The 57,136-nt window shown below is 72.0% G+C and carries 48 protein-coding genes and 1 riboswitch; of the genes, 30 read left to right on the top strand and 18 right to left on the bottom strand.

The window, feature by feature from the left end; translation table 11 throughout:
* A partial coding sequence (locus QSK31_RS43505) for a sigma-70 family RNA polymerase sigma factor (RefSeq protein ID WP_285690877.1) occupies positions 1-383 on the top strand: 383 nt, incomplete at its 5' end.
* 17 nt (positions 384-400) lie between these two features.
* Here the strand turns inward: QSK31_RS43505 and QSK31_RS43510 are convergent.
* Together QSK31_RS43510 and QSK31_RS43515 are read right to left on the bottom strand one after the other, a co-directional pair.
* A complete protein-coding gene (locus QSK31_RS43510) occupies positions 401-922 on the bottom strand; it encodes a YflT domain-containing protein (protein ID WP_285690878.1) in 522 nt (173 codons plus the stop codon).
* Positions 919-1,932, bottom strand: a complete 1,014-nt coding sequence (locus tag QSK31_RS43515) for a phosphatase PAP2 family protein (RefSeq protein WP_285690879.1) — start codon at positions 1,930-1,932, stop codon at positions 919-921. Before QSK31_RS43515 ends, QSK31_RS43510 begins: the two co-directional genes overlap by 4 nt.
* 198 nt (positions 1,933-2,130) lie before the next feature.
* On the opposite strand from QSK31_RS43515, the gene gsmA reads away from it, so the two are divergent.
* From gsmA to QSK31_RS43540, 5 genes are all read left to right on the top strand, one after another.
* Positions 2,131-3,273, top strand: a complete 1,143-nt coding sequence (gene gsmA / locus QSK31_RS43520; RefSeq protein WP_285690880.1) for a sporangiospore maturation cell wall hydrolase GsmA — start codon at positions 2,131-2,133, stop codon at positions 3,271-3,273.
* 65 nt (positions 3,274-3,338) lie between these two features.
* A complete protein-coding gene (locus QSK31_RS43525; protein ID WP_285690881.1) occupies positions 3,339-5,546 on the top strand; it encodes an ATP-binding protein in 2,208 nt (735 codons plus the stop codon).
* A 133-nt stretch (positions 5,547-5,679) separates the two neighbouring features.
* On the top strand, positions 5,680-9,591 hold the full coding sequence (gene hrpA / locus QSK31_RS43530; protein ID WP_285690883.1) for an ATP-dependent RNA helicase HrpA: 3,912 nt from the start codon (positions 5,680-5,682) through the stop codon (positions 9,589-9,591).
* A gap of 279 nt (positions 9,592-9,870) precedes the next feature.
* On the top strand, positions 9,871-10,500 hold the full coding sequence (locus tag QSK31_RS43535; RefSeq protein WP_285690884.1) for a DUF6401 family natural product biosynthesis protein: 630 nt from the start codon (positions 9,871-9,873) through the stop codon (positions 10,498-10,500).
* Positions 10,501-10,565: 65 nt separating this feature from the next.
* Positions 10,566-11,324 carry a LamG domain-containing protein gene (locus tag QSK31_RS43540; protein ID WP_285690886.1) on the top strand — a complete coding sequence of 253 codons (759 nt, stop codon included), beginning with the start codon at positions 10,566-10,568 and terminating at the stop codon, positions 11,322-11,324.
* A 350-nt stretch (positions 11,325-11,674) separates the two neighbouring features.
* Here QSK31_RS43540 and QSK31_RS43545 read toward each other — a convergent pair whose 3' ends face one another.
* From QSK31_RS43545 to QSK31_RS43565, 5 genes are all read right to left on the bottom strand, one after another.
* Positions 11,675-11,995, bottom strand: a complete 321-nt coding sequence (locus QSK31_RS43545) for a hypothetical protein (RefSeq protein ID WP_285690887.1) — start codon at positions 11,993-11,995, stop codon at positions 11,675-11,677.
* A gap of 259 nt (positions 11,996-12,254) precedes the next feature.
* The gene (locus tag QSK31_RS43550; RefSeq protein WP_285690888.1) at positions 12,255-13,301 is read right to left on the bottom strand and encodes a cobalamin B12-binding domain-containing protein; all 1,047 of its coding nucleotides are present in this window, start codon (positions 13,299-13,301) and stop codon (positions 12,255-12,257) included.
* Positions 13,298-14,947 (bottom strand): PP2C family protein-serine/threonine phosphatase, encoded by a 1,650-nt coding sequence (locus QSK31_RS43555; RefSeq protein WP_285690890.1) that lies wholly within the window; start codon positions 14,945-14,947, stop codon positions 13,298-13,300. The genes QSK31_RS43550 and QSK31_RS43555 overlap by 4 nt, the downstream gene beginning before the upstream one ends.
* 46 nt (positions 14,948-14,993) lie before the next feature.
* Positions 14,994-15,767, bottom strand: coding sequence for an exodeoxyribonuclease III (locus QSK31_RS43560; protein ID WP_285690891.1), 774 nt, complete (start codon positions 15,765-15,767; stop codon positions 14,994-14,996).
* A 38-nt stretch (positions 15,768-15,805) separates the two neighbouring features.
* Positions 15,806-15,937: a hypothetical protein gene (locus QSK31_RS43565; protein ID WP_285690892.1), complete on the bottom strand. Its 132-nt coding sequence runs from the start codon at positions 15,935-15,937 to the stop codon at positions 15,806-15,808.
* 189 nt (positions 15,938-16,126) lie between these two features.
* Here QSK31_RS43565 and QSK31_RS43570 point away from each other — a divergent pair, with 189 nt between their 5' ends.
* The gene (locus tag QSK31_RS43570) at positions 16,127-16,687 is read left to right on the top strand and encodes a hypothetical protein (RefSeq protein WP_285690893.1); all 561 of its coding nucleotides are present in this window, start codon (positions 16,127-16,129) and stop codon (positions 16,685-16,687) included.
* On the opposite strand, the gene QSK31_RS43575 is transcribed toward QSK31_RS43570, so the two are convergent.
* A complete protein-coding gene (locus QSK31_RS43575) occupies positions 16,663-19,038 on the bottom strand; it encodes a putative bifunctional diguanylate cyclase/phosphodiesterase (RefSeq protein WP_285690894.1) in 2,376 nt (791 codons plus the stop codon). The genes QSK31_RS43570 and QSK31_RS43575 overlap by 25 nt on opposite strands.
* 36 nt (positions 19,039-19,074) lie before the next feature.
* A complete protein-coding gene (locus tag QSK31_RS43580) occupies positions 19,075-19,941 on the bottom strand; it encodes a universal stress protein (protein ID WP_285690895.1) in 867 nt (288 codons plus the stop codon).
* A gap of 161 nt (positions 19,942-20,102) precedes the next feature.
* Here QSK31_RS43580 and QSK31_RS43585 point away from each other — a divergent pair, with 161 nt between their 5' ends.
* Positions 20,103-21,386 (top strand): citrate synthase, encoded by a 1,284-nt coding sequence (locus QSK31_RS43585; RefSeq protein ID WP_285690896.1) that lies wholly within the window; start codon positions 20,103-20,105, stop codon positions 21,384-21,386.
* A 291-nt stretch (positions 21,387-21,677) separates the two neighbouring features.
* On the top strand, positions 21,678-22,481 hold the full coding sequence (locus QSK31_RS43590) for a polysaccharide deacetylase family protein (protein ID WP_285690897.1): 804 nt from the start codon (positions 21,678-21,680) through the stop codon (positions 22,479-22,481).
* 13 nt (positions 22,482-22,494) lie between these two features.
* Here QSK31_RS43590 and QSK31_RS43595 read toward each other — a convergent pair whose 3' ends face one another.
* Together QSK31_RS43595 and QSK31_RS43600 are read right to left on the bottom strand one after the other, a co-directional pair.
* The gene (locus QSK31_RS43595; protein ID WP_285690898.1) at positions 22,495-23,295 is read right to left on the bottom strand and encodes an SAM-dependent methyltransferase; all 801 of its coding nucleotides are present in this window, start codon (positions 23,293-23,295) and stop codon (positions 22,495-22,497) included.
* A gap of 357 nt (positions 23,296-23,652) precedes the next feature.
* On the bottom strand, positions 23,653-25,065 hold the full coding sequence (locus QSK31_RS43600) for a glycosyltransferase (protein WP_285690900.1): 1,413 nt from the start codon (positions 25,063-25,065) through the stop codon (positions 23,653-23,655).
* A gap of 56 nt (positions 25,066-25,121) precedes the next feature.
* On the opposite strand from QSK31_RS43600, the gene QSK31_RS43605 reads away from it, so the two are divergent.
* The 12 genes from QSK31_RS43605 to QSK31_RS43660 all read left to right on the top strand — a co-directional run bounded on the left by QSK31_RS43605 (position 25,122) and on the right by QSK31_RS43660 (position 37,825).
* Positions 25,122-25,430, top strand: coding sequence for an ArsR/SmtB family transcription factor (locus QSK31_RS43605; protein WP_285690901.1), 309 nt, complete (start codon positions 25,122-25,124; stop codon positions 25,428-25,430).
* A gap of 103 nt (positions 25,431-25,533) precedes the next feature.
* Complete coding sequence (locus QSK31_RS43610; RefSeq protein ID WP_285690902.1) at positions 25,534-26,052, top strand: SRPBCC domain-containing protein; 519 nt, start codon at positions 25,534-25,536, stop codon at positions 26,050-26,052.
* A 158-nt stretch (positions 26,053-26,210) separates the two neighbouring features.
* On the top strand, positions 26,211-26,708 hold the full coding sequence (locus QSK31_RS43615; protein WP_285690903.1) for a SigE family RNA polymerase sigma factor: 498 nt from the start codon (positions 26,211-26,213) through the stop codon (positions 26,706-26,708).
* Positions 26,705-27,940: a hypothetical protein gene (locus QSK31_RS43620; protein WP_285690904.1), complete on the top strand. Its 1,236-nt coding sequence runs from the start codon at positions 26,705-26,707 to the stop codon at positions 27,938-27,940. Before QSK31_RS43615 ends, QSK31_RS43620 begins: the two co-directional genes overlap by 4 nt.
* A 9-nt stretch (positions 27,941-27,949) precedes the next feature.
* Complete coding sequence (locus QSK31_RS43625; protein ID WP_285690905.1) at positions 27,950-29,515, top strand: gluconokinase; 1,566 nt, start codon at positions 27,950-27,952, stop codon at positions 29,513-29,515.
* 300 nt (positions 29,516-29,815) lie between these two features.
* A riboswitch (cobalamin riboswitch) is annotated at positions 29,816-29,941 on the top strand.
* Positions 29,942-29,974: 33 nt separating this feature from the next.
* Entirely contained in the window at positions 29,975-31,987 is a 2,013-nt protein-coding gene (locus tag QSK31_RS43630; RefSeq protein WP_285690931.1) for a VWA domain-containing protein, read from the top strand.
* Positions 31,987-32,574 carry a cob(I)yrinic acid a,c-diamide adenosyltransferase gene (gene cobO / locus QSK31_RS43635; RefSeq protein WP_285690906.1) on the top strand — a complete coding sequence of 196 codons (588 nt, stop codon included), beginning with the start codon at positions 31,987-31,989 and terminating at the stop codon, positions 32,572-32,574. The genes QSK31_RS43630 and cobO overlap by 1 nt, the downstream gene beginning before the upstream one ends.
* The gene (locus tag QSK31_RS43640; protein WP_285690907.1) at positions 32,568-33,926 is read left to right on the top strand and encodes a cobyrinic acid a,c-diamide synthase CobB; all 1,359 of its coding nucleotides are present in this window, start codon (positions 32,568-32,570) and stop codon (positions 33,924-33,926) included. The genes cobO and QSK31_RS43640 overlap by 7 nt, the downstream gene beginning before the upstream one ends.
* Entirely contained in the window at positions 33,916-34,698 is a 783-nt protein-coding gene (locus QSK31_RS43645; protein WP_285690908.1) for an SDR family NAD(P)-dependent oxidoreductase, read from the top strand. Before QSK31_RS43640 ends, QSK31_RS43645 begins: the two co-directional genes overlap by 11 nt.
* 210 nt (positions 34,699-34,908) lie before the next feature.
* A complete protein-coding gene (locus tag QSK31_RS43650; RefSeq protein ID WP_285690910.1) occupies positions 34,909-36,147 on the top strand; it encodes an ABC transporter substrate-binding protein in 1,239 nt (412 codons plus the stop codon).
* Positions 36,144-37,016 carry a carbohydrate ABC transporter permease gene (locus tag QSK31_RS43655; RefSeq protein WP_285690911.1) on the top strand — a complete coding sequence of 291 codons (873 nt, stop codon included), beginning with the start codon at positions 36,144-36,146 and terminating at the stop codon, positions 37,014-37,016. The genes QSK31_RS43650 and QSK31_RS43655 overlap by 4 nt, the downstream gene beginning before the upstream one ends.
* Positions 37,013-37,825, top strand: a complete 813-nt coding sequence (locus QSK31_RS43660) for a carbohydrate ABC transporter permease (RefSeq protein ID WP_285690912.1) — start codon at positions 37,013-37,015, stop codon at positions 37,823-37,825. Before QSK31_RS43655 ends, QSK31_RS43660 begins: the two co-directional genes overlap by 4 nt.
* Before the next feature lie 113 nt (positions 37,826-37,938).
* Here QSK31_RS43660 and QSK31_RS43665 read toward each other — a convergent pair whose 3' ends face one another.
* A complete protein-coding gene (locus QSK31_RS43665; protein ID WP_285690913.1) occupies positions 37,939-39,411 on the bottom strand; it encodes a glutamate-cysteine ligase family protein in 1,473 nt (490 codons plus the stop codon).
* Between the two features lie 95 nt (positions 39,412-39,506).
* On the opposite strand from QSK31_RS43665, the gene QSK31_RS43670 reads away from it, so the two are divergent.
* Positions 39,507-40,742 (top strand): SGNH/GDSL hydrolase family protein, encoded by a 1,236-nt coding sequence (locus QSK31_RS43670; protein WP_285690915.1) that lies wholly within the window; start codon positions 39,507-39,509, stop codon positions 40,740-40,742.
* Here QSK31_RS43670 and QSK31_RS43675 read toward each other — a convergent pair whose 3' ends face one another.
* Positions 40,743-41,267 (bottom strand): hypothetical protein, encoded by a 525-nt coding sequence (locus tag QSK31_RS43675; protein ID WP_285690916.1) that lies wholly within the window; start codon positions 41,265-41,267, stop codon positions 40,743-40,745.
* A gap of 313 nt (positions 41,268-41,580) precedes the next feature.
* Between QSK31_RS43675 and QSK31_RS43680 the strand changes: the two genes are divergently transcribed.
* Complete coding sequence (locus QSK31_RS43680; protein WP_285690917.1) at positions 41,581-44,862, top strand: hypothetical protein; 3,282 nt, start codon at positions 41,581-41,583, stop codon at positions 44,860-44,862.
* A gap of 322 nt (positions 44,863-45,184) precedes the next feature.
* Here the strand turns inward: QSK31_RS43680 and QSK31_RS43685 are convergent, their stop codons facing one another.
* Entirely contained in the window at positions 45,185-45,895 is a 711-nt protein-coding gene (locus tag QSK31_RS43685; RefSeq protein ID WP_285690918.1) for an ATP-binding protein, read from the bottom strand.
* 76 nt (positions 45,896-45,971) lie between these two features.
* On the opposite strand from QSK31_RS43685, the gene QSK31_RS43690 reads away from it, so the two are divergent.
* Positions 45,972-47,696: an ABC transporter ATP-binding protein gene (locus tag QSK31_RS43690; RefSeq protein WP_285690919.1), complete on the top strand. Its 1,725-nt coding sequence runs from the start codon at positions 45,972-45,974 to the stop codon at positions 47,694-47,696.
* A 16-nt stretch (positions 47,697-47,712) separates the two neighbouring features.
* Positions 47,713-50,019 (top strand): accessory Sec system translocase SecA2, encoded by a 2,307-nt coding sequence (secA2, locus tag QSK31_RS43695; protein WP_285690920.1) that lies wholly within the window; start codon positions 47,713-47,715, stop codon positions 50,017-50,019.
* Here secA2 and QSK31_RS43700 read toward each other — a convergent pair whose 3' ends face one another.
* Positions 50,020-50,925 (bottom strand): DUF3500 domain-containing protein, encoded by a 906-nt coding sequence (locus QSK31_RS43700; protein WP_285690922.1) that lies wholly within the window; start codon positions 50,923-50,925, stop codon positions 50,020-50,022.
* Positions 50,926-50,948: 23 nt separating this feature from the next.
* Here QSK31_RS43700 and QSK31_RS43705 point away from each other — a divergent pair, with 23 nt between their 5' ends.
* From QSK31_RS43705 to QSK31_RS43725, 5 genes are all read left to right on the top strand, one after another.
* The gene (locus QSK31_RS43705) at positions 50,949-51,326 is read left to right on the top strand and encodes a cupin domain-containing protein (protein ID WP_285690923.1); all 378 of its coding nucleotides are present in this window, start codon (positions 50,949-50,951) and stop codon (positions 51,324-51,326) included.
* A gap of 154 nt (positions 51,327-51,480) precedes the next feature.
* Positions 51,481-52,074 (top strand): winged helix-turn-helix domain-containing protein, encoded by a 594-nt coding sequence (locus QSK31_RS43710; protein ID WP_285690924.1) that lies wholly within the window; start codon positions 51,481-51,483, stop codon positions 52,072-52,074.
* A gap of 170 nt (positions 52,075-52,244) precedes the next feature.
* A complete protein-coding gene (locus tag QSK31_RS43715) occupies positions 52,245-52,922 on the top strand; it encodes a nucleoside/nucleotide kinase family protein (protein WP_285690925.1) in 678 nt (225 codons plus the stop codon).
* 232 nt (positions 52,923-53,154) lie between these two features.
* The gene (locus QSK31_RS43720; RefSeq protein WP_285690926.1) at positions 53,155-53,571 is read left to right on the top strand and encodes a TraR/DksA family transcriptional regulator; all 417 of its coding nucleotides are present in this window, start codon (positions 53,155-53,157) and stop codon (positions 53,569-53,571) included.
* A 156-nt stretch (positions 53,572-53,727) separates the two neighbouring features.
* Positions 53,728-54,597: a DUF72 domain-containing protein gene (locus tag QSK31_RS43725; RefSeq protein WP_285690927.1), complete on the top strand. Its 870-nt coding sequence runs from the start codon at positions 53,728-53,730 to the stop codon at positions 54,595-54,597.
* A gap of 66 nt (positions 54,598-54,663) precedes the next feature.
* On the opposite strand, the gene QSK31_RS43730 is transcribed toward QSK31_RS43725, so the two are convergent.
* From QSK31_RS43730 to QSK31_RS43740, 3 genes are read right to left on the bottom strand one after another with little or no spacing between them, the layout of a single operon-like run.
* Positions 54,664-55,482 carry a phosphotransferase family protein gene (locus QSK31_RS43730; RefSeq protein WP_285690928.1) on the bottom strand — a complete coding sequence of 273 codons (819 nt, stop codon included), beginning with the start codon at positions 55,480-55,482 and terminating at the stop codon, positions 54,664-54,666.
* Positions 55,483-55,491: 9 nt separating this feature from the next.
* On the bottom strand, positions 55,492-56,709 hold the full coding sequence (locus QSK31_RS43735) for a cupin domain-containing protein (protein ID WP_285690929.1): 1,218 nt from the start codon (positions 56,707-56,709) through the stop codon (positions 55,492-55,494).
* A gap of 3 nt (positions 56,710-56,712) precedes the next feature.
* Positions 56,713-56,958, bottom strand: coding sequence for a hypothetical protein (locus QSK31_RS43740; protein WP_285690930.1), 246 nt, complete (start codon positions 56,956-56,958; stop codon positions 56,713-56,715).
* Positions 56,959-57,136: the final 178 nt, after the last annotated feature.

Below are 57,136 nucleotides of genomic sequence, written 5' to 3' on the forward strand. Positions count from 1 at the left end.
GCCTCGGCCGCTCCCCGACAGTGGCCGACATCGCCGTACACCTCGGCGTCACCGAGGAAGACGTGCTGGAAGGCCTGGAAGGCGCCCGCGCCTACAACGCCACCAGCCTGTCCACCCCGATCAGCGCGGACGGCACCACCGAACTCGGCGACACCCTCGGCGGCGAGGACAGCGAGTTCGAACTCGCCGAGACCCGCGTCGCCCTCGGCCCCGCGCTGGCCACTCTCGACGAGCGCGAGCAGAAGATCCTCACCCTGCGCTTCTACGGCAACCTGACCCAGTCGCAGATCGCCGACCAGGTCGGCATCTCCCAGATGCACGTCTCCCGGCTGCTCACCAAGGCGCTCGCGAAGCTTCGCGCCGAGCTCGCAGCCGGGTTTTAGGCCGGACGTCGACGGGGCTACGAGACCCAGTTCATCCGGGTGAGCTGGGCTCGGGCCTCATCCGCCACCTCGGCCTCGACCGCCACCGCGTACTGCGAGGCGGTCAGCGAGCTGCGCGACGAGAAGTCCCGCCGTCCGCCGGTCATCGCGTGGGCGAGCGCGCCGAAGACAGCGCCCCACAACGCGCCGATCAGCAGGCCCACCAGCAGCACGGCGAGCCAGTTCGAGTCGCTGAAGATGCCGAAGAGCAGCCCGATGAACAGGCCGAACCACGCGCCGCTCGCGGCGCCGGCCAGCGCTGCCCGGGCGATCGTCAGCCGGCCCAGGACGTTCTCCACGATGCGCAGGTCGGTGCCGACGATGGCGACCCGCTCGACCGGGAACTTGTTGTCCGAGAGGTAGTCGACCGCGCGCTGGGCGGACGCGTAGTCGGGGTAGGTGGCCACGGACACGGTCGGGCCGGGAACCCCGGTCTCCGGGGCCGGCGTGACCGGAGTGCCGGCGGGGCCCGGTGGGATGGTGCCGTCAGGCGTTGTCATCGGTTGCCTCCTTCGAAGTCGTCTGAAGAGCGGGCCTTCGAGACCGGGGCGTCCGTCGCCGGCTGGTCGCCGGCGGCCAGGCGCACCCAGAGCAGAAAGACCGCGGCCACGGCCGCGGTGATGGCGGTGGCGCCGGTCAGGAACGCGAACCGCCCGGAGACCAGGTCGGGCGTCACCCGCTCGGACAGCACCACGGCGCCCAGGCCGACGGCGGTGATCAGCGCGGAGAGGCCCCCGCCGACCACGAACAGCACGGTGGGCAGGCGGTTCGCGCGCTCGATCGTGCCGGGGCGGCGGCGGTTCCGGACCCGTAGCCAGAAGGTCACCAGGCCACCCCAGGCCAGCACCACGAGCAGCGCGGCGATGGTGTCGCTCGGGCGGTGCCACTCGGCCCAGACGGTGGCCACGGCGATCACCGCGACATAGCCGGCGCCGATCAGCGAGACCATGCCGCGTACGGCGAGGGGAAGCACCAGGACCAGCGCGAACGCCACCGACGCGGCGGCCGTGGCGTGACCGCTGGGGAACGAGTTGGACATCGCGGAGCCGTCCAGATCGGGCCGCTCCAGCCGCATCTTGAGCAGCTGGCTGGTCGCGTTGGCGCCGATCACCATGATCGAGGCGGCCACGGCCAGGTCGGCGCGGCGGCGGACGATGCCGATCAGCGCGATCGCGACGCAGACCAGCACCAGGCTGACCAGCGAGGTGCCGTTCAGCGCCCGGTCCATGATCTGGACGGCTCGTTCGTGCCCGACGTCGGCGTTGCGCAGCGCCTGGGTGTCGATGTCCTGCCCGAGGGCGGAGAGCACGAACACGCGATAGATCACGGCGACGCCGGCCGCGGCCAGGATCGCCGTGAGCAGGGGCGTGAACATGTGCACGCCGCTGCGGCTCACCGGCTTCGGAGGCCGGGGGCGCTTGGCGGGCTTCGCGGTCTTGGGCTTCACGGGCTTGGACTTCGCGGTCTTGGGCTTCGTGGTCTTGGTACGGCGGGGGGCCAGTGCCGTCATCGGGGGAGTTCCTCCTGGGGAGCTGGAAACGCGGTCCGCTATTGCCCCGCGATCACCCCATTCGAAACGGCTTTCTCGCGTGTCACAGCGACTTCACCACGTTAGTGGCGGCAACCGAGGCGCACCCGTTCGCCTCCCGCCCCGGCAACGGCTGCTGGCGACCTTTCTGAGGACAACGTCCACGGAAAGGGACCGCCAATGCTGCACACCGCCCGTCGACTGCTCACCAGTGCCCTGCTGGTGGCCGCCATCGGGACCGGGTTCGCTCTCGCCCCGGCCGCCGCGAACGCCGCGACCGTTCCCGCCACCGTGCGGGTGACGAGCACCCTGAAGGTCCGTGCGACGCCCTCGCTCAGCGGGCACATCGTCGGTTCCGTCCGTAACAACCAGTCGATCGGCGTCCAGTGCGTCACCGCCGGCACCTCGGTGCGCGGCTCGATCCGCACCACGAACCTGTGGGCCCGGATCGGCGCCGGCAAGTTCATCTCGTTCGCGTACGTGGCCGCCTCGCGCGCCGTCACCCGGTGCGCGACCACCAGCCCGCAGGCCGTGCCGGTGAAGAGCAAGCCGAACACCGCGGGCGCGAAGAAGTACATCATCGGCACGATCCGGAGCACCGACGGCCCGGTGAACATGCGCACCGCGCCGGGCACTGCGGGCGCCGTGGTGCTGCGGCTGAAGAACGGCCAGCGGGCGTTGCTGGTCTGCGCGGTCACCGGCCAGAAGGTCGCCGGCACGGTCCGCACCACCACGCAGTGGAACCGGACGAGCACCGGTAACTACCTGTCGCACGCGTTCATGGTCACCCCGGCGCTGCCGGTGTGCAAGGGCGCGACGCCGCCGAGCAGCACGCCGGTGACGCAGACCCCGGAGCAGTTCATCAAGGCCGCGGTGCCCGGCGCCCAGCAGGGCTGGCGGGAGTACGGCGTGCCGCCGTCGGTGACCATCGCCCAGGCCATCCTGGAGTCCGGCTGGGGCCGCAGCACGCTGTCCGGTACGCACCGCAACTACTTCGGCATCAAGTGCCAGAACGGCAAGTGGGGCAAGCTGGCCAACGGCTGCGCGGTGTACAACACCCAGGAGTGCACGAAGGCCGGCAACTGCTTCAGCACCACGGGGGCGTTCCGCACCTACTCCTCGATGGCCAACTCGTTCCGGGACCACGGCAACTTCCTGAAGGTCAACAACCGCTACCAGCCGGCCTTCAAGTACACGAAGCAGGCCAACCTGTTCATCTGGAACGTCTGGAAGGCCGGGTACGCCACCGACCCCAACTACTACGGCAAGATCACCGGAATCATGGCGAAGAACAAGCTCTACCAGTACGACACCTGGAAGTGAACCCACTTCACCCCCGTCGGCGGAACCGCGCCGACGGGGGTGATTTGCGTCTTATGCTCGCTTGAGTGAAGCGACGTGACGATTCCGCCGCCGCGGCGGGCAGTCGCCGGGGTCGCTTCGTCGGTCCCCTGCTCGCGGCCAACGTGGCGGTCCTGGGCATCACGGTCACGCTGCTCACCGTCGCCAGCCTCCGCTCGGTGCAGCGGGCCAACGCCGACCGGGTGATGGACCAGCGCACCGCGGTGGCCCGGGCCGCGGTCAGCACCGAGACCGGGCGCTACCGCACGCTGCTGCAGGCGGTGGCGGCCGGTGCGGGCACCAACGCCCGGTTCGACCGTACGGACTTCGCCGCGATCACCGCGCCGCTGGACACCGCCGACCTGCTCGGCGCCATCTCCGTCGCGTTCGTCGTGGCCACCGGGCCGGACGACATCGGCCGGGCCCAGGCCACCTGGCGGGCGCGCGGGGCGGAAGGCCTCTCCCTGCGCGCGCACGCCGGGGCGCCGGAGCACTACTTCTCGATCTTCGGCCGGGCGCTGCACGGCGGCACACCCAGCTCGTCCGGCATCGACGTCGCCGCGTCCAGCGAGGCCACGGCGGCGCTGGTGGAGGCACGGCGGACCGGGCAGCCGACCGTCTCCGACACGTACATCCTGCTCCGCGACCGAGGCCTGCCGCCGCGGCAGCAACAGCTCTCCTTCGCCTTCGTCGCGCCGGTCTACACGCCCGGCGCCCAGCCGGTGTTCCAGGGCTGGATGGTGCTGGGCCTGCGTGGCCAGGACTTCCTCGGCGGCGTGCTGAGCACCGCCAGCCAGAACCAGCTGGACGGCGAACTGCTCGCGACCAACGGCGACGGGCGGCGGGTACGGGTGGCCGCCTACTCCGTGCGCGGCAGCCGCGACCTCATCCGGCAGGCCACCTTCCCGGTCGCCAACCGGCAGTGGACGCTGGTCACCTCCGCCGACTCGGCCTTCCTGCCCGGCGCGCGCAGCAGCCTGCCGACCACCGTCCTGCTCGGCGGCCTCGCGCTCACCCTGATGCTGGCCGTGCTGGTGCACGTCCTGGCCAACGGCCGGTCGAAGGCCCGCTGGCAGGTGCAGGTGGCCACCGCCGAGCTACGCACCGCCGAGGCGGAGAGCCGTCGCCAGGCCGGCCTGCTCGGCGCGATCATGAACAGCCTCGGCGACGGCGTCGGCGTGGTCGACGGCAACGGCGAGTTCCTGCTGCACAACCCAGCCGCCAAGGCCCTGCTCGGGGTCGACGACAAGGTCCGCGGGCCGGGAGAGTGGCAGTCGCACTACGGGCTGTTCCTGCCGGACGGGCGTACCCCCTTCCCGCTGGAAGAGATGCCCCTGGTCCGGGCCCTGCAGGGCGAGTCCTCGGACGGCGTGGAGATGATGGTCCGCAACGCCGAGCGGCCGGACGGCATCCTGATCAGCGTCGACGGGCGCCCGCTGGACGAGAGCGCGGGCCAGCCCGGGGCGGTCGCCGTCTTCCACGACATCACCGAGCTGCGGCGGTACGAGACGGACCTCTCGGTGTTCGCCGGTGTGGTCGCGCACGACCTGAAGGCGCCGCTGGCGGTGGTCCGCGGGCACTGCGAGACGGCCGCCGACGAACTGGCCGAGGCGGACGACTCCGCCGAGGTGGCGGGCGCGATCCGGGCGCTGGAGCGGATCACCCTGGCGGCCGACCGGATGGCGGCGCAGATCGACACGCTGCTGGCGTACACCACGTCGAAGGACGCGCCGCTGCGCCGCGAGACGGTCGCGCTCGGCTCGCTGGTGGACGACGTGATCCTGGGGCGCTCCGGCCCGCGTCGCCCGGGCGACGCGCCGCCGCCGGACTTCTACGTCGGCCCGCTGCCGGACATCTACGCCGACCCCGGGATGCTCCGCCACGTGCTGGACAACCTGATCGGCAACGCCCTCAAGTACGTGCCGAAGGGCCGGTCCGCGCGGGTCGACGTGACCGCCGGGCAGGCCGGCCCCGGCTGGTGCCGGATCGAGATCGCGGACCGCGGCATCGGCATCCCCGACGAGGACAAGCCGGACATCTTCGAGTCGTTCCACCGGGCGCGGACCGCCGCCGGTTACGCCGGCACGGGCCTCGGCCTGGCCATCTGCCGCCGGATCGTGGAACGGCACGGCGGCCAGATCGGCGTCGGCGACAACCCGGGCGGTGGCACCCGTTTCCACTTCACGATGCCCCTGGCGGCGGGCGTCCTCGAGATCACGCCCCTGCCGCAGCCCACCCTCGACTCCGTCTCGTGACGCTTTGCGGTGGGGTCGGCGGTCGTCGCGCGGCGGTTCGGCCGGTGATGCCTCGACGTGCTCGGAGCAAAGCGGCCAGGGCGGCGATAATCACGCGGCGATTCGGGCGAGCTCCGCCTAAGCTTGTCGCGCCATGTCTGTAACCGTGCCTGAACTGCGCCGCCGCATGTCCGATCTGCTCCCCCGCGACGAGCGCCGGCTCCAGCGGCGGCTCGAGGGCACCCGCAAGATCCAGGACGACGAGCGCAAAGCGGCCGCGCTCGCCGAGATCGCCGCCGAGGTGGACGCGGCGATGGCCAGGCGAAACGCGCGGCTGGCGTCCGTACCCGAGATCAAATATCCCGACGAGTTACCGGTCTCGGCGCGGCGGGACGACATCGCCGCCGCCATCCGGGACAACCAGGTCGTGATCCTGGCCGGCGAGACCGGCTCCGGCAAGACCACCCAGTTGCCGAAGATCTGCCTGGAGCTGGGCCGCGGCGTGCGCGGGCAGATCGGTCACACCCAGCCCCGCCGGATCGCCGCGCGGACGGTGGCCGAGCGCATCGCCGAGGAACTGGGCACGCCGCTCGGATCCACGGTGGGCTACAAGGTGCGGTTCACCGATCAGTCGGGCGAGGACACGCTGATCAAGGTGATGACCGACGGCATCCTGCTGGCGGAGATCCAGAACGACCGGTTGCTGCGCCGCTACGACACGCTGATCATCGACGAGGCGCACGAGCGCAGCCTGAACATCGACTTCCTGCTCGGCTACCTGCGAGAACTGCTGCCGCGCCGGCCCGACCTGAAGGTGATCATCACCTCGGCGACGATCGAGACGCAGCGCTTCGCCGACCACTTCAGCACGCTTCCAGCGTCGGGTTCCCCGCGCCGTCCGGAGGACCAGGTGCCGGTAGCTTGCCCCGTGATCGAGGTGACCGGGCGGACGTACCCGGTGGAGGTCCGTTACCGCCCGCTCGACATCGACGCGGAGCAGGACCAGATCGACGGCATCTCCGCCGCGGTGGACGAGCTGGCCGGCGAGAGCTCCGGCGACATCCTGGTGTTCCTCAGCGGCGAGCGGGAGATCCGTGACACCGCCGACGCGCTGGAGAAACGCAAACTGCGCAACACCGAGGTGCTTCCGCTGTACGGACGGCTGAGCGCGGCCGAGCAGCACCGTGTCTTCCAGCAGCACAACGCCCGGCGGATCGTGCTCGCCACCAACGTCGCCGAGACCTCGCTGACCGTCCCCGGCATCAAGTACGTGATCGACCCCGGCACCGCGCGCATGTCCCGTTACAGCAGCCGGCTCAAGGTGCAGCGGCTGCCCATCGAGGACATCTCGCAGGCCAGCGCCAACCAGCGCAAGGGCCGGTGCGGGCGTACGTCGGACGGCATCTGCATCCGGCTCTACTCGGAGGAGGACTTCGAGCAGCGGCCGGAGTTCACCGAGCCGGAGATCCTGCGCACCAACCTGGCCAGCGTCATCCTGCAGATGACCAGCCTGGACCTGGGCGACCTGGCGAAGTTCCCGTTCATCGACCCGCCGGACCGGCGCAACGTCAACGACGGCGTGAAACTGCTGGAGGAGCTGGGCGCCCTCGACGGCCGGGCGCTGACCCCGCTCGGCCGCAAGCTCGCCCAGCTCCCCGTCGACCCGCGGCTCGCGCGCATGGTGATCGAGGCGGACAAGCACGACTGCGTCGCCGAGGTCATGGTGATCACCGCGGCACTGTCCATCCAGGACCCGCGCGAGCGCCCGGCCGAGAAGCAGCAGCAGGCCGACGAGAAGCACGGCCGGTTCACCGACAAGGAATCGGACTTCTTCACGTACCTGAATCTGTGGAAGTACATCCGGGAGCAGCAGCGGGAACTGTCCGGCAACCAGTTCCGCCGGTTGTGCCGCGCCGAGTTCCTCAACTACCTGCGGGTCCGCGAGTGGCAGGACATCTACGCGCAGTTGCGGCAGGTCGCCCGTACCCTCGGCCTCGGTCTTGTGGAGGACCGCGAGGAGGTCGCGCCGGGACAGAACGTGCACACCGCCCTGCTCGCAGGCCTGCTCAGCCACCTCGGCCTGAAGGACACGGACAAGCGCGAATACCTGGGCGCCCGTGGCGCGAAGTTCGCGATCTTCCCCGGCTCGGCGCTGTTCAAGAAGCAACCGCGCTGGGTGATGTCGGCCGAGCTGGTCGAGACGTCCCGGCTGTGGGGCCGGGTGAACGCTCGGATCGAGCCGGAATGGGCCGAGGCGCTCGCCCCGCACCTGGTCAAACGCAGCTACAGCGAGCCGCACTGGGAGAAGAAGCTGGGCTCGGTGATGGCCTTCGAGAAGGTCACGCTGTACGGGCTGCCGATCGTCCCGCGGCGCAAGGTCGGGTACGCCAAGGTCGACCCGGCGCTCTGCCGCGAGCTCTTCATCCGGCACGCCCTGGTCGAGGGCGACTGGGAGACACACCACAAGTTCTTCACCGAGAACGCCAAGCTCATCGCCCAGATCGAGGAGATCGAGCACCGTTCCCGGCGGCGGGACATCGCGGTCGACGACGAGACGGTCTTCGCCCTGTACGACGCCCGGATCCCGGCCGACGTGGTCTCCTCCCGGCACTTCGACTCCTGGTGGAAGAAGGCTCGCCACGACACACCCGACCTGCTCACGTTCACCCGCGACGAGCTGGTCAACGCCGGTCGCGACGGCGTGCAGCCCGGGGCGTACCCGGACGCGTGGCTGGCCGGCGGCGTGCGGCTCAAGCTGTCCTACCGGTTCGAGCCCGGCAAACCCGGCGACGGCGTCACGGTCGAGGTGCCGCTGCCGCTGCTCAACAAGCTGGACGCGGACGACTTCGGCTGGTCGGTGCCCGGCATGCGGCAGGAGGTCGTGGTCCAGCTGATCCGCGCCCTGCCCAAGCACCTGCGCACCAGCTTCGTGCCGGTGCCGGACTGGGCCGCCGCGGTGCTCGACCGGATCCCGGCCCGCCGTGGCCCGCTGCCCGACGCGGTCGGCGACGAACTGCGCCGGCTCACCGGGACGATCGTGCCGCGCGACGCCTGGCGGCCGGACGCCGTGCCCGAGCACCTGCGGATGAACTTCCGGGTGGTCGACGAGCGCGGTGCGACGTTGCGCGAGGGCCGCGACCTCGAGGTGCTGCGGCGCGAGCTGGCTCCTTCGGTACGCGCGACGATCGCCGCCGCGGCCGGGGGAGTGGAGCGTTCCGGGATCACCACCGGCGACTTCGGCACCATCCCGCGCAAGGTCGCGCAGGTCCGCGGCGGTCTCGAGGTCGCGGTCTTCCCGGCGCTGGTGGACGAGGGCGACAGCGTGGCGATCCGGGTCTTCGAGACCGAGGCCGAACAGCGGCAGGCGATGCGCGCCGGCACGCGGCGGCTGCTCCTGCTCACGTTGCCGCCCGCCGCCCGGTACCTGCAGGGGCGGCTGGACAACCGGGCCAAGCTCGAGTTGTCGCGCGGGAACCCGTACCGGTCGATCGCGGATCTCCTCGACGACTGCGCGGGCGCCGCAGTGGACCGGATGGTGCAGGACGCCGGCGGACCGGCCTGGGACAAGGCCGGGTTCATGGCGCTGCGCGAGCAGGTGCGGGCCGACCTGGTCGACGCGACGGCGGCGGTGGTCAAGCAGGTGCAGGCGGTGCTGGCCACTTCGTACGAGGTGAGCCAGCGGCTGTCCGGCACCAAGAACCCGGTGCTGGTCGCCGCGCTCGCCGACATCCGGCAGCAGCTCACCGGCCTCGTCCATCCCGGTTTCGTCACCGAGACCGGCTGGCGTCAGCTGCACCACCTGCCCCGCTACCTCAAGGCGATCACGCACCGGCTCGACCGGCTCGGCGGGAACCTGGCCCGCGACCGGCAGCTGATGTCCCAGGTGCAGGAGATCGAACGGGAGTATCGCGAGCTCAAGGCCGACCTGCCCGCCGGCGACGGCCTGACCGAGATCCGCTGGATGATCGAGGAGCTCCGGGTGGGGCTGTTCGCCCAGTCGCTCGGCACCGCGTACCCGGTTTCGGACAAGCGGATCTACAAGGCCATGGACAACCTGCCCGGATAGCACGGCCTGCGGCCTGCGGCTGGAGGCGGAGGCGGCCGGCTTCGTAGCGATCCGAGCCGCCCACCCGAGCGTGTAGCCCCTGTGGACAACCCACCGGAATCGTCGTTCCCACCCGCTACATTCCGACCCACCCAGTGTACGGGGCGGGGGTGGCGGCGGGGGTCGCGGAGCCCGACATTTCGGACACTGGGCGCTGGTCGGGTGTAGGGCGGCTAGCGCTCGGGTGCCGTTCGGTTACCGCGCTGTTTATGGCCCGGACCAGGTCCTAGCGTTCTCCGCATGACGAACGACTTCCTCGCCTTCGCCCCGATCTCCGACGACGACGCCACCACGGTGCAGCCCGCCGTCGAGGCCGCGCTCGACGCCGAGCTCGACCAGGAGATCGAGCTGGACCTGGACCTGGAGTTCGACCTGATCGAACTCGACCTGGACCTGCTGGCGGCCGAGGAGACGGTCGACCCGGTCAGCGTCGTCGAGACGATCGTCGTGCCGGACTCGCCCGCCGCGCTCGAGGCGATCACCGTCCCCGACTCGCCGGCGATGCTCGAGGCGGTCGTCACGCCCGAGACGCCCGCGCAACTCGACGCGCTGGCGATGCTCGACGAGCTGATGGCGCGGGTGGGTGTGGACGGGCTGACCGCCGCCTACTCCGACCCCAATCTGCTCGCTCAGATCGACCAGCACACCGCCGCCGTACGCGAGTCGCTCGTCGCCGCCGGCCGCCCCGCCGACGCCGCCGGCCTCGCCTCGTACTCCCGTTCGATCTCCGCCGCCGCCGACCGGATGGGCCGTGCCGTCCCCGCTGAGGGTGACGCCGATCTGGCCACGGCCGGCTGGCAGCTGCCCGACTGGCACGTATTGCGCCTGGTAGCCGTATGTGCGATCGCGGAATCGTCCGGTCTGCTCTGAAGAAGAGCCGAAACGCTGACAAACCCGTTTTGCAGATCTAACCTCTCAAAACGTACGTTTACGGCATGAAGTTCTCCACCAGGATTCTGTCTCTCGCGCTCATCGTGGTTCCGGCCGTGCCCGTCCTCGCGGTCCCGGCGGCCGCAGCCGCACCGGCAGCCGCCGCACCGGCAGCCGCCGCACCGGTCGTGGTGGCGCGCTACTCGTTCGACACCACGGTTGCCGGGCGCCTCCCGGATCTGTCCGGACGTGGAACGCCGCTCACCATCCGCACGGCCGCCGGTGGCGCCGTCCGCTACGTGACCGCCGGCACCAACCGCTACATCGGCCTGCCGGTCCGGTGCACCGGGACGGCCGCCTGCCCGCGGGCGCTGCTGGAAGGCACCGACGACCCCGACCTCGACCCCGGCACCCAGACCTTCCGGTGGGGCGCGAGCATCAACATCACCAAGGCGCAGCTCGACGGCTCGCCCAACATCATGCAGAAGGGTGTTTCCAACACCGAGAGCCAGTGGAAGATGCAGATCGGCGCGACTCACGGGCGCGCCCAGTGCGTCGTGGTCGGCCGCGCCACCACGAAGACGCCCTACCTGGTCCGCTCCTCGGTGGCGGTCGCCGACGGCACGTGGCACAAGGTGCAGTGCGTCCGGGCGGGCGCCACGCTCTCCGTCTACGTCGACGGAGTGGCCCGCGGTTCGCGCGCCATCCCGGCGGCGTTGTCCCTGATCAACGCCAAGCCGCTCCGCATCGGCGGACCCAACTTCAACGCCGGCAGCGACATGTACCACGGCTACCTGGACGAGGTGTACGCCACGCTCGGCTGACGCCCGTCACTCACGATGGCCCCGCCCGTGCGGGGCCATCGTGCTTCCTATGGGTAAGCAGAGCAAAGCGCTATGGGTAAGCAGAGCAAAGCGCTATGGGTAAGCAGAGCAAAGCGGCGGCCGGCCGACCCGCGAACCGACGCCATGGTGGTGGATCCGCACGACAGTGGTGGGGCAGCGCGGGATCTGGACCGCGAATGCCGCGCGGATCTGCCACTACGGCGCGGATCTGCCACTACGGCGCGGATCTGCCACTACGGCGCGGATCTGCCACTACGGCCGCCCACATACGCGTGACCCTAAAGAAACGGCCCGGGACTCGCGGTGAGCGAATCCCGGACCGGATCGGCCTAGCTGCGGCGGAAGGCGTAAGAACGGCCCCTGCCGGCGCTGGAGGCGCGGCTCGAATGCTCGCGTTCGGAGCGGCGGCGGGCCTCCATGCGGTCGTCGCCGTTGCCGTGGTGGCGTTTGGCGGAACCGGTGGCGCGGGTGTCGTCCAGGGTGGACGGCACGGATACCGCGTCGGCCAGGTCCTGGCGGGCCAGGTCGTCGAGGTCGACGTGGACGGTGAAAGGCTGGGCCGCCGTGGCGGAAGGCTGGGCCGGCGTGGCGGAAGGCTGGGCCGGCGTGGCGGAAGGCTGGGCCGGCGTGGTGAAAGGCTGGGCTGGCATACAGGTGCCTCCTCGGTGGTGATGCGAGGCGGGCGCCGGGGAAAGACGGGCAGGGTGTCGGCGTGGAATGGCTTGTCCCCACGGCTGACGAAGGCCACCGACTGTGAACCCGGGCTTGCCGGGTGAGTGCGATGCAGAAGCTCTTCGTCAGGAGATCATGACGCCACGGTAATTCGGGCCGGCGGCCGTCGCAACCTTATTTGTGGTCCAGGCGGGGCCAGGCCCGCGTCATTTGGGGTCCAGGCGGGCCAGGCCCGCGTCATTTGGGGTCCAGGCGGGCCAGGCCCGCGTCGAGCATGCGGAGTGAGGACGGCCAGTCGTGCAGCTGGTCGCGGATGGCGCGCAACCCGGCCGCCAGCGCCTGGGTGGGGACGTCGCGGGCCGTGAGCACGGCGTTCGTCCAGTCGATGAAATCGGTGAAGAGGCGGTCGTCGCCGACGTAGAGGGCGGCGGCCAGGAAGTCGATGATGTGGCCGGTGTCCTCGGCGGTCGCGTCGGTCTGGCGCTGGTCGTAGTCGCGGACGTGGGGGTAGGTGGCGGCCAGGTGTTCCAGCGTGGCCGCGATGAGCTCGCCGCGGCCGCGGACCACCCAGGTGTACTCGTCGTCGCCCAGGAAGGCCGCCGTGGACGGGTCGTCGATCGGCGGGGGCCAGTCCGTCGCCAGGCGGGCCACGGCGGCCTCGGCGCCGTCGGCCCAGGCGTCCGCGGTCAGCTTCTCGGCGTACCGGCCGCCGGGGCCGAAACCGCGGCCGCCGGCGATGACCGGCACCCCGGCCGCGCGGCAGGCGGTGATCGCGGCGTGCGCGCGGGGCAGGCGGGTGGAGATCATGCAGCTGAGCGCGACCGCGTCGGGGCCGGTCTGGTGCAGGTGGGTGACCAGGTGCGGGCCGGGCACGCTGGCGCCCAGGAAATCGACCCGCCAGCCGTCCAGGCGCAACATCTCGGCCAGGATGCGTACGGGCAGCGCGTGCCACTCGCCGTCGACGCAGGCGATGGTGATCCGCCCCCGCCGCGGCCGCACGTGGGTGCGTGCGGCGACCGAGGCCAGCGCCCGCTCGCTGATGGCCGTGGCGGCGTGCTCGCGGGCGATCGACCACTCGTTGGCCGCCCACAGCTCGCCGACCCGCTGCTGGGTGCCGGCGATCAGGTCCGTCATGATCCGCTGGGCGGGCACACCCTCGTCGAGCAGCGCGTTGACGGCCTCGATCGCGCCGTACTCGTCGCCGTCGCCGACCAGCCGCAGGTAGTGCTCGCGGAAGCCGGGGTCGTCCAGCGACCGGGGCGTGGCACTGGTGAAGACGGTCATGCGCGTTGCCTCGAGCGCTTGTCGTTGCGGCGGGCGTCGATCGCGAACGGCGAGGCGTTCGGGGCGCCGCCGCCGCGCAGGCTGAGCCTGGTGCGGGTGGGCGCCCGCACCGCCAGCATGGCGATGTCGTCGCGCATCCCGCCGCGCACCCAGTCGGAGACCAGCTGCCGGACCCGTTCGACGGTCGCGTCGCCGGGCATGTCGCGGCAGGACGACAACGCTTCGCGGAGCCGCTGCTCGCCGTACTGCTCGTTGCCGGACGGGCCGCCGCGCGCCTCGGTCAGGCCGTCGCTGTAGAGCAGGCACAGCTCGCCGGGCTCCAGCTCGACGGTGGCCGGGTGCACCACGGTCTGCGGGACGACGCCGATCAGCGTGCCCGACGTCGGCACCTCCTCGACGGTGCCGTCGTTGCGCAGCACCAGCGGCGGCGGGTGGCCGCCGGAGGCCAGCGTGAGCAGGACCCGGCCGTGATCGGCGCGGATCACCGAGCCCACCACCAGCGTGACGAAGCGGTGCTGGCGGCCGGACTCGAGCAGCGCCTGGTTGAGCACGCCGAGCATGTCCGGCGGCGGCACCTCGACCAGCCGCAGCGCGCGGAGCGTCTGGCGGACCTTGCCGGTCAGCACGGCCGCCTCCGGGCCCTTGCCGCACACGTCGCCGAGGGCGATGACCGTGTCGGCGCTGCGCGGGGTCGGCTTGAACACGTCGTAGAAGTCGCCGCCGATCCGCATCGCGTCGCGGGCCGCCTGGTAGGAGCCGATCAGCTCGACGCCGTCCGGCTGGTACAGCTCCGGCGGCAGCAGGTCGGCCTGGAGCACCGCGGCGGTGTCCACCTGGTCGCGGTAGAGCAGGGCGGCGGCGACGGCCGCCCCGGCCCGGGCCGCGAAGATCCGGGCGAGCATCTCGTCCTCGTCGGTGAACGAGGCGCGATCGCCGCGCCGGGCCAGGATCAGCGCACCGGCCGGCTCGGCGTTACCCGGCAGCGGGGTGACCAGCAGCGCGCCGATCGGCCCGAAGCCCGCCGGGAGCAGCCACTCGGGCGCCTGCCCCGCGTCCAGCCAGCGGCTCGGGATGGGCGGGAAACCGCCGAGCGCCTCGATCAGCCCGGGCACCTCGCCCAGCGCCCGGTCACGCAGCGAGCCCTCGTCGATCGTGGCCCCGGCGACCAGGCGGACCCACGCGCTCCGCCGGCGCACCGCGGGCAGCACCACGACCGCGGCGTCGGCCAGATGGGAGACGGCCAGCTCGGCGGTGGTGCGCAGGGCGCGGCGATGGTTCAGCGAGGAGGCCAGACGACGGCCCGCCTCGGCCAGGAAGGCGGTGCGGGCCCGTTCCTGCTCGAGGGGCGTGACGTCCTGCAAGTACCACCCATAGTGCTCGTCGCCGAGGTCGCGGCGGTCGCCACGGATCTGGCGACCGTCGTGCTCGGCGGCGAAGGTCTGGTCGCCCTCGGACACCGCGCGGGCGAGCGCGGCGATCGGCGACGCGGCTGCGGAGGTGCCCGGTGTCAGGTCGGGCGCGAGCGCCTGCGCGGCGTTGTTCACCATCAGGATCTCGTGGTCGACCGCGCACAGCACGACAGCCTCGGAGGTCGCGTCGAGAGCGGCACGCAGCAGCGCTGTCGCCAGTGTGAGCCGTTCCGTCATCTCGATCCTCCTTTCGTCAGACCACAGCCTATGTGCTCGGCAGGAGTCATCTGTCGAGGTCCACCACGATCGGGGCGTGGTCGGACGGACCCTTGCCCTTGCGAGCCTCGCGGTCGACCACCGCGTCCTTGACCGCTCCGGCGATGTCGGGGGTGGCATAGACCAGGTCGATGCGCATGCCGAGGTTCTGGTGGAACGCCCCGGCGCGGTAGTCCCAATAGGTGAACGGCCGGTCACCCTTCAGAGGACGGGCCGGGACGTCGGTGAACCCGACGCCGCGGATGGCCGACAGGGCCTCACGCTCGGGCACAGTCACATGGGTGGCCCCGGCGAAGGCGGCCGGATCCCAGACGTCGGCATCGGTCGGCGCCACGTTGAAGTCGCCGGCGACCACGACCGGTCCCGCCGCGACCTCGTCCGCGAGAGCGACGCGCAAGGCCGACAACCAGGACAATTTGTACGTGTAGTGCGGGTCGTCCGGGGTCCGGCCGTTCGGGACGTAGACCGACAGGAAACGGACGCCGCCACAAGTGGCGCCGATGGCCCTCGCCTCGGCGTCCGGATAGCCGGGCTCGCCGGGAAAGCCGTTGCGGACATCCTCGAGGCCGAGCCGGGACAACACGGCGACCCCGTTCCACCGGCCCTGCCCGTACTCCGCGGTCTCGTACCCGAGCTCGCCGACCTCGGCCGACGGGAATCCACCTTGCGCGACCTTGGTCTCCTGCAGCAGCAGAACGTCCGGTTTCGTGGCGTCCAGCCACTCCAGCAGGCGCGGTAACCGGGCCTTCACCGAGTTGACGTTCCAGGTCGCGAAGCGCATGGGCCCACCCTAAAGGCGGGGTATGACAACCGCCGGACTCAGCGCGTGCGGCGTGCCTGCAAGATGCCGCTGCGGACCGCTGCCATCAGGGCACCGCCCAGTCCCAGCACGAGGATGAGCAGTGCCACGACGAGCCACACGTTGCACTCGGCGCCGATCAGTCCTGTCATGAAGCCTCCTCGGCGCCGGCGGTGTGTCCTACGTCCCGTGGTGTGTCCTACGTCATTGTCTAGCTCATCGGCGCGGCATGCGCGAACGGAAGCATTCCGTGGCCGCGAATCATGCCCGACCGTGTGGTGTCCCCACCAGACCCGATTGTCTGGTTCGTCGCCCGGTCGTGATCCGATAACTTTCTTCACGTGTCGAACAACAACGGGGTAGTGGTCTTCGACGAACTGCCGGACGACCTGAGAGAACAGGCGTGGGCGTTCTACAACACGACGTTCGCGCCGCTCACCACACGTGCCGCCACCCGGCACCTGATGACCCGCCCGGAGTTCGAGGCGGTGATGTCCGACCGCCGGACGCCCAAATATCTGACCAGGGACGACGAGGGCCTGACCGGGCTCGCCGTGATGAGCGCCGATCTGGACGCCGTCCCGTTGATCTCGCCGCCGTTCTTCGCCGCCAACTGGCCCGAGCTGTACGAGCAGCGCCGGCTCGTCTACTGCGTGTTCATCGGCGCCGTCCCGGGCGCGCGCGGCGAGGGCGTCTTCGTCGCGCTGCAGCAGGAGATCTACGACCGGATGGTGGCGCCGGTCGCCGCGGCGGTGCTGCTGGACATCTGCATGTGGAACGAGACCCAGCGCAAGCTGCCCTGGGCGGTCGAGGGCATCCTCACCCAGATCGGCGGCGTGGCGCGGGCGACCCGGGTGGACAGCCAGTCGTACTGGCTCTACGAGTTCTCCGCCGCCAGCTGATTGCGGCCCTTGGTGACCGGCCCGGTGGCCCGCTGGTTCTTGCCGGCCGCCGGGCTTGCCGACGCCCGCGCGGCCGGACCGCCGGCGTGCCAGTGCGCGGCGAACTCCCCGGGCGCCACCGCCGGGCCCCACAGCCAGCCCTGGGCCTGGGTGACGCCGACCGCGGCGAGCGCGTCCCGCTGGCTCCGGTTCTCCACGCCCTCGGCGACGATGCTCAGGCCCAGCGCGTAACTCATCGCCACCACGGCACGGACGATCTCCTCGTCCTCCACGCTCTGGCCCAGGCCGGAGACGAACGAGCGGTCGATCTTCACCCCGGTGACCGGGAACTTGCGGAGGTAGCCGAGCGCCGAGAAGCCTGTCCCGAAGTCGTCGACCAGCAGGCTTACGCCCAGCTCACGCAGCTCGAACAGGACCCGTGACGTGACGCTGGAGCCGTCCACCATCACCGACTCGGTCATCTCCAGGGCCACCGCGCGGGCCGGTACGCCGTACTTGATCAGCTCGGAGGAGACGATCAGTGGCAGCTCGGCGTCGTTGAGCTGCCGCGGCGAGACGTTGATGGAGAGGTAGAAGTCGTCGGCGACGGTGCCGTCCGCGCGCCACTCGGACAGCTGGCGCAGCGACTCCTCGCGCACCCAGGTGCCGATCTGCGCGATCATCCCGGACTCCTCGGCGATCGTGATGAACGACATCGGCGGGATCGGCCCGCGGACCGGATGGTTCCAGCGCAGCAACGCCTCGGCGCCCAGCGGCCGGCCGGTGTCCAGCTGCACGATCGGCTGGTACGCGACGTGCAACTGCCCGTCCGCCAGTGCCTTGCGCAGGTCCGCCTCGAGCTCGATCCGCTCACGGACCCGATCGTGCATGGAGGTGTCGAAGATCGTCGACCGGCCCGGGCCCTCGCTCTTGGCCCGGTACATCGCGGTGTCCGCGTCCCGCATCAGCGCCTCCGCGGTGACCGCCGGGTCGCCGTCCGCCGCCGCGTGCGCGATGCCGATCGACGCGCTGATCACCACGTCGGTGTCCGCCACCGCGAGCGGGCTGGTGAAGCAGCCACGGATCTCGTCGACCACGCGGAGGGCGCCGGGTTTCTCACCCACGTACGCCAGAAGGAACTCGTCCCCGCCGGTGCGCGCCACCCGCAGGCCGTGCGGCACCGCCGCGCGCAACCGCCGCGCCACCTCGATCACCAGCTGGTCACCGGTGTCGTGGCCCCACGAGTCGTTCACCCACTTGAAGCCGTCCAGGTCGAGCAGGTAGACCCAGACCCGCCGCTCGTCCGAGGGCGGCGTCTCGACCAGCAGCCGCTCGACGTGCGCGGACATTGAGCGCCGGTTGGGCAGCCCGGTGAGCGGGTCGTGCATGGCCTGGTGCTCGGAGTGCCGCTGTGCCGCCGCCTGCGCCCGGACCGCGGTCGCCGCCCGGGCCAGGAGCAGCAGCATCATCAGGGCGCCGCCGACGCCGATGGTCAGCCGGTACGCCGCCGACTGCCCGCCGACGGTCACCAGCAGCACGAAGGGCACGACCACTGCCGGGCCCAGCATCGCCATCCGCCGCCACGACCAGGCCTGCACCGGACGCCGGGCGGCCCGGCTGAGCCGGACCGAGGACGGGTGCAGCGCGGTCAGCCCGAGCCCGGCCATGCCCAGGATGAACGGCAGGTCCAGCAGCGGTGACTCGTAGAACTTGCCGGAGAGCCCGATGATCGCGTACGCCGTGTCGCCGGTGAACAGCAGCAGCATCGTGCCGATGAACGTGATCAGGCTGACCGGGAAGGTGGTCGCGGTGAACGTCAGGTTCACCACGAGCAGCAGCAGAACCACGTCGAAGATCGGGTACGCCGCGGCGAGCGCGGACAGCAGCATCGGCCGGTCGTTGATCGCCGCGGTCGGCGCCGCCAGCACCAGCACGCCGATCAGGGCGCCGGCCAGGACGACGATCGTGCCGTCCAGCACGGCCAGCCAGTCCAGGCTCCGCCGGCTGCGCAGCAGGATGACGAAGCACATCGCCAGCCCGATGTAGCCGGGGACGATGAGGGCGTCGGCGATCAGCGGCACCGGCATCGGCTCGGCGCTGGTGAACGGCCGGACCACCACGCCGAGCAGGAACAGCAGGGCGGTCGTGCCGAGCAGCAGCCAGGCGGAGCGGGGCTCGGCGCCGTAGCGGCGCGGGCCGGCGAAACAGGCCCAGACGGCGCCGACGCCGACCACCATGAAGGCGAGCATGGCGATCTCGAGCTGGCCCAGGCTGCTGGCGACGAGGTAGATCGCGGTCGCGACGAGGCCGGCCATGGCGAACGTGCGCCACAGCCGCCGGCCGGCGGACGAAGCGCCCGCGGATCCTGACACTGAGCCCCCCTGGCGGGCTCCGTGTGTCGCCGAGGATCAAGAAGCCCGGGTTCCCGCCGAAGGCACCGTACCCGGTGACCAATGCCCCGTGGCAGTGGTTCCGTGGACAAACAAGGTGGGACAGGCGCCCCGCCGGAGCAACTGCAGCGCCACCGGTCCCAAAAGTTGCGTTCCGTCCTTTCCGCGCGGGCCGACCAGTACCATCCGCGCCTTGCGGGACGCCCGCACCAGCGCGGTGCCCGGCTCGCCGACGATCAGCCGGGTCGTGGCGTCCTGCAGTCCGGGCACCTCGGCCATGGCCCGGTCGAGCACCCGGCGGCCAGCCTTCTCGCCGCCCCGCTTGCTGATCACGTGGGCCAGCACGATCGGCGCGGCGCGGCGGGACGCCTCCTCGGCGGCCAGCTGGAGCGCCTGGAGCGACTCCGGGGAGCCGTCGACGCCCGCCAGCAGCGGGCCGGACGCCGGGCGCGGGCCACGCGCCACGACGATCGGGCAGAACGCCCGGGACACCGCCTGGAAGAGCACCGAGTCGACCGGCAGCCCGGTCGGCGAGGAGGCGGCCAGGTCCTCGTCGCCGAGCACGAGCAGGTCGGCGGTGCGGCTCTGCTGAAGAAGGACCCGGATCGGCAGGCCGTCGGTGACCTGGCCGGTCGCCTTCACACCGGGGGCGGAGCGCTGGGCCGCCGCGACGGCCCGGTCGACGAGCCGGCTCGCTTCGCGCCGGGCCTGGGCGTACCCCTGGGAGGGTTTGCCGAATCGAGGGTCAGGCCAGGTGAAAGCGTGCACCACGCGCAACTTCCGGCCTCGGGAGATCGCCTCACGAGCGCCCAGGCGCACGGCGGTGAGACTTGCCGCAGTGCCGTTCACGCCCACGACCACGGGGGATTGCTTCGGGGTCCGCATCGACTCCCACCTCCACGGACCATTATCTATGGCGTACCGGAAAGTTCGCGCTGGGTGATCTATTCCTCAGAGCATTGGGCGGCTGATGACCCATTCAGGTTGAGGGTTTACGGTGAACTTCACGTTCTTGGGGACATCTGCCGGTGAAGTGAGGGAAATACATGACGGATGTCAAGCTCGACCACCCCGGTGGCCAGCTGTCGATGCCGGTGCGGTCGGCGGTCGAGGGGCCGGGGGGCATCGAGATCAGCTCCCTGCTCAAAGAGACCGGCTACGTCACCCTGGACACCGGCTTCGTCAACACGGCCTCGTGCGCGTCGTCGATCACGTACATCGATGGTGACGCGGGCATCCTGCGGTACCGCGGCTACCCGATCGAGCAGCTGGCGGAGAAGGCGACCTTCCTCGAGGTGTCGTACCTTCTGATCCACGACAAGCTGCCCACGCCGGCCGAGCTCGCCGCGTTCAGCGACCAGATCCGGGTGCACACGCTGCTGCAGGAGGAGATGCGCCACTTCTTCTCCGGCTTCCCGCGCGACGCGCACCCGATGGCCGTGCTCTCGTCGGCGGTCACCGCGCTGTCCACGTACTACCAGGACGCGCTGGACCCGACCGACCAGGAGCAGGTCGAGATCTCCGGCATCCGCCTGATGGCGAAACTTCCGACCATCGCGGCGTACGCCTACAAGAAGAGCATCGGCCACCCTCTGCCGTACCCCGACAACTCGCTGGACTACGTGCAGAACTTCCTGCGCATGACGTTCGGCCTGCCGACGGTTCAGTACGACGTGGACCCCGAGATCGCGAAGATCCTGGACATGCTGTTCGTGCTGCACGCCGACCACGAGCAGAACTGCTCCACCTCCACGGTCCGCCTGGTCGGCTCGGCGCAGGCCAACCTCTTCGCCTCGGTGTCCGCCGGGGTCAACGCCCTTTCCGGCCCGCTGCACGGCGGCGCCAACGCGGCGGTGCTCGAGATGCTCGAGCAGATCAAGAAGGACGGCGGCGACGTCAGCACCTTCGTGAACCGCGTGAAGAACAAGGAAAAAGGCGTCAAGCTGATGGGCTTCGGCCACCGGGTCTACAAGAACTACGACCCGCGCGCCGCCATCGTCAAGAAGGCCGCCCAGGACATGCTGTCCAAGATGGACAAGCCGGACCCGCTGCTCGAGCTGGCGTTCCAGCTGGAGGAGATCGCCCTCAGCGACGACTACTTCGTGTCCCGCAAGCTCTACCCGAACGTCGACTTCTACACGGGCCTCATCTACAAGGCGATGGGCTTCCCGACGAAGATGTTCACCGTCCTCTTCGCCCTGGGCCGCCTGCCCGGCTGGATCGCCCAGTGGCGCGAGATGATGCTCGACCCGGCCACCAAGATCGGCCGGCCCCGCCAGCTGTACACCGGCGAGGCCGAGCGCGAGTTCGTCGGCATCGCCGACCGCTGATCCGTCAGCTCCGAGCAACCCCCGCGCCCCCAGGGCCGGGGGTTGCTCCGTTTCCGGGCTGTGAGTTCGCTGTGTTCCGCACCCGTCCCCTTCGTCGGCGGCTGGGATCTTCCACGCGCGTCGGCCGCTGACGATGGGCGCCGCGTCGGAGCACAGAAGGACCGGGCTCGGCCGATCGGCGGAGGAAGGCCCCGCGGAGGTCTGACCCACGGGGGAGGCGGCCGCGACCCATGATCCGCGAAGCTGCCCGTCGCGAGAGATCGAGACGGGGGAATCGACGTGGCTTCAAGGATGAGCCGGCGCACGGCCATACGGGGCGCGCTGCTGGGAGGCGCCGGGCTCGCGGCGGGCCTGGCCGTGGCGCCCGCGGTACGGGCCTCCTGCGGCTGGGACCGTCCGCCGGTCACCGGGGGATACGCGGCCGCCGCCGACAACCTGGGCGCCGTCGCCCACCCGGACGTGACGATCCGCTACCGGGGAGACACCACCGAGCGGCTGGTCGCCTTCACCTTCGACGACGGACCGGCTCCGCAGTGGACGCCGGCCGTCCTGGACGTGCTCGACCAGTCGGACGCCCCGGCCACCTTCTTCATGGTCGGCCGCAATCTCGTACGCCATCATGGTTTGATCCGCGGCCGGATGAACCGGCACGCGATCGGCAACCACACCTGGTCCCACCCCGACCTGGCCACGCTCGACCTGCGTCAGGTGTCCGACGAGTTGCAGCGCGCCCACGACGCGATCCGTGAGCACACCGGCCGCACCCCGGAACTGTTCCGGCCGCCGTTCGGTCACCTCGGCGGCTCCACCGTGCTCGCCGCCGACCGGATGGGCTACGACGTCGTGCTGTGGTCCGACGAGATGCACGAGCGGAGCTTCGGCGGCGACCCGCGGGCGCAGGCGGCGTTCATCGTGGATTCGGTGCGGCCGGGGTCGATCGTGCTGGCCCACGACGCCGGTGGCGCCCGCCGGCTGATCACCGTGCGGGGGCTGGCCGCGATGATCGACGGCCTCCGCCGCCGCGGCTTCCGCCTGGTCACGGTGCCCGAGTTGCTCGCCGCCGCGCCGCGTGCCGATGCTGCCCGGAGCCACTGAACGGCAGATGGGGTTACGGCTTGCGGCCCACGCCGCCGTACGAATCCTGGTGGGCGGGGACGCCGTCCGCGGGATCCGGCCGCCACCGCGAGACGGTGACCACGCCCGGCTCCACCAGCTCCAGGCCGTCGAAGAAGCGGGCGATCCGTTCCGGGCTGCGCAGGTAGTAGTCGTGCCCGCCCTCGCTGGAGACCTTCGCGCCCTCGACGATCTTCTCGCTGGTGTCGGTGCCGTCGTAGAAGGCCAGGTAGCTCCCCGAGGGCAGCAGGTCCACCAGCCGCCGCACGATCGCCAGCGCCTCCTCGTCGGACTCGACGTGGCCCAGGATGCCCATCAGCATCAGCGCCACCGGTTCGCCGAAGTCCAGTGTGCGGGCCGCTTCCGCGCGGATCGTGGCGGTGTCGCGCAGGTCGACGTCGACGTAGTCGGTGGCGCCCTCCGGCCCGCTGCTCAGCAGGGCACGAGCATGCGCCAGGACGAGCGGATCGTTGTCGGCGTAGACGATGCGCGACGCCGGCGCCACCCGCTGGGCGACCTCGTGGGTGTTGTCGGCGGTGGGCAGCCCGGTGCCGATGTCGAGGAACTGGCGGATGCCTGCCTCGCCCGCCAGATGGCTGACGACCCGGACCAGGAAGGCCCGGCACGCCTGGGCATTTTCCACGATGGCGGGGAAGATCTCGCGAACCTGGTCGCCGACCTCACGATCGGCGGCGTAGTTGTCCTTGCCGCCCAGCCAGTAGTTCCAGACACGGGCGCTGTGCGGCACTCCGGTGTCGAGCTTGGGGTTGCCCTGTTCCTGCGAGGCGTCGGTCATCGGCGGAACCTCCCCAGTGGACGGCGATCGGGCAAGGGGGCACCCTAGCGCAGACCCTGATGGGTACGCACCGATCCTGAAACCGCGGCCATGGAGCTGTCGCGGGCGCCGTGATCAGCGCGCTGCTTGCCAGCGGGCTGCTTGCCAGCGGGCTGCTGGCCGGCGGGCTGCTTGCCGGTGGCCAGCGGGCCGCTCGCCCGTGGTCGCCAGGCTGCTTGCCGGTGATCATTGCGGTGCCCGCCCGTGAGCAGCGGGATGTTTGCCGCCGTGGTCGCAATCTGGCCGCTGCACGACCGAGCCGGTGAGCCAGGTGCCGTTGCGGTATCAAGCCTCGTCCGGGCGGTCTTCGGTGCCACGTCAGGGTGGCGTGCGCTCGGCTGATGATGACTTGCTGTGGGTGGTCTCCAGCCAGGTGAGGATGCGGGACGGGCCGTCCTCGGTGGACAGCCGGGCGGCTATCGCCTGGGCGCGGGCGCGGCGGTGCGGGTTGGTGGTCGCCTCGTGGAGGGCGGCGGCCAGCCGATCCGGTGCCAGTCGGTCTATGCCCAGCTGGTCCGTGGCCAGTCGGTCTATGCCCAGCTGGTCCGTGGCCAGTCGGTCCGTGCTCAGTCGGCCCGTGCCGAGCCGGTCCGTGGACAGCCGGCCCGGAGTCAGCTGGGACATCGGGATCGGCCGGGTGCCGGCGCCCAGGGCGTGGATGCGCGCCGCCCAGAAGGGCTGGTCGGCCAGGACCGGGACGGGCACCGCGGGGACGCCGGCCCGGAGCGCCGCGGCGGTCGTGCCGGCGCCCGCGTGATGCACGACCGCGGCCATCCGGGGGAAGAGCCAGTCGTGCGGCGCCTCGCCGATGGTCAGGATGTCGTCGCCGGCGACATCCAGGCCCGCCCAGCCGGCCTGAACCACCGCCCGCACGCCGGCCCGCCGGACCGCGCGCCGGATCAGCGGGGCCAGGCGGCCGCCCTGGGCCGGGGCCATGCTGCCGAAGCCGACGAAGACCGGCGGCGGGCCGGCGGCCAGGAAGTCCGCCAGTGCCGGAGGCGGTGTCCACCCCGGCGGCGAATGCGGCCACCAGTAGCCGGTGATCTCCAGCTGGGGGCGCCAGTCGCTGGGGCGCGGGACCACCGCCGTGCTGAAGCCGTGGAAGGTGGGGTAGCGGCCGCCGTCCTGCCAGGTGCGTAGCTCGCCGATGGACGCGTGCGTCAGGCCCAGGCGGCGGCGCAGGTCACGGACCGGCCGCGCATACAGCGACTGGCTCACCAGGTTGGCCACCGAGGTGACGGCATGGTTGCCGCGGCGGCCGATCGAGCGGCCGCCCAGCAGCACCGAGCCGAAGTCGCCGGTGGGGGAGATGGGCTGGAGGAAGACGCCGGCCCACGGGATGCCCCGCGCCTCGGCGACCTGGTAGCCCAGCGGGGCCACCACGGTCGACAGCAGCATGACGTCGGGGTTGGTCTCCTCGGCCGCCGCCGCGATGCCGTCGCCGAGGGTGCCGACCAGGGGACGCGCGATCCGCAGCAGGCGGGCGAGAGCGCGCGGGCCCGTACCCGAAGATCTGCCGTCCTGGCCGCGCGCCTGCGGGAGAATCTCGCGGAGGTCTCCCGGGATCGGCCGGAACGGCAGGCCGGCGGACGCGAAAGCGGCCGCGAACGGCGCGTGCGACGCCACCGTCACGTCGTGGCCCGCGTCGCGGATGCGGGCGCCCAGGCCCGTGTAAGGGGCGACGTCACCCACCGAACCCGAGGTCACGATCAGCACCCGCACGCTCGCCATCATTGCACTCCCTCCATGCCTTGACAGTTATATAACCTACCTGGCATGTTGTCCACATGGCACTCGACACCTTGACCGCGCTGGCCGAGCCGACACGCAGACGCATCTGTGACACGTTGCGGGTTCGCGAGTGCGGGGTGGCCGAGCTCGTGGTCGCCCTGCGGATGAGCCAGCCGGCCGTGTCCAAGCACCTGAGAGTCCTGCGTGAGGCGGGCGTCGTGAGCTCGCGCCCCGTGGCGCAGCAGCGCATCTATCGGCTCGAGCCGGGGCCGTTCCAGGAGCTCGACGCGTGGCTGCGGCCCTATCGCGAGCTCTGGAGCGACAGCCTCGACAAGCTCGAGCGCCACCTCGACAGCAATCCCTGACCCGACAGCAGACCAGACCCGACAGCAAACCCTGACCCGACACCAATCCCCGGCTCGAGAGCTGTGCCCGGCTCGAGAGCCGACCCTGACCTGAGGAGTCCGCATGTCCCCGATCGACCCGGGTGTGCCTCACGGCGCGACGGCGACCACCACCGACGACGGCTGGACGCTGATCATGGTCCGCGAGCTGCGGCATCCACCCGAGCGGGTGTGGGCCGCGCTGGTCGACCCCGGCGAGCTGGACCAGTGGGCGCCGTTCTCGGCCGCCGCGCCGCTCGACGCGCCCGGCGAGACCACGCTGACCATGGTCGACGGCGACACCCGGGTCGACCTGCCGGCGATCGTCAGGGCGGCGGACGAGCCGCGGCTCCTGGAGTATTCGTGGGGCCGTGACCTGCTGCGATGGGTTCTCGAGCCGACCGTCGCCGGCACCCGGCTGACACTGCGGCACCAGTCGCCCGAGGCCGGCATCGAGGCGATGGTCGCCGCCGGCTGGCACCTCTGCCTCATCGTCTGCGACCAGCTCGTCGGCGGGCACGCGGTCGGCGTCATCCGCGGCACCGACGCGATGGATCACGGCTGGGCGGACCTGCGCGACGGCTACGCCAAGCTGTTCGGCTGAGCCGGTGCGAACCCGGAGGCCGGTGCGAACCCGGACGCCGGTGGGACCCCGCGGCGCCGGTGCAATCTCGCGGCGCGGGTGCGATCCGGCGACGCCGGTGCAACCCCGCGGTGGCGTCCGGTGTCAGAGGAGGGTGAGGGGCGGGGGAGAGGCGACGGATGCGCACGGGGTTCGACGAGTTCGTCCGCACACGCAGCACCGGGTTGCTGCGCGTGGCCTTCCTGCTGACCGGCGACCGGCACACCGCCGAGGACCTGCTGCAGGAGGTGCTGGAGCAGATGTATGTGCGCTGGCGCGGCGTGCGGGGCAACCCGGAGGCGTACGCCCGCCGTGCCCTCGTCAACCGTGCCACCAACCGCTGGCGCGGGCGGCGGCGCAGACCCGAGACGCCGCTGGCTCACCACGACGTGGCCCAGCCCGACCACAGCGACGGCGTGATCGTGCGAGACGTCGTGCTGGAGGCGCTGCGCGAGCTGCCGCCCAGGCAGCGGGCGGCGGTGGTGCTGCGCTACCTCGACGACCTGCCGATCGCGGAGGTCGCCGCCGCTCTGGACTGTTCCGAGGGCGTGATCAAGAGCAACACCTCCCGGGGCCTGGAACGGCTGCGTGCCGTGCTCGGGCCGGCCGTGTTCAGCACAGATCGGGGAGACCGATGACAGATCTGGAGGTCCGCGACGCCCTGCACCGGGCGACCGCCGAGGTCACCGCCCCGGCCGACCTGCTCGACCGGGTCACCGCCGGTGGCCGCCGCCGGGTGGTCCGGCGCCGCTCGCTGCTGACCGCAGGGCTGGCCGTCGTCGGCGCCGGGGCGACCGCCGCCGTGCTGCGCGGGGGCGGTGGGCAGGGGCTCGCGCCGCCCGCCTCCGACCTGCTCGACGGGCCGGCCCGCGGCGACCTGGCCGGCGACAGCGGCTTCCTGACCGGCGCGGTCGCGACGTTCCGATCGAGCCTCCCCGATGACCTGGCCACCATGGGGCCGCCGCGCGTGGCCTGGGCGGTCTCGGCGCCGGCCGGGGGCCTCGCGCTGGTCGCCCAGCGGCTGCGACCGAGGGATCTCGGGGACGGGAGCGTCGAGTTCGGTGTGATCCGCTTCGTCGAGATGTGGTCCAACGGCACCCGGATCTGGACGGCCGGACGCCTCGAGCCGATGATCACCGGCCGCTACCCGTCGAACGCCTACCTGGTCGGCGGCGTGCCCGGTGACGCGTTCCTCAGGTTCCGGGACTTCTTCCGGGATGCCCGGCCCGAGCGGACGCTCGTGGTGCTCGACGACGGGCGGCCGGTGCGGATCGCCACGTCGTTCACGGTGGATGCGTCGGGGCGGCTGGTCTGGCAGTACCGGGACCTGCCGCTGCCCGACGGCTTCGCCCGGGTTGTGCGCGGTCAGGCCGGCCTGTCGGTCCGGGCGGGTGGACGCGGGGTCGTGCTGGGCAACGACATCGACGCGAGTGGCCGCACCAAACCGCTGATCGAGGCCGATCTCGGTGGCGCCGACGACCGGCGGCTGCGTGGTTACGACGACGAGACCGCCTACTTCGACGCGTCCGTGTTCAGCCCCTGGCGGATCCGTGGCGTCACGCCGGACGGTCGCTCGTTCGTGGTGCAGACGCTGGTCGAGGCGGGGACGATCCGGCTGTTCCGCTTCCTCGACGGACCGGAGCCCACCTACCTCGGCGTGGTTCCGGGCCGGTCGCAGTCCGCGCTCGCCACACGCCTGCCCGACGAGCAGGGCATCGTGTTCGCCTCGAAACGGTCGCGGTTCCGCCACCGGTCGGCTCGCGGCGACTGGGTCCTCAACCCGGACAACGCCGGACTGCTGCCCCCCGGCACGGTCGAGATCCGCTATCCGGACGGGACGAACGAAGCAGTCCTGACCATCCCGGCTTAGGGTCGGCACATGGACGTTGTGATCGGGATCGACAGCGGCACCACCGCCACCAAGGGCGTCGCCGCCGGGCTCGACGGGCGGCTGCACGCCCACGCCAGCGTGCACTACCCGCTGTCGGTGCCCGGGCCGGGCCGGGCCGAGCTGGACCCCGATCGGGTCCGGGACGCGGCCGTCGAAGCGCTCGTCGACGTCGCCCGGCAGTGCCGTGCGGACGGCCACCGCGTCGTGGCGGTCAGCCTCAGCGCCTTCCTGCACGCCCTGGTCCCGATGGACGCCACCGGCAAACCGCTCGGACCGCTCGTCACCTGGGCCGACGGGCGGGCCGGCGGGCAGAGCGACGCGATCGCCGCCCAGGGCCTGTCCGCCAAGCTGCTGGCCCGCACCGGCACCCCGGTCCACCCGATGGCGCCGCTGGCCAAGCTGGCCTGGTGGGGCGCCACCGACCCGGAGACGCTCCGCGGGACGGCGCGGTGGGGTGGCGGCAAGGAACTGATCCTGTCCGGGCTGGCCGACGAGTCGTACTTGCTGGACCTGTCGCTCGCCTCGGCCACCGGCCTCTACGACATCCACGAGCGGCGGTGGGATCCGGAGGCCCTGGAGATCGCCGGGGTGCGCGAGGAGCAGCTCGCCGAGGTCGTGCCCACCACCCGCCGGCTGCGGCTCAAGCCCGAGGTCGCTTCCGCGGCGGGACTACCGGCCGGCACGCCGCTGATCATCGGCGCCGGCGACGGGCCGCTCGCCAACCTCGGCGTCGGCGCCACCCCGGCCGGTGTCGCGGCGGTCTCGCTCGGCACCAGCGGCGCGATGCGTACGGTCGTCGACCGGCCCAGCGCCGACGAGGGCGGGCGGCTGTTCTGCTACGCGCTCACCGAGGATCGGTGGGTGGTCGGCGGCGCCGTCAACAACGCCGGTTCCGTGGTCCGGTGGGCCGGGCAGGCGTTCGCGGCCGGGTTCGCGCGGCCGGCCGCCGAGGGCGAGGACGCCGACGAGATCGACGCCGCGATGCTGGTCGAGGCGCAGAACGCGCCGCCCGGCAGCGACGGCCTGCTCTGCCTGCCCTACCTGCTCGGGGAGAGGGCGCCCTGGTGGCGGTCCGGGATGCGCGGCGCCTATCTCGGGCTGGGCCGCGAGCACGGCCGCCCGCACCTGGTCCGTGCCGCGGTCGAGGGCGTGTGCCAGCAGATCGCCCTGGTGCGGGATTCGCTGGACACCGCCGGTTACCCGGTCAGAGAGGTGCGCGCCACCGGCGGCGCGGTCGCCTCCGACCTGTGGGTCGGTGTGCTCGCCGCCGCGCTCGACCTGCCGGTGGCGGTGGCCGACACGCCCGAGGGCACCGGGCTGGGCGCCTGCCTGCTCGGCTGGCACGCCCTCGGCGACCTGCCCGACCTGGACCACGCCGCCGAGCTCGTGGCGATCGGCGCGCCCACCGAGCCCGACTCCGGCAATGCCGCCCTCTACCGCCGGCAACGCCCGCTGATCGAGGAGGCGGCGCTGTTCGTGGCGCACCTGTCCGAGTCGCTGACGACCCCGGTGGCCGCGTCCGCCGACCGCGAGAGCGGCGCGGTCCACGGCTGACCCTCACGGAGCCGCCACCGACGCCAGCATCGAGACGGCGCGCGGTGGGGTGGCGCGCGGGTGGGGTGGCGTGCGGGTGGGGTGGCGCGTGATGGGGTGCGGGCGGTGAGGTGGTGCGCGGTGGGCGGCGCGCGGGTGAGGTGGCGCGTGATGGGGTGCGGGCGGTGAGATGGCGCGTGGTTGAGGTGGCGCGTGATGGGGTGCGGGCGGTGAGATGGCGCGTGGTTGAGGTGGCGCGCGATGGGGTGGCGCGGCGGGTGGGGACGTCAGCGTCACATTGACGGGGTCGGCGTCGGTCCGGTTGAGTGGCGGGCGAGCGGTAGCGGAGGAACCCGGTGTGAATCCGGGGCGGTCCCGCCACTGTGACCGGGTCGCCGCGGGCGTCCCCGGGAGTCAGGAGACTCCGGCCGCTCGGATGACCGACGTGTGGGCGCGGACCCGCACAGAAGGAAGGTGCGCGTGCTGCCCCCGTACCCGTTCTCGGCCGTTGTCGGCCTCGACGATCTCCGCCTGGCGCTGCTGCTCACGGCCGTTTCTCCCGCCGTCGGCGGGGTCCTGGTCCGCGGCGAGAAGGGCACGGCGAAAAGCACGGTGGTCCGTGCGCTGGCCGGCCTGCTGCCCGAGGTCGAGGTGGTGCGTGGGTGCCGCTTCGCGTGTGACCCGGGTACGCCGGACGCCGACTGCCCGGACGGCCCGCACGACGCCGACGCCCCGCACGGCCCACGGCCCGCCACCCTGGTCGAGCTGCCGGTCGGCGCCACCGAGGACCGCGTCGTCGGCACCCTCGACCTGCAACGCGCGCTGGCCGACGGCACCAAGGCGTACGAGCCGGGGCTGCTGGCCGCCGCGCACCGTGGCGCGCTGTACGTCGACGAGGTCAACCTGCTGCCCGATCACCTGGTCGACCTGCTGCTCGACGCCGCGGCGATGGGCCGGGCGCACGTCGAGCGGGACGGGGTGTCGGTCAAGCACGCCGCCCGGTTCCTGCTCGTCGGCACGATGAACCCGGAGGAGGGCGAGCCACGGCCCCAGCTGGTGGACCGGTTCGGCCTGGTCGTCACGGTCGCCGCGCCTCGGGACGCCCGGCAGCGGGCCGAGGTGGTGCGGCGGCGGCTCGCGTACGAGGCGGATCCGGTGGCGTTCGCGGCCCGGTTCGCCGGCTCGGATGCCGAACTGGCGGCGCGGATCGCGGCGGCACGGGCGGCGTCGGCGTCGGTCGTCCTGCCCGACGGTGAGCTGGACCGGATCGCGCGGGTCTGCCTGGCGTACGGCGTGGACGGCATGCGCGCCGACATCGTGGTGGCCCGGTGCGCGGTGGCGCTGGCCGCCTGGCACGGGCGGTCCGTGGTGACCGCCGACGACGTGCGTGACGCCGCGAGGCTGGCCCTGCCGCACCGGCGGCGCAAGGATCCGCTGGATCCGGCCGGCTCCGACGAGGAGCGGCTCGAGGACGCGTTGAACGCCGCCGCCGAGGACGACAACGACCCGGATCCGCCGTCCGACAACGACGGACCGCCCGAGGGGAACGGCCCGCCCGACGGTGGTGGCCCGCCTCCGCCGCCCTCCGGTGGGCCGCCGCAGGGCCAGGGCGCACCCGAGCCTGCGGGCCCGAATCACCAGCCGGAGCCCGCGCCGGCAGGAGAAGACGCGCCGGCAGGAGAAGGCGCGCCGCCAAGAGAGGAACAGCCCGCACCGGCGAAAGAGGAGCAGCCGGCGCCGGTCGGGGGAGTCGCCACGGCCGGTCCCGCCTACCGGCCGAAGACGTTGCGCATCGCCGACCGGGGCTCCGGCGGGCATTCGGGCCGCCGGTCACCCGCCTTCACCCGGCGGGGCCGGGTCGCCGGGTCTCGGACGCCGCGCGGCCGGATGACCGGGGCGCCGCACCTCCCGGCCACGCTGCGCGCCGCGATCCACCGCGGCTCCCGCACGGTCGAGCCTGGTGACCTGCGCGAATCCGTCCACGTGGGGCGCGAGGCCAACCTGGTGCTGTTCGTGGTGGACGCGTCCGGCTCGATGGCCGCCCGCAAGCGGATGACCGTGGTGAAGACCGCGGTGCTGTCCCTGCTGCGGGACGCCTATCACCGCCGCGACCGGGTCGGCATGATCACCTTCCGGGGCAGGAGCGCCGAGCAGGTTCTGCCGCCGACGTCCAGCCACGAGGTCGGCGTCTCGCGGCTGGCGGCTCTGCGTACCGGTGGGCGTACCCCCTTGGCCGCGGGCCTGCGCACCGCCGCGACCACCATCGCGACCGAACGCCGCCGTGACCCTCGCCGCCGCCCGCTCCTGATCGTGGTGACCGACGGCCGCGCCACCTCGGGCCCGGACCCGGCGACCGTCGCCCCGGCCCTCGCCGGCGTGGCGACGATCGTGGTCGACTGCGAGTCCGGCCCGGTCCGCCTGGGCCTGGCCCGCCGCCTGGCCGCGGCGCTCGGCGCGGACCTGGTACCCCTGGAAGCGCTGGAGGCGGCCTGATGCCGCAGGGGAAGGTCGAGGTCGTTCCCGATGACGGGCTGACCACGCGGCAGCGGCGGCGGCAGGCGGTCCTCGCCGTGCACACGGGCCACGGCAAGGGGAAGTCGACGGCCGCGTTCGGGATGGCGTTGCGGGCGTGGAGCGCGGGCTGGGACATCGGCGTGTTCCAGTTCGTGAAGAGTCCCAAGTGGCGGGTCGGCGAGGAGACCGCGCTCAAGGCGCTGGGGGAGCGGATCACCTGGCACAAGATGGGTGAGGGCTGGTCGTGGATCCAGCGTCCGGGCACCGAACGTGACCACGCCGTTGAGGCGGCCGAGGGCTGGGCGCAGATCAAACGCGACCTGGCCGCCGAGACACACGGGTTCTACGTGCTGGACGAGTTCACGTACCCGATGAAGTGGGGTTGGGTGGACGTGGGTGACGTGGTGGCGACGCTGGCCGCGCGGCCGGGCACGCAGCATGTGGTGATCACGGGGCGGGACGCGCACCCCGATCTGATCGCGGCGGCCGACCTGGTCACCGAGATGACCAAGGTGAAGCACCCGATGGACGCCGGACGTAAGGGTCAGCGGGGCATCGAGTGGTGACCGTCCCGCGGGTCGTCATCGCGGCGCCGGCGTCGGGGCACGGCAAGACGACCGTGGCGACCGGGCTGCTGGCCGCCTACGCCGCGCGTGGCCTGACCGTGGCGCCGTTCAAGGTGGGCCCCGACTACATCGACCCCGGCTATCACGCGCTCGCCGCCGGGCGCCCGGGCCGCAACCTCGACCCGGTGCTGACCGGCGAGCATCTGATCGGCCCGCTGTTCGCCCACGGTGCCGCGGGCGCCGACATCGCCGTCGTCGAGGGCGTGATGGGTCTCTACGACGGACGTACCGGTGCGGGTGAGACCGGCTCGACCGCGCAGGTGGCGGGGCTGCTGGAGGCGCCGGTCATCCTGGTCGTGGACGCGGCCGCGCAGGGGCGGTCGGTGGCGGCGCTGGTGCACGGCTTCCGCAGCTTCGGCAACGCCCGCATCGCCGGGGTGATCCTCAACCGGGTCGGCTCGGACCGCCACGAGACCATCCTGCGCGACGCCTGCGAGGAGGTCGGCACGCCGGTCCTGGGTGCGTTGCGCCGCGCGGACGCGGTCGCCGCGCCCTCGCGTCACCTGGGCCTGGTCCCGGCCGCCGAGCGACGCGCCGAGGCCCTCTCGTCGGTCGCGGCCCTGGCGGACCTGATCGCCGCGTCGGTGGATCTGGACGCGGTCATGTCGGTGGCTCGCTCGGCGGCATCGCTGCAGGTGACGCCGTGGAGCGCGGGGGCTGCCGAGAAGACGGGCACGGTGGTGGCGATCGCCGGTGGGCCGGCGTTCACCTTCGCCTACGCCGAGACCGCGGAGCTGCTGGCCGGCGCCGGCGCCGAGGTGGTCACGGTGGATCCGCTGCGGGACGAGGCACTCCCGGAGGGGACGGCCGCGCTGGTCGTCGGCGGCGGCTTTCCCGAGGTGTACGCGGCGGAGCTGTCGGCCAACGAGCCCCTGCGAGCCGCGGTGCGGAAACTGGCGGAGTCCGGCGCCCCGATCGTCGCCGAGTGCGCCGGTCTGCTCTGGCTGGCCCGCGGCCTCGACGGCGCCCCGATGTGCGGGGTCCTGGACGCCGAGGCGGCGATGACCCCGAGCCTGACCCTGGGCTACCGGGACGCGGTGGCGCTGACCGACAGCCCGCTGGCCCCGGCCGGCACCCGGGTGACCGGCCACGAGTTCCACCGGACGACGGTGCACCCGCGGTCGGGCCTGCTGCTCTCCCCGGCGGGCGGCGCGGCCTGGGCCTGGCGCGGCGCCGACCCGGAGGGCTTCGCCACGCCCAGCCTGCACGCCTCCTATCTGCACCTGCACTGGGCGGGCCATCCGGAGTTCGCCACCCGTCTGGTGGGGAATGCTGGGCAGCATGCGACTTGATCTCAGTGGGAAGACGGCTCTGGTCACCGGCTCGACGCAGGGCATCGGCCGGGCGATCGCCGCCGGGCTGGCCGCCGCGGGCGCCCGGGTCGGCATCAACGGCCGGTCGGCCGAGTCGGTGGAGCGCGCGCTGACGGAGCTGGGCGACGGCGACTTCGTCGGGGTGCCCGCGGATGTCGCCACGGAGGCCGGCGCCGCCGCCGTCCGGGAGAGGCTGCCCGTCGTGGATGTGCTGGTCAACAACCTGGGCATCTTCGAGACGAGGCCTGCCCTGGAGATCAGCGACGACGAGTGGCGGCGCTACTTCGAGGTGAACGTGCTGGCCGCGATCCGGTTGACCCGCGCCTATCTGCCGGGCATGCGGGAGCGGGGCTGGGGCCGGGTGCAGTACATCGCCAGCGACTCGGCCGTCGTCATCCCGGCCGAGATGATCCATTACGGGATGTCCAAGACGGCCCTGCTGGCCGTGTCGCGGGGCTTCGCCAAGGAGGCCGCCGGCTCGGGTGTCACGGTCAACAGCGTGATCGCCGGGCCGACGCACACCGGCGGCGTGGAGGACTTCGTCTACTCCCTGGTCGACAAGGATCTGCCGTGGGACGAGGCACAGCGCGAGTTCATGCGCCTGCACCGGCCGCAGTCGCTGCTCCAGCGCCTGATCGAGCCGGCGGAGATCGCCAACATGGTCGTCTACCTGGCTTCCCCGCTCGCCTCGGCGACCACCGGCGGGGCGGTCCGGGTCGACGGCGGCTACGTGGACGCGATCCTGCCCTAGGTACGCCCGAATTCGCATTTGATGATCACGCCGCACCCCAGGTTCGTAAATGTCGGTGCTGCAAGAGACGAACCTGCCCGAAGCGAGGGGTTCGTAAATCGCCTTGTGTAACAAGTCGGAATCTTGACGTCCTGTCCAGTCCTGGCACGCTGTCGCTTCGATCGACAAAGGGACTATTAACGAACCTGGTTCGTAGGCAGGGTGGTCGTAGTGAAGGTCCGGAGATATCTCGCCGCCGGATTGGCGTTGGCGCTCGCCCTGACCGCCTGCGGGAACAGCGGTGGCGACGAGAAAGCAACAGGCGAGCTCGTCTTCGCCAGCTGGCAGTGGCTCGAGCCGGGCCGCGGCGAGCAGCTCTGGAAGGTCGCCGGTGGATACACCGCGACCGATCCCGGGGTGACGCTGAAGCAGCAGGCCGTGGCCCGCAAGGACTACGAGAGCACGCTCAAGACGCAGATCGGCGCCCGCGGCGGCCCGGACCTGCTGATCATCCCGGACACGTTCCTGCCCGAGCTCGCCGACGCGGGCGCCCTGGAGCCCCTGGACGGCGTGGTCGACAAGGCGTCCCTCAACGCCACCAACGAGGCCGGCAAGGTGGACGGCAAGCAGCTCGGCTACGCCTGGGAGATCGTCAACTACGCGCTCTTCTGGAACACCGCGCTGCTCGGCCAGGCCGGGGTGAAGCCGCCGACCGACGTGCCGAGCCTGATCGCCGCCGCCAAGCAGATCAAGGCCAAGACCGGCAACCCCGGTTTTGCCGTACGCCACCAGATCAACGAGGAGACGCCCTGGTGGATCGACTTCTCCAACTGGACCTACGGGTTCGGTGGCACCTGGTCCAAGGACGGCAAGCTGAGCATCGACAGCCCGGAGAACGTCGCCGCGGTCACCGCCTTCCGTGACATGTACTCCAGCGGCGCGATGGCGGTCGGCGACGACGCGTCCACGTTCCGGTCGAAGTTCAAGGCCGGCAAGGTCGGCATGATGATCGACAACAGCTCCGCCCTGTCCACGATGGTCGCCGGCAACAAGGTGGTGCCGAGCACCGGTGTCGGGGCGAGCAAGCTGCCGTTCCCGGCGCCGAAGAGCAGCCAGGCGGGCTTCTTCATCGGCGTCAACAAGTTCGGCAAGAACAAGGCGGCCGCGAAGAAGTGGCTGAGCTGGTACTACGGCGCCGACGTGCAGAAGCAGGCCGCCGGGGCGCTGGGCGCCAGCGTCCTCGGCACCGACGCCAAGCCGCCGGCCGAGTTCATCACCGCCAACCCGTGGGTGCCGACCTTCCAGGCCCAGGCCGCGACCTCGGCCGACGCGGTGATCGACGGCTTCGAGACGGACACCCCGAAGATCCGCCACCTGGTGCTGGCCGAGGTGGAGAAGGTCCTGGTCGACGGCGAGGACCCGGCCGCGGCCCTGGCCCGCGCCCAGCAGGAGGCGGAGAAGCTGAAGTGAGGGCCGAACGTCTCGCGCCTTATGTCTTCGCCTCCGCGGCCGCGCTCTACCTGCTCGCCTTCGCGGCCGGGCCGCTGCTGGACGGGGTGTGGCTGTCCTTCACCGACACCAAGCTGCTCGACCCGACCGGCGGCGAGTGGATCGGCACGGACAACTACACCGACCTGTTCGCCGACTCACGATTCGCCGGGACGCTCGGCGTCACGCTGATCTACGCCCTTTCCACGGTCGTCGGGGCGTTGCTGGTCGGCACGTTCGGCGCGGTCCTGCTGGACAAGGCGTTCCGCGGGCGTACGGCGTTGCGGGCGCTGCTCACCCTGCCGTGGGCGGCGCCGACCGTCGCGGTGACGCTGATCTTCGTGTGGATCTTCAACAACGACAACGGCGTGCTCAACCACGCGTCCGAGGCCGCCGGGCTGGGACGGCACGGCTGGCTGACCGCGTACGCGCTGGCCACCGTCACGGCCGTCTCGGTGTGGAAGGTGTTCCCGTTCGTGCTGCTGGTCGTGCTGGCCGCGCTCCAGTCCGTACCCAAGGATCTGGTGGAGTCGGCGCGGATCGACGGCGCCGGACCGGCGCGGGTCTTCCGGAGCGTCACGTGGCCGTTCCTGGTGCCGACGCTGCGGGTGGTCGCGTTGCTGATGACCATCTGGTCCTTCCGGCGCTTCGAGATCATCTGGCTGCTCACCCAGGGCGGCCCGGTGGACCGCACGACCACGCTGGTGATCGACGTCTACCGGCAGGCGTTCCTGGACTCCGACCTCGGGCGCTCGGCGGCCACCGGCGCGGTCGGGCTGGTGCTCTCCGCGATCGCCACCGTCGCGTACGCGCTGACCGAACGGCACTCGACCGCAAAGGACCTGGCGTGAAGCTCCGTTTCATCGCCCTCGCGGCTCTCGCGGCCGTGGCGGGCTTCCCGCTCTACTGGATGCTGGTCACCGCCACGCGCGGCCAGGACGAGCTGTTCGGCGGCGACGTGCACTGGCTGCCGGACGTCACGAGGCTCGGTCAGGTGTTCACCGCGGCGGTCGACGGCGCCCCGATGCTGCGCTGGCTGACCAACAGCGCCTTCGTCGCGGCCGGGACGACCGTGCTCAGCCTCGCGCTCGCCGTGCTGGCCGCGTACGCCCTCTCCCGCTTCTCCTTCCGCGGCCGTGGCGTCTTCGGCTTCGCGCTGTTCGCCACCCAGATGCTGCCGGAGGCGCTGGTCGTCGTCCCGCTCTACGCGATCTTCCTGACCCTCGGTCTGCTGAACAACCTGTGGGGCCTGGTGCTGGGCAACACGGCGTTCGCCATGCCGGTGGCGGTCTGGATCATCAAGACCGCGATGGACGGCGTGCCCCGCGAGATCGAGGAGGCCGCCGCGCTCGACGGCTGTTCCCGGTACGCGATGCTGCGCCGGATCGTGCTCCCGCTGACCGCGCCGTCCCTGGCGGCCGCGGCCGTCCTGGCGTTCTTCGACAGCTGGAACGAGTTCCTGCTGGCCAACACGTTCATGGTCGACGAGGAGAAGTGGCCGGCGTCCAAGGGCCTGGCGTCGTTCGTGGGCGAGTTCGTCACTCCGCTGCCGACGGTCATGTCCGCCGCCGTGCTCTTCACCGTCCCCGCGGTCGTCTTCTTCCTGCTGGTCCAGCGTCACATCGTCGCCGGCCTCACCGCCGGAGCCGTCAAGGGCTAGATCAAAACCGTTTCGAGGTACGCGCGACGCCGAGCCGGCGTGGCGCACACGCGGGCCGGGCGGTGGGTCACCCTCCCTGCCCACGTTCCGGGTTGTCCCGGTCCTGTGAAGTTTCAGACGGGCCACTCGTGCACGGGAGTGTTCTGGTGCATGAGCGGTAGGTACCGGTGCAGCATCTCGTGCAGGGCCTCCTGCCGGGACAGGCCGTCGGACTCCAGCGCGTGCAGCGTCCCGACCTGCCAGGTGGCGCCGTTGCGGTGGGTCAGGCAGCGCTGCTCTATGATGCCGAGCAGCCTGTCCCGTTCCCCGGCCGAGACGCCCCAGCGGTCCAGGCCCTCGCGGGCCATCGGCAGCAGCCGGCGCAACACGAGCTCGGTCACCGGCACGTAGCCCAGGCCGGGCCAGAACACCGAGGCGTCGATGCCGTGCCGGGCGCCGGCGTGGAAGTTCTCCTCCGCGGCGCTGAACGACATCTGGGTCCACACCGGGCGTTCCGCCTCGGCGAGCGTGCGGATCAGGCCGTAGTAGAACGCCGCGTTCGCGATCGTGTCGACCACCGTCGGCCCGGCCGGCAGCACCCTGTTCTCCACGCGCAGATGTGGCCGCCCCTTGACCACGGCGTAGATCGGCCTGTTCCAGCGATACACGGTGCCGTTGTGCAGTCGCAGCTCACTGAGCGCCGGGGTGTCGCCGCGTTCCAGGGTGTCGGCCGGGTCCTCGTCGTCGCAGATCGGCAGCAATGCGGGGAAGTAGCGGACATTCTCCTCGAAGAGATCGAACACCGACGTGATCCAGCGCTCGCCGAACCAGACGCGAGGTCGTACCCCCTGGGCCCTGATCTCCTCCGGCCGGGTGTCGGTCGCCTGCTCGAACAGCGGGATCCGGGTCTCGCGCCACAGCTCGCGGCCGAACAGCAGCGGCGAGTTCGCCCCGAGAGCCACCTGCACGCCGGCGATGACCTGGGCGGCGTTCCAGTAGGCGGCGAACTGCTCGGGACTGACCTGCAGGTGGAACTGGGTGCTGGTGCACGCCGACTCGGGCGCGATGGTGTCCGTGGTGACCGACAGCCGGTCCACGCCGTCGATCCGGATGTCCAGGTCCTCGCCGCGGGCCGCGAAGATCTGCTCGTTCAGCAGCTTGTACCGGGGGTTGGCGGAGAGCGCGTCGGCGGTCATGTGCTCGCGGCGCAGGGTCGGCAGGATCCCGATCATCACCATGTGCGCGCCGACCGAGCGGGCGTGCTCCTCGGCGTTGTTCAGGCTGGCCCGCAGCGTTCGCTCCAGGTCGGCGTTCTCCGCACCGGCGAGCCGGCGCGGCGGCACGTTGATCTCGACGTTGAACTGGCCCAGCTCGGTCTGGAAGTCCGGGTCGGCGATCGCCCCGAGCACCTCGGCGTTGCGCATCGCCGGGTCGGCCTTCGCGTCGATCAGGTTGAGCTCGATCTCCATGCCGGTCAGCGGGCGCTCGAACTCGAACCGCGACTCCCGCAGCATCGAGGCGAACACGTCCAGGCTGCGCCGGATCTTGTGCCGGTACTGCGCCCGGTCCTCCCGGGTGAAGACCCGCTGATCGACCTCTTCGCCCACGGGGGACCACCTCTCTGCCTCGCACTCATCAAACAACGCCGGTACCGCGGGCGCCACCTTTACAAACCCGAAGGTAGGCATCGAAACTCGTCACTATGCGCTTCCTAGCCGCGGCTGCGGCCCTCTCCGTCCTCGCTCTACCTACCCCGGCATCGGCCGCTTCTACCTGGACCACCGCCTGGGCCACCGCTCCGGCCGCGGCGGTCGGCGGCGTCCAGCAGGGGTACGTCGGCTTCACCATCCGGAACGTCGTCCACACCACCGCGGGCGGCAACAAGGTCCGGATCCACCTGTCCAACCGCTACGGCACCAGACCGGTGCTGTTCGGCCACGTCACCGTCGCGGTCTCCGCGCACGCGGGCGGGCGGCGCGACGGGAGCATCGACCAGAGCGACGGCTCGGCGGTGGCCGGCACCCTGCGCGACGTGCTGTTCAGCGGCCGCCGGGAATTCACCGTCCCGGCCGGCGCCGACGCCGTCAGCGACCCGGTGACCCTGCGCGTGGCGGCCGACCGCGACCTGCTGGTCAGCGTCTGGACGCCCGAGCCCTCCGGCACGGTCACCTACCACCCGGCGGCGATGCAGGACTCGGTGTTCAGCCGCGGCCCCGCCGACCACGCCGCCGACACCTCGGCCACCGCGTTCGGCGAACGCACCCAGGTCTGGCACTACGTCAGCGGCGTCGACGTGGTCGGCGGCCCCGGCACCGTGGTCGCGCTCGGCGACTCGATCACCGACGGCGTCACCTCCACCTTCAACGCCAACCGGCGCTGGACCGACTACCTGGCCGCGCGGCTGGCGAGTTCGGCGCAGCCCGACTACGGCATCGCCAACTCCGGCATCAGCGGCAACCGCGTGCTGCTCGACTGCGGCTACCCGAACTACACGATCTACCAGTCGTGCGGCGAGAGCGCGCAGACCCGGCTGCCGCAGGACGTCCTGGAGCGCGCCGGCGTGCGCACCGTGATCCTCTTCGAGGGGGTCAACGACATCCAGCAGGACCCGCACCAGACCGACCCCGAGCAGATCATCGCCGGCCTGGCCCAGATCACCGCGCAGGCGCGGGCGCGCGGCCTCAAGGTGGTCGGCGCGACCATCATGCCGTTCCGCGGCTGGTACACGTGGTCGCCGGAACTGGAGGCCACCCGGGTGGCGGTCAACACGTGGATCCGCACCGAGTTCGGCGCCAACCTGGCCGACTTCGACGCGGCCACCCGCGACCCGTCCGACCCGGCGCGGATCCTGCCCGCCTTCGACAGCGGCGACCACCTGCACCCCAACGACGCGGGCGACCTGGCGATGGCCCGCGTCGTCCCGCTCGGGAGGCTGTAGCTACCTGATGATCCAGGCCGTGGTCGCCACGATCGCCACCGTCAGCCCGAGCGCGGCCTGGATCAGCAACGCCGGACCGATGTGCGACCACATGGTGGGTACCCGCGGCGTCAGCGGCTGCATCGTGGTCAGATTGAGCACGCTCGTCAGGCGTACCGGAAGGGTGGGGTCGTCCTGGGGCTGGGTCCGCAGCTGGACCAGATCACCGCGGTGCAGCGCCGACATCGCCAGGTGCCCGTGCATCTCGACCTCGTAGCGCTGGCCCAGATCGTCCTTCAGCATGACCGGCGTGACCAGGAACTCCGGACCCTTCTTGAGGTCCTTGAGCGTCCGGTGCACGCCCTTGAGCCGGATCAGCGCGCCGATCAGCCGGGCGACGGTGGCGGCGACGAAGACCGCCAGCACGAGTGGCTGTCCCACCTTGATCTCGCGGGTGTAGGCGGCGCCGAAGCCGACGAAGCGGCCGGTGATGACGGGACCGGCGTGCCGGAGGATCTGCTCGCGGTACAGCTCGGTGTCGTCCATGGGGATCACCTCCTGGGTGTTCCCCAATCGTACGGAGAGTCACGATTTAATCGCAGTGAGTGAATGACCCCTTCACTTCGTGAAAACCGTTGATGGGGTACGCGCACAGCGGAGTCCCGCCCTCCGGGCCCCGCCGCCGTCGCCGGTCACGCTCCGCGCGCCCTCCGCCGGGTTGTTCCCACGTGGTTGCGCCTGCCGGTGCCCGTGGTGTCCGCCGTGCGGCTGAGGATTGCCGGAAACGGGCACGCGCACTCTCCCGAGGCGGTGAACTTGACCTCGACCTGCGCGCGGCCTACTACGGGGGACTGAAGGCATGGCAACGATCGTCAAACCGGACAGCGTCCTGGCGTTGACCGCCCGCGAAATGCTGGAGACCCACGCCCGAGGCGAAGGCCCCCGCGAGGGTATGATCAACTGCCCCGTCTGCGGCGAGCCGTTGCCCTGCCCCTCCGGCCGAGCCGCCGCCGAAGTCCTCTTCGCCGCCGGCCTGGCCGAATCCTCCGGCCTCATCGACGCCGCCCGCCAGCAGGCTCTGGGCGGCCGCACCCCCTTGGGCCAGCCCGCCGAAGCCTTCCCCGCCGCCGGCTTCCCGAGCGCTGAGCCCGCTGCCGGCTTCCCGAGCGGCGAGCCCGCTGCCGGCTTCCCGAGCGGCCAGCCCGCTCCGGGCACCGTGTCGGACAGCGATCCGGGCACCTATCCCGCCGCCGGTCCCCTGGGCGCCCAGTCCGCCGGCCTTCCTGCGGCCGGCCCTCGGAGCGCCCATCCCACCGGCTATCCGACCGGCGTCTCCTTCACCGCCCCCGAGGGGGCCGCTGCTGCCGCGAGCAGCGCCGCCCTCGCCCCGCCGGATCTGGGCCGGCCTTCCGCACCGGGCGCTCCGGCCTCGAGCCTGCTCGACGAGCCCACCAAGCCCGCTCCTGGGCCCGACCCGGGGCAGCGCCCTGCTTCCTGGCCGATCGCGGCCCCCGGCGCCGGCTCAGCGGCGTCCGCGAACTCCCCCGGCCCTTCCGGCGCCGAACCTGAGCCGGCAGCCGCACCGAGCGGCCTGACGAAGCCCGGCGCCGGTCCTCTTCCCGAAGCCGGCAGTCCGACCGCACCCGGCATCCTCGCCGCGCCCCCGCCCGCCGGCCCCATCGCCGCGCCGGGCGCCGCCGCAGGCACCATGACCGCCCCGAGCGGCGCTTCGGCGCCTGGTGTAGGCGTGCCGAGCGGCGCTTCGGCGCCTGGTGTAGGCGTGCCGAGCGGCGCTTCGGCGCCTGGTGTAGGCGTGCCGAGCGGCGCTTCGGCGCCCTCGGTCAGCAGTCCGAGCGGTACACCGGCACCAGGAAACCAGGGCCCGATCCCGCCCGCAGCCGACGTCCCGGACCTCCGCAAAGACAGCACTCCGTCCCCCGGCACAGTCACCGCAACCGAAGCCGACCGCACCGAGCTCGCCGACGCCGGCCCGACCGCACCATCCACAGCATTGAAGTCGGCCCCAGGCACCGCCGCGGATCTCGGCGTCAGTGGCGGCCCACCTTCCCGTGACACCACCACCGGGGGCATCGACGAGCCGGGCCGGCCGTTCACCGAGGACGAGCCGAGCGGCCTGTCCTTCTCGTCCCCGCACCCCGAGCCGCCATCCGCCAGCCGAGCCGAAGCCCTCGAACACACCCGCATCCCCGAGCCCGCGGCCATTCCCGAGCCCGCGGCCATTCCCGAGCCCGCGGCCATTCCCGAGCCCGCGGCCATTCCCGAGCCCCCGGCCATTCCCGAGCCCGCGGCCACTCCCGAGCCCCCGGCCATCCCCGAACCCCTTGCCCTGTCGGAACGAGAGACCCAGAACATCGACCCGCTCCTGCTGGGCCCGCCGATCTTCGACCGCCAGAACCGCCCACTGGACGCCCCGAACTTCACCCGAACACCCCGCCCAGCAGGCAACAGCGCCCCCACCCAACCGCCCGGCGGCGCACCCACTCCCGGCCAGCCCGGCGCCGCGCCGCAGAGCCCTTTCGCCCAGTCCCGCAGCGGCTTCGGCCCGCCGCCCGCCCCAGCTCCCGGTCCCGGTCCCGTTCTAGGTCAGCCGGCCGCGCCCGGCCTCGGTCAGCCGGCCGCGCCCGGTCCCGGCCTCGGCAAGCCTGCCGCCTCCGGTCTCGGACAGCCTGCCGCCTCCGGTCTCGGCAAGCCGAGCGCTCCGGGATCCGGTCAGCCCGGCACCGGCCCGGCCGCGCAGCCCGGCGTGGGCCACAGCCCGGAGCGTGGTGCCGCCGGCCCAGGTCAGTCCACCGCGCCGGGCCAGCCGGCCTCACCCGGATCGGGTCGGACCGGAGGGCTTGCTTCCGGGTTGAGCGGCGCGGCCGGGACGCCAGGTTCGTCGGGCCTCGGCCGCCCAGCAGGCAGTGGTCCCGGCCGGGAAGACGCACATCCCGGCGGGACGGGGCTCGGTCAGGCAGGTTCGACCACAGGACACAGTGGACCGAATCTCGGACGGCCCGGTGAGCCCGCCGTAGCCCGACCGGGGGAACAGGGGCAGGGCGCTGGACCCGCCGCTTCCCCACCGGCCAACCTCAACCGCCCACGGTTGGAGCCTCCGCAGATGGGCCAGCTCAACCGTCCGGCCACCCCCGCCGGGCCGGGCCAGGGTGCGCCCGCCGGGCCGGGCCAGGGTGCGCCCGCCGGGCCGGGCCAGGGTGCGCCCGCCAGGCCAGGCCAAGGTGGCCTTGTCGGGCCTGGTCAGAGTGCCGGCGGACCGAGTCAGGGTGGCCGGGTCGGGCCGGGTCTCGGAGGGCCGCCGGTCGTGTCCGGTCGAGGTTCGGCTGGTCCGGGTTCGGCCGGTCCGGGCGGTGCGGCTGGTCCGGCTGGGCCGGGTGGTCCGGGGCCGGGTGGTCCGGGGGCGGGTGGTCCGGGGGCGGGGGAGATGGCTTCCGGGCAGCAGGCCGCTACCGCGCCGCTCGGACGGCCGAATCGGCCGCCGCTCGAACCTCCTCAGATGGGGCAGCTCAATCGGCCCCCGAGCGGGCAGCAGGCCGGCAACGCTGGACCGGGCTATCCGGGTGCGGCTCAGCCTGGCAATGCCGGGCCGAGCTTCCCCGGCGCGAGCGCGGCGCCGGCCGACCAGTCCGGCGACTTCGGTGGCGAGTCCTCGGCGGGGCTGGGCAATGTGGCTTCGGGCCTCGCGGGGCTGGTCGGCGCCCGCCCGGGTGGCGAGCATGTCCCGGCTGTCGGTGCCCCGTCGGGGCTTTCGGCCCCCGGCGGCGCCCAGTCCGTCCCGCAAGGCGCTCAAGCCGTCCCGCAAGGCGCTCAGGCCGCATCGGAAGGTGCTCAAGCCGCACAGGTGGGTGCCCAAGCCGTACAGGAGGGTGCTCAGGCCGTACCGGAGAATGGGCCGGACAACCCGGAGGCCGCACCCAGCGGACTGCCTCGGGCCACCACCCCGCCTGCCGCTCCCGCTGCCCCGCGCAGCGAGAGTGCCCCGCGCAGCGAGAGTGCCCCGCGCAGCGAGAGTGCCCCGCGCAGCGAGAGTGCCCCGCGCAGCGAGAGTGCCCCGCGCAGCGAGGGCGCGCCGGACGACGAAGAAGCGCCGAGCGGCCTCCCGCGCCGCCCCGCGCCTGAGTGACCGGTCCGGAGCGATTTGATCAGCGAGCGATGACGAAGGCCGTGGCAGCGAAATGCCACGGCCTTCGTCATGACCGAGGTCGGCCGCCGAGGTCGGCCGCCGAAACGAGAGGTTGGAGCCTGAGGCCGAGCCGCGGCCGGGCTGGGCAGGTTGAGCCGCGAGCCGGGATGGCCGAGCCGTGGGTTGGGCCATGTCGAGCGGCTGGCCGGGGAAAGTCGCGGGCCGGGGAGAGTCGCGGGCCGGGGAGAGTCGCGGGCCGGGGAGAGTCGCGGGCCGGGGAGAGTCGCGGGCCGGGGAACGCCGCCGGCCGGGGAAGGCGGAGTCAGGCGAGGCCGAGGTGGGTCCAGACGACCTTGCCGTCGGCGTAGGGGTGGACGCCCCAGGACTGGGTGAGGGCCCGGACCAGGCGCAACCCTCGCCCTCCGGACTCGGTGAGGGCCGGGTCCAAAGGTCGGGGCAGCAGCCGGCTGCCGTCGCGGACGGTCAGGCAGATGCGGTTGTCGCGCAGGCCGAGGGTGAACTCCATCGTGGTGTGCGCGTGCCGGACCACGTTGGCGACCAGTTCCGTGGCGACCAGGGACGCCGTGGACGCGGCCTCGCCGGCGTGCCAGGACGAGCAGGCCTGGATGACGAGCTGCCGGACCTGGCGGCAGGCGTCGGGTACGGGCTGGAGGCGTACCCGGATCCGCCGGGGTTCGGGCTCGTCGGCGATGTCCTTGATCGCGCTGTCGGCGCCGGCGGCGTAGGAGATCTGCGGGTGGGTGATCTCGTGGCCGCCGGCGCCGCAGAGGACGACCGGGACGTTGGGCCATTCGGCGGTCTCGCCCATCAGGTCGGGGATGACGTCAAGTGCTCGGGGGTCCGCGACCTCGGTGCCGGTCAGATCGACGATCAGCGCTTCCGGCTGGGGGGCCAGGCAGCGGCGTACGGCGGTGCGCAGGGCGTTCGCCGTCAGGCCGTCGAGCCGCCCGCGGACCCGGAGGACCGCCACCGGCAGGTCCCGTTCCGGCCGGCAGACCAGCTGGCTCGACATCCGCTCCCCTTCGTTGCACAGTGCCGGGACCTCTTGCCCGCACGGTCGGGTGCGCAAACCACCTAATCTTCAGCCTATGAGAACACTGGTGCCGTATCTGCGCCGGCACCGCGGGACGCTCGCCCTCGTGGCCGCGTTGTCGCTGGTCGGCGCGCTGGCCATGCTGGCGCAGCCGGTGCTGGTCCGGGAGGTTCTGGACGGGCTGACCGGGCGGCGGCCGATCGGCGGGGTGGTGCTGCTGCTGACCGGCCTGCTGCTGGTGGGGGCGGTGCTCGGCGGGCTGCGTGACTATCTGCTCCAGCGGACGGCCGAGGGGCTGGTTCTGGGTACCCGCCGCCGGCTCGCCGCGCATCTGATCCGGCTGCCGATCGTCGAGTACGACCGGCGCCGCACCGGTGACCTGTTGTCCCGGGTGGGCGCCGACACCACCTTGTTCCGGGCGGTGGTGACGTCGGGGCTGTTCGAGCTGGTGTCCGGCGTGGTGCTGGCGACGGGGGCGACGGTCGCGATGATCGTGCTGGATCCGGTGCTGTTCGGGGTGGCGGTGGTGGCGCTGGGTGCGGGCATGTCGATCGCGATCGTGGTGTCGCGGCGGATCCGGCCGTTGTCGGAGGAGGCGCAGGCGCGGCTGGGGGAGATGACCTCGTCGATGGAGCGGGCGATCTCCGCTGCGCGGACGATCCGCGCGTCGGGCGCGGAGGAGCGGGAGACCGAGGCGGTCGGGCTGGGCGCGGATCGGGCTTTCGAGGCGGGGGTACGCGTCGCGCGGCTGCGCGCCTTGATCTTGCCGGCCGCGAATGCCGCCATTCAGGGCGCGTTCCTGCTGGTGCTGGGTGCGGGTGGCGCCCGGGTGGCGTCCGGCGCGATGGGGGTGAGTGATCTGGTGGCGTTCATCCTGTTCCTGTTCTTCCTGGTGCAGCCGCTGGGGCAGGCGCTGAACGCGTACACGCAGGTGCAGACGGGGCTGGGGGCGTTGCGCCGGATCGAGGAGATCTTGGAGTTGCCGGCCGAGGCCGATGACGACAAGTCAGATGAGATGCCCTCCGCGGACGGGATTGAATTCGACAACGTCACCTTCGCGTACGACGAGACACCGGTGCTCGACAAGGTCGCGTTCACGGTTGATCGACACACGCGGGTCGCTCTGGTCGGCCCGTCCGGCGCGGGCAAGTCGACCGTGCTGCAGCTGATCGAGCGGTTCTACGACGTCACGGGCGGCACGATCCGGGTGGGCGGCGCCGACATCCGCGATCTGCCCCGCGACGCGTTGCGCCGGCGGCTGGGTTATGTCGAGCAGGAGGCGCCGGTGCTGGCCGGGACGCTGCGCGACAACCTGCTGCTGACCGCGCCGGACGCGGACGACGCCCGGTTGCTCGCGGTGCTGGCCGAGGTCAACCTGGCCGGCCTGGTGGACCGGACGCCGGAGGGCCTGGACGCGCAGGTGGGCGAGGGCGGCGTGCTGCTGTCCGGCGGTGAGCGGCAGCGCCTGGCGATCGCCCGTACGCTCCTGTCCGGCGCCCCGATCCTGTTGCTGGACGAACCGACCAGCAATCTCGACGCCCGCAACGAGGCCGCGCTGCGGGGCGCGATCGGCGCGGCTGCCCGGGACCGGACCCTGCTCGTGGTGGCTCACCGGCTGAGCACGGTGATCGACTCGGACAGCATCGTGGTGCTGGAGGCGGGGCGGGTGGTTGCCACGGGTACGCACGAGGAACTGCTCGCCACCAGCCCGCTCTATCACGAGCTCGCGACGCATCAGCTGTTGGTGCCGGGAGTCGACACCATCCGTCCAGGAAAGTGAAGTACCGTAGTCGGCCATGGGTGTGTCGCAGCGGTTGAAGACTCGTTTTCGTAAGTTCTTGCAGCGTCCGGGCACGACGGTCGATCTTGCGCCGTTCGAGAAGCGGCTGCCGGCGATCGAGGCGCTCGAGGACGACCTCAAGGAGCTGGACGACGAGGCGCTGACCGCGAAGGCCGCCGAGGCCAAGGACTACACCGACATCTGCGCGGTGGGGCGTGAGGCGGCCCGGCGGGCCTTGGACGAGCGCCCGTTCGACGTGCAGCTGCTCGGCGCGATGGCTCTGCTCTCCGGCAAGGTCGCCGAGATGGCCACCGGTGAGGGCAAGACGCTGACGGCGACGATCGCCGCGTACGGCCACGTCCGCACGGGTCACGGCCCGGTGCACATCCTGACCGTCAACGACTACCTGGCCCGCCGCGACGCGACCTGGATGGAGCCGATCTACACCCTGCTCGGCCTCTCCGTGGGCTGGGTGACCGAGGCGTCCACCCCCGAGGAGCGGCGCGAGGCCTACCTGGCCGACGTCACCTACGTGTCGGTGTCCGAGGCCGGCTTCGACTACCTGCGCGACCAGCTGGTCACCGACGTGGCCGACCGGGTGCAGCGTGAGCTGGCGACGTGCATCGTGGACGAGGCCGACTCGATCCTGATCGACGAGGCCCGGGTGCCGATGGTGCTGGCGGGCAACATCACCGCCGAGGCCGACCCGGTGCTGGACGCCGCCGCGCTGGTCCGCGTGCTGAAGGCCGGCAAGGATTACGAGGTCGCCGAGGACGGGCGCAGTGTCGCCTTCACCGACGCCGGCCTGAAGAAGCTCGAGGAGAAGCTCGAGATCGATCTGTACGCCGACGAGAACGTCACCCAGCTGTCGGCGGTGAATGTCGCCCTGCACGCGCACGCGCTGCTGCGCCGGGATGTGGACTACATCGTGCGTGACAACGGCGCCGGCGGCGGCACCGTCGAGCTGATCGACGAGATGCGTGGCCGGGTCGCTCAGCGGCGGCGCTGGCCGGACGGTCTGCAGGCGGCGGTGGAGGCCAAGGAGGGCCTGACCGCGACCGCCGAGGGCGAGGTGCTGGACACGATCACCGTGCAGGCGTACATCGCTCTGTACAAGACGGTGTGCGGCATGACCGCGACGGCGGTGCACGTCGGCGAGCAGCTCCGCGAGTACTTCAAGCTCGAGGTGGCGGTGATCCCGCCGAACACCGAGAACATCCGTGAGGACGAGCCGGACCGCATCTACTCGGTGCACGAGGACCGCGACCGGGCGCTGGTCGAGGAGATCAAGATCGCCCACGAGAAGGGTCGTCCGGTCCTGATCGGCACCCTGGACGTGAAGGCGTCCGAGCTGCTGGCCAAGCAGCTGGCCGCGGCCGGCGTGCCGAGCAACGTGCTGAACGCGAAGAACGACGCCGAGGAGGCGGCCATCATCGCCGAGGCGGGCGCGCTCGGCGCGGTCACCGTCTCCACGCAGATGGCCGGCCGTGGTGTCGACATCCGGCTGGGTGGCTCGGACGAGAAGGACCGCGAGAAGGTCGTGGAGCTCGGCGGCCTCCTGGTGATCGGCTCCGGCCGGCACGACAGCCGCCGCGTCGACGACCAGCTCCGTGGCCGGGCCGGCCGCCAGGGCGACCCGGGCGGTTCGGTGTTCTTCGTCAGCCTGGAGGACAACCTGGTCACCCGGCACGCCGGCGACATCCTGCCGGCTTCGCCGCGGATGGACATGGACGGCGTGGTGCACGACGACACGGTGGAGTACGCCGTGGAGCACGCCCAGCGCGTCGCCGAGGGCGTCAACCACGAGATCCACCGCAACACCTGGCGGTACAGCGTGGTGATCGAGCAGCAGCGGGTGGCGCTGGCCGAGCGCCGGGAGCGGCTGCTCACCTCCGAGGTGGCGACGATCATGCTGCTGGAGCGGGCGCCGGAGAAGGCCAAGGAGATCGACGAGGACGTGCTCTCCGACGCCGCCCGGTCGATCGCGCTGTTCCACCTGGACCGGCTGTGGGCCGAGCACCTGGCCGAGCTGTCCGAGGTCCGCGAGGGCGTGCACCTGCGCGCGCTGGGCAAGCTGGACCCGCTGGACGAGTTCCACCGGGCCGCGGTGCCCGCCTTCCAGAAGGTGTTCACCGAGATCGAGGCGCGCACCCTGCAGACCTTCGAGGACGTCGACCTGACGGACGGCTGGGAGCCGGACCGCGCGGAGATCGTGCGGCCCAGCGCCACCTGGACCTACCTGGTGCACGACAACCCGTTCGGCTCCGAGCTGGACCGCCTGATCGCGGCGGTCGGCCGTCGCCTGACCGCGGGCGGCAGCTGACTAGTGCTCCTGGCTGCCGTGGTGGGCAGCCAGGAGATCGCCGCCGAACTCGCCGTGCGGCCGCCGCAGCACCGTGTGCGCGTGGTTGCCGTCGGCGGTGGTGTTGTCGAACTCGATGAGCAGGTCGTCGCCCTGGATCCGGTAGTAGTGCCCGACGCCGGGTCCGGGCGGCCCCTCCCACGCGAAGTGAAGGTTGCCGGTCTTCAACGGATGCGCCGACCGGCCGAGATAGATCTCGACGAGCTCGTCCAGCAGGTTCCCGGCGTTCCCGGGCATGTCGCCGCGGGGCAGGCCGGCCGGCTCGAGGCGGGACGAGGACGGCCGCGGGCCGGAGTGGATGTCGAACGGCGACCGGTCGTCGACGATCGCCCGGTCCCGCAGATCCTTCGGCAGGGCCTCGAGGACGGCGCGGCCCAGATCCTCCTCGATGCCCAGCGGCCGCAGCACCGGGCGGCCGGCCAGGTCGACCCGGGCCGGGTTGGCGCCCAGGAAGATCGGCGCCGGTGAGATCACGCCGTCCACCACGGTGACCGTCGCCGACAGGTGGTGTCCCTCGAACCGCCACGCCCACCGGTCGTCGCACGGCGTGCCGAAGACGATCGCGCGGTAGTCCTCGCTGTGCCGGCCGCGCGACCAGTCCTCCCGGCGGTCCAGCACCTCCTCGAGCGCGATGACCGCCATCGCCTGCGCGTACGCGGGAGGGCTCAGCGCGGTGGCGAGCAGCCGGTGCGCGGCCTTGCGGGCGGCCTGGCCCATGTCGGCGAGCAGCAGCCCGGGCCGGTACTGCGGGCGGTACTCCAGCCAGCGTCGCTCGCCGTCGTCGAACGGCCGCTGCGCCACCGCCACCTGCTCGTCGGTCAGCGCCGCCAGGAACGCGGAGGCCTCGCCCGCACCGTCGTCTGCCATAGGCCGAAGGGTAGCCTTCCGGGGTGGGTGACAGCGTCTATGTCGGCCGTGCCGTTGCGGACGGCGCCGCCAACCAGGGCTGGTTGCTGGGTCATTTCATGCCCGACGGCGATCTTCTCCACTCGCGCGAGGTGGAGGTCAAGTGGGGCGTGCATCCGCCGGGTGATCAGCGAGCCGCTTGGGCCACCGACGAGACCCGGACGGCGCTGCTGGTACTGATCCGCGGCGCCTTCGACATCGAGTTGCGTGATCGCACGGTGGTTCTCCGTGAGCCCGGTGACTATGTGGTCTGGGGTCCGGGCGAGGACCATTCATGGCGCGCGGGTGACGAGGAAACGGTGGTTCTTACCGTACGGTGGCCATCCGTCCCCGGCTGGCGTCTCCCGTTGACCGACCATTAAGAAAAAGTTTGAACCGTGACGAGAATCGCACACGAGAACGAGTGATACCCGACTGTGGGCGGGCTTTGATCGCGCTACTGTTTGCGCGGTTGTGTGGCATCGGAAATGCATTTTCCCCGGTGCCAATTCATGCGGGCACTGGGGAGGGTTTGTCATGCCGGTCACGGCACTGAAGGGACGATCGGGGCGGCACAGCACGAGGGCCGCGCGTGTCCCGGCAGCCCGCCGCGCTTCCGAGCCGACGTCATTCCCGCAGGTGGAGACACCCGCGACGGCGCCCTCGTTGACGCTGACGATCACCATCCCGATGACCGAGCAGGAGCTGAGCCCCGAGGCGCAGCGCCTGATCGACGCCGTCCGCGACCTCGCCGAGGCCGGTGGCCAGGTGGCCGAGGGCCCGGCGGCGTTGCTGCCGGCCGACCTCGCCGCCACGCCCGCCGCGGGTCCGGAGGTCAGCCTGCTGATCTCCTCGCGGCAGGTGCTGGTCGACGGCGAGGCGCTGCCGCTGACCCGCCTCGAGTTCGAGCTGCTCCAGTTCCTGGCCTCCAACCGGCGGCGCGTCTTCACCCGCGCCCAGCTGCTGGCCGGCGTGTGGGGCTACGAGCACACCGGCGAGCGCACGGTCGACGTGCACGTCCGCCGGCTGCGGCTCAAGCTGGGCCCGCAGGTCCCGCTGGTCACCACGGTCTACGGCGTGGGCTACCGCCTGGCCGACGACGCGAACATCGTGGTCCGCCCCCACGACTGACCACCCCGCGGCACCCCGCCCAGCGGAGCGGTCGTCCGCGGGCGCGGTGGTCCAGCCGCGGCACCCCGCCCAGCGGAGCGGTCGTCCGCGGGCGCGGTGGTCCAGCCGCGGCACCCCGACGAGCGGGTGCGCGGGAAGCGTGATCTTGACCCGGCAGTAAGGGCGTCAGAGTGCGTGTACGCCCGGTTTCGCCGGACGCGCTGGTCGAGGAGCTGGCCGACCGCCTGGCCGCCGCCCAGCGTGAGCAGCAGGCCCGCCCGCGCGGGGCCGCCGTTCAGCGCGACGAGCCGGCGCACCTGCGCGTGGCCGTCGACGGCGCTCCCGTGGCCGGCCCGGCGGCTCTCGCCGACGCCCTGGTGGACCCGCTGCGGCTGCGCGGGCATCCCGCCGTGCGGATCGACGCCGCCGACTTCCTCCGGCCCGCCTCGGTGCGGCTGGAGACGGGCCGCACGAACCCCGACTCGTTCTACGAGGGCTGGGTCGACGAGCCGAGCCTGCGCCGCGAGGTGCTCGACCCGGCCGGCCCGGGCGGCACCGGCAAGATCATCACCCGGTTCTGGAACGCCGTCACCGACCGGGCCACCCGCGAGCCCTACTCCGATCTGCCCGCCGGGGCGATCGTGATCGTCAGCGGCGCCCTGCTGCTCGGCGGCGGGCTGCCCTTCGACCTGACCGTGCACCTGGAACTCTCCGCGGCGGCGCTGGCCCGGCGGACCGCGCCGGACGACGCCTGGACGCTCCCCGCGTACGCCCGCTATGGGTCTGAGGTCGACCCCGCCTCCTTCGCCGACGTGGTGGTCCGGATGGACCATCCGGCACGTCCCGCGCTCGTCCTGGACCGCCTCTGAGGGCCTTCTCCCCGTCCAGCCACTGGACGTTCTACAAGCCCGTGACCTGCGGCAGGACTACCTGTTAGCCGGGTCCATGGCGGAAACCAGTACGGACAGTTATGCTCCGACTACTTTTCAGCGAAGATCCGGTTTGGGATCTTCGGCGGTGGGTATCAGGCGGCTCCACGGTGTGGAGTCATCTGCGGGGGAACCCACCGGCAAGGGGCAGAGGGAAGGGCAGGGGGAACGCATGCTCGTCAATGGAGCTGTGATCGCGGGTAAGAGTGCCGTCAAGGGGCGTTCCGCGGAGGAGACCGAGCAGATCCGGGTGGTGCTCCGGGAGCGCTTCGAGTCGCTCGACACCGAGTACGCCCAGGCCGTGGCGGACAACCACCAGCTGCGCCTCGTCGAGATCGGCGACGCCGCCGGCGACGACCAGGCAGACAGCGGGTCCAAGACGGCGGAACGGGACGCGGCGACGTCGCTGCTGCGCACCCTCCTGGACCGGCGCGAGCAGGCGGAACTCGCCCTGCAGCGCCTCGACGAGGGCGCCTACGGCAACTGCGAGAGCTGCAGCCAGCCCATCCCGGTGGCGCGCCTCGAGGTGTTCCCGTCGGCCACCACGTGCGTGGCCTGCAAGTCGACGCGCGAGCGCCGAGCCGGCTGACCCGGGCCGAGGCAACGTCGAGGGGGTCCGCCGCGACAGCGCGGCGGACCTTTCCAGTCCGGTCCGCCCGACCGGAGCGGCGGACCTTTCCAGTCCGGTCCGCCCGACAGCCCGACAGGAGCGGCGGACCTCTCCCATCCGGGATACCGTGCCTTGATGGGGAAGATCCAGGTCGGGACCGCCTCGTGGACCGACCGCACGCTGCTCGACTCGGGCTGGTACCCGCAGACCGCGACCAACCCGGAGAAGCGCCTCGCCTACTACGCCAGGCAGTTCCCGGTGGTCGAGGTCGACGCCACCTACTACGGCCCGCCCAGCGAGCAGACCACCAGGCTGTGGGCGGAGCGCACACCCGCCGGGTTCACCTTCAACATCAAGGCGTTCAGCCTGCTCACCGGGCACCCGACGAAGGTCAGCTCGATCTACAAGGATCTGCGCCCCGAGACGGCGAAGAAGAACGTCTACCCCGGCGACCTGCAGCCTCAGGTGTACGAGGAGATCTGGTCCCGTTTCCTGAGCGCCCTGGACCCGCTGGTCGAGGCGAAGAAACTGGGCGCGCTGCTCTTCCAGTTCCCGCCGTGGTTCGGCATCCGCAAGTCCAACAAGGAGTACATGCTCGAGGTGGCGGCCCGCTGCAAGCCGCTGCGACCGGTCTTCGAGCTGCGCAACGCCTCCTGGTTCGAGGGCGCCAACCAGAACGAGACGCTCGACTTCCTGCGCGCCCACAAGCTTCCGTTCGTCAGCGTGGACATGCCGCAGGGCCACAAATCGTCGGTCCCGCCGGTGGTGGCGGCAACCGCGGATCTTGCCGTGGTCCGCTTCCACGGGCACAGCGACAAATGGACGAGCAAGGACATCCACGAGAAATTCGGGTACGAATACTCGCCCGCCGAGCTGGCCGAGTGGGCGCCCCGCCTGAAGGAGCTGGCGGATCAGACCGCCACGACGCAGGTGTTCATGAACAACTGCTACAGCGATTACGCCCAGCGCAACGCCACCACACTCATCGACCTGCTGGACGATTAGGTCGTGCCCCGGGGGCGGCCACACTCTGGACCTCGCCTCGCACTCGGCTGACTTTCGGGACACGACCTACACCTCGGCCAGCCGTAGCGCCCGGGCGCGGATCCGGGCGTTGCCCTCCGCGGTGTTGTAGCCGGCGTACCGCGGCCAGAGGAACAGCAGCACGGCCAGCTCCTCCGCCACGATCGCGCGCCGCAGTTCGGCGGCCGGACCGGAGCGCCCCGCGAGGTAGGCGTCGAGCAGCGCCGGAGGCACTGTCACGCCGGCCGGTGTGGCGCGCACCGACAGCAGGGCGAGGTCGGCCGAGGCCCGGCCGGTGCCCGCGTTCTGCCAGTCGCAGAAGACGGGCGAACCGTCGACGTGCGTGATGTTCTCGGTGTGGCAGTCGCCGTGGGCGAAGACCGGCGCCGGTGCGGCCATGGCGTCCCACAGCCGGTCCGCGCCGGCCAGTACGCCGTCGAAGTCAGGCCCCCAGTAGGCGGCGGCCGCCGCGTGGTCGACGCCACCCAGCTCGTCCGGTCCGGCCCAATTCCCAGGCATCTCGTGCAGCGCCGCCAGGTCGCGCCCGAGGGCGACCCACATCCCGGGCGTCCACCGGTCGACGTCCAGGGTCTGGCCGGCCGCGGCCAGCAGCAGCGCGACCCCCGCATCGGTCTCGAGGTGGCCGAGGAGCGCAGGCGTGCGGACCGGCGCGCCCGGCGCCACCTCGCGATAGAAGCGGAGCTCCCTCGCGCCGAGCGTGCCGGGCATGATCTTCAGGTACGCGGCGTCGCCTTCGGCAGTGGTGACGGGGTGGACGCCGGCGCCTGACCGCGATTCCAGCCGGCGCCCGTCCTCCCGTGGCTCCACCCGCAGGATCCGCAGTGCGTCCCGCAGGAAGTCAGGCACCCGGGCAATCTACCGGCCGGGTGAAGGGGCGGGAACCACCACGGCCTCGCGGAGCAGGCGGCGGGCCAGGACCAGACGGTCCGCGTCGTCGTCGAGGGGCAGATCGCCGACCCGGTACGTCTCGCCGGACAGCACCATGCGCACGGCCGGCGCACAGTACGCCGGGAACCGCAGCGTGTGCCCGGACAGTCGCAGCACCACGTGCTCGGGCCCGTCCTCGGCGACCCGCCAGCGCAGGCCACCCCGGGCGACGATCCGGTCGTCGGGGCTCAGCGCCTCGGCGAAGTCCAGTTGGGACAGCGGGCCGATCGGGGCGGGACGCGTGGCCGGCCACACCCGGGCGCGCAGCCGGTCGGCGACCGATTCAGGGTCGGCCGTGGGCAGCCAGTCCCGCAGCGCGGCCACGGCGTCCGCCAGGACCGGCGCGACCTGTTCCGGATCGGTGAGGTCGATCCCGAACGGCAGGGTCGCCCGCAGCCGCTCGTCCTCGGCGGCCAGCCGGAGCAACTCGTCGACCAGGGTGTATCGGGTGAACGCCCGGACGCCGACCGTCAGGTGCAGGGAGCGCGCGTCCTGTGCGGCGGCGGCGTGCAGCCACCCGCGCGGCAGGTAGAGCGCGTCACCGGGCTCGAGGACCACGTCGAGGGCGGGCGGGCCGTCCGCCGTGGCCTGGACCTCGTCCTTGCGGCCGCCCCACGCCTGCTCCTCCAGCGGCTCGGGCAGCACCGGCTCGTGGATGATCCAGCGTTTGGTGCCGTCGACCTGGAGCACGAACACGTCGTGGGTGTCGTAGTGGGTGCTGAAGCCCTGGTTGCCGCGCGGCGTCAGGTAGGCGTTCACCTGCAGCGGCTGGTTCAGTTCGCCGCCGAGTTCCTGCATGGCGTCGATGAGCGGCGGCCAGATGCGGTGCAGGCCCTGGAAGACGAGCGTCGCGCCCTCGGCGTACAGGCGGAGGATCTTGTCGTCGGCGACCTGGTCGCCCACCTCCGCGCCGGAGCCGCCGGACCCGGTGAATCGCGTGGCCGGCAGCACCGTGCCGCGGTCGGCGACCCGCAGGAACGGGGTGCGCAGGCCGCGGCGGCTGAGCAGTTCGTCGGCGTCGGCGGGGGAGAACAGGTCGGTGAAGCCCCCGCCCGGCAGTTCGCCGGCGCGGGACAGGAGCGGCTGGCGCCCCCAGTACGCGTCGGCGAACTTGGCCGGGTCGGTGGCGATCAGGCGGGAGAGCACAGCTCAGGCGGAGCCGTCGGCGCCACCGTCGTGCCCGGCGGCGTTCGCGCCACCGTCCGCGGGGCCTTCGTCGGCGCTGCCGTCCGCGCCGCCGTCGTGGCCGTTCGGGTTGGCGCCGCCGTCGGCCGGACCCTCGCCGGCGCTGCCGTCCGCGCCGCCGTCGTGGCCGGCCGGGTTGGCGCCGCCGTCCGCCGGGCCCTCGCCCGACGTGCCGCCGCCAGCGGTGATGTCCTCGTCACTGAGTCGCATAATGATCTCCTTCGGTGAGAACCTCGAACTACCCAAAGCCGTCAGGGCTAATCCCAACGCCGTTCAGTTAGGCGGTCGGGTGGATCGTCAAGGCGTGTCTGAGGCATAGAGCAGCGGAGCTCCGGTATAGAGGGTGGTCACTCTAAGACGCCCTTGAACCTGGAGCTCCGCTGGCTGA

It is taken from the genome of Actinoplanes sp. NBRC 103695 (assembly GCF_030269485.1).
Taxonomy (GTDB): domain Bacteria; phylum Actinomycetota; class Actinomycetes; order Mycobacteriales; family Micromonosporaceae; genus Actinoplanes.

Coding starts and splice junctions, on each gene's coding strand:
- QSK31_RS43690 (WP_285690919.1), top strand. CDS start 45,972: ATGAGAACACTGGTGCCGTATCTGCGCCGGCACCGCGGGACGCTCGCC.
- QSK31_RS43600 (WP_285690900.1), bottom strand. CDS start 25,065: ATGGCGAGCGTGCGGGTGCTGATCGTGACCTCGGGTTCGGTGGGTGAC.
- secA2 (WP_285690920.1), top strand. CDS start 47,713: ATGGGTGTGTCGCAGCGGTTGAAGACTCGTTTTCGTAAGTTCTTGCAG.
- QSK31_RS43540 (WP_285690886.1), top strand. CDS start 10,566: ATGAAGTTCTCCACCAGGATTCTGTCTCTCGCGCTCATCGTGGTTCCG.
- QSK31_RS43610 (WP_285690902.1), top strand. CDS start 25,534: ATGTCCCCGATCGACCCGGGTGTGCCTCACGGCGCGACGGCGACCACC.
- QSK31_RS43670 (WP_285690915.1), top strand. CDS start 39,507: ATGCGCTTCCTAGCCGCGGCTGCGGCCCTCTCCGTCCTCGCTCTACCT.
- QSK31_RS43625 (WP_285690905.1), top strand. CDS start 27,950: ATGGACGTTGTGATCGGGATCGACAGCGGCACCACCGCCACCAAGGGC.
- QSK31_RS43535 (WP_285690884.1), top strand. CDS start 9,871: ATGACGAACGACTTCCTCGCCTTCGCCCCGATCTCCGACGACGACGCC.
- cobO (WP_285690906.1), top strand. CDS start 31,987: ATGCCGCAGGGGAAGGTCGAGGTCGTTCCCGATGACGGGCTGACCACG.
- QSK31_RS43555 (WP_285690890.1), bottom strand. CDS start 14,947: ATGACGGAACGGCTCACACTGGCGACAGCGCTGCTGCGTGCCGCTCTC.
- QSK31_RS43595 (WP_285690898.1), bottom strand. CDS start 23,295: ATGACCGACGCCTCGCAGGAACAGGGCAACCCCAAGCTCGACACCGGA.
- QSK31_RS43560 (WP_285690891.1), bottom strand. CDS start 15,767: ATGCGCTTCGCGACCTGGAACGTCAACTCGGTGAAGGCCCGGTTACCG.
- QSK31_RS43590 (WP_285690897.1), top strand. CDS start 21,678: ATGAGCCGGCGCACGGCCATACGGGGCGCGCTGCTGGGAGGCGCCGGG.
- QSK31_RS43675 (WP_285690916.1), bottom strand. CDS start 41,267: ATGGACGACACCGAGCTGTACCGCGAGCAGATCCTCCGGCACGCCGGT.
- QSK31_RS43725 (WP_285690927.1), top strand. CDS start 53,728: ATGGGGAAGATCCAGGTCGGGACCGCCTCGTGGACCGACCGCACGCTG.
- QSK31_RS43565 (WP_285690892.1), bottom strand. CDS start 15,937: ATGACAGGACTGATCGGCGCCGAGTGCAACGTGTGGCTCGTCGTGGCA.
- QSK31_RS43545 (WP_285690887.1), bottom strand. CDS start 11,995: ATGCCAGCCCAGCCTTTCACCACGCCGGCCCAGCCTTCCGCCACGCCG.
- QSK31_RS43550 (WP_285690888.1), bottom strand. CDS start 13,301: ATGACCGTCTTCACCAGTGCCACGCCCCGGTCGCTGGACGACCCCGGC.
- QSK31_RS43685 (WP_285690918.1), bottom strand. CDS start 45,895: ATGTCGAGCCAGCTGGTCTGCCGGCCGGAACGGGACCTGCCGGTGGCG.
- QSK31_RS43585 (WP_285690896.1), top strand. CDS start 20,103: ATGACGGATGTCAAGCTCGACCACCCCGGTGGCCAGCTGTCGATGCCG.
- QSK31_RS43645 (WP_285690908.1), top strand. CDS start 33,916: ATGCGACTTGATCTCAGTGGGAAGACGGCTCTGGTCACCGGCTCGACG.
- QSK31_RS43510 (WP_285690878.1), bottom strand. CDS start 922: ATGACAACGCCTGACGGCACCATCCCACCGGGCCCCGCCGGCACTCCG.
- QSK31_RS43700 (WP_285690922.1), bottom strand. CDS start 50,925: ATGGCAGACGACGGTGCGGGCGAGGCCTCCGCGTTCCTGGCGGCGCTG.
- QSK31_RS43740 (WP_285690930.1), bottom strand. CDS start 56,958: ATGCGACTCAGTGACGAGGACATCACCGCTGGCGGCGGCACGTCGGGC.
- QSK31_RS43580 (WP_285690895.1), bottom strand. CDS start 19,941: ATGCGGACCCCGAAGCAATCCCCCGTGGTCGTGGGCGTGAACGGCACT.
- QSK31_RS43605 (WP_285690901.1), top strand. CDS start 25,122: ATGGCACTCGACACCTTGACCGCGCTGGCCGAGCCGACACGCAGACGC.
- QSK31_RS43515 (WP_285690879.1), bottom strand. CDS start 1,932: ATGACGGCACTGGCCCCCCGCCGTACCAAGACCACGAAGCCCAAGACC.
- QSK31_RS43680 (WP_285690917.1), top strand. CDS start 41,581: ATGGCAACGATCGTCAAACCGGACAGCGTCCTGGCGTTGACCGCCCGC.
- QSK31_RS43615 (WP_285690903.1), top strand. CDS start 26,211: ATGCGCACGGGGTTCGACGAGTTCGTCCGCACACGCAGCACCGGGTTG.
- QSK31_RS43620 (WP_285690904.1), top strand. CDS start 26,705: ATGACAGATCTGGAGGTCCGCGACGCCCTGCACCGGGCGACCGCCGAG.
- QSK31_RS43720 (WP_285690926.1), top strand. CDS start 53,155: ATGCTCGTCAATGGAGCTGTGATCGCGGGTAAGAGTGCCGTCAAGGGG.
- hrpA (WP_285690883.1), top strand. CDS start 5,680: ATGTCTGTAACCGTGCCTGAACTGCGCCGCCGCATGTCCGATCTGCTC.
- QSK31_RS43710 (WP_285690924.1), top strand. CDS start 51,481: ATGCCGGTCACGGCACTGAAGGGACGATCGGGGCGGCACAGCACGAGG.
- gsmA (WP_285690880.1), top strand. CDS start 2,131: ATGCTGCACACCGCCCGTCGACTGCTCACCAGTGCCCTGCTGGTGGCC.